47 protein-coding genes and 1 tRNA gene (1 of these 48 running past the window's edge) are annotated in these 57,020 nt (G+C 60.4%); 23 read left to right on the top strand and 25 right to left on the bottom strand.

Annotated features, from left to right (window positions below):
- The first annotated feature begins 295 nt into the window (after positions 1–295).
- The 4 genes from AB5Z05_RS09995 to AB5Z05_RS09980 are packed head-to-tail and all read left to right on the top strand — an operon-like array spanning position 296 to position 5,426.
- On the top strand, positions 296–1,615 hold the full coding sequence (locus AB5Z05_RS09995) for an oligosaccharide flippase family protein (protein WP_151286399.1): 1,320 nt from the start codon (positions 296–298) through the stop codon (positions 1,613–1,615).
- On the top strand, positions 1,603–3,009 hold the full coding sequence (locus AB5Z05_RS09990; RefSeq protein WP_368151315.1) for an O-antigen ligase family protein: 1,407 nt from the start codon (positions 1,603–1,605) through the stop codon (positions 3,007–3,009). The genes AB5Z05_RS09995 and AB5Z05_RS09990 overlap by 13 nt, the downstream gene beginning before the upstream one ends.
- Positions 3,006–4,277 (top strand): glycosyltransferase family 4 protein, encoded by a 1,272-nt coding sequence (locus AB5Z05_RS09985; protein ID WP_368151313.1) that lies wholly within the window; start codon positions 3,006–3,008, stop codon positions 4,275–4,277. The genes AB5Z05_RS09990 and AB5Z05_RS09985 overlap by 4 nt, the downstream gene beginning before the upstream one ends.
- Positions 4,278–4,289: 12 nt before the next feature.
- Positions 4,290–5,426 (top strand): glycosyltransferase family 4 protein, encoded by a 1,137-nt coding sequence (locus tag AB5Z05_RS09980; RefSeq protein WP_368151311.1) that lies wholly within the window; start codon positions 4,290–4,292, stop codon positions 5,424–5,426.
- Between the two features lie 59 nt (positions 5,427–5,485).
- Here AB5Z05_RS09980 and AB5Z05_RS09975 read toward each other — a convergent pair whose 3' ends face one another.
- The 4 genes from AB5Z05_RS09975 to AB5Z05_RS09960 all read right to left on the bottom strand — a co-directional run bounded on the left by AB5Z05_RS09975 (position 5,486) and on the right by AB5Z05_RS09960 (position 11,931).
- A complete protein-coding gene (locus AB5Z05_RS09975) occupies positions 5,486–6,517 on the bottom strand; it encodes a diguanylate cyclase (RefSeq protein WP_368151309.1) in 1,032 nt (343 codons plus the stop codon).
- Positions 6,518–6,819: 302 nt separating this feature from the next.
- Positions 6,820–9,732 carry an HD domain-containing phosphohydrolase gene (locus tag AB5Z05_RS09970; protein ID WP_368151307.1) on the bottom strand — a complete coding sequence of 971 codons (2,913 nt, stop codon included), beginning with the start codon at positions 9,730–9,732 and terminating at the stop codon, positions 6,820–6,822.
- A 239-nt stretch (positions 9,733–9,971) separates the two neighbouring features.
- Entirely contained in the window at positions 9,972–11,588 is a 1,617-nt protein-coding gene (locus AB5Z05_RS09965; protein WP_236267561.1) for a response regulator, read from the bottom strand.
- Positions 11,572–11,931 (bottom strand): hypothetical protein, encoded by a 360-nt coding sequence (locus AB5Z05_RS09960; RefSeq protein WP_236267559.1) that lies wholly within the window; start codon positions 11,929–11,931, stop codon positions 11,572–11,574. Before AB5Z05_RS09960 ends, AB5Z05_RS09965 begins: the two co-directional genes overlap by 17 nt.
- Before the next feature lie 30 nt (positions 11,932–11,961).
- On the opposite strand from AB5Z05_RS09960, the gene AB5Z05_RS09955 reads away from it, so the two are divergent.
- The 13 genes from AB5Z05_RS09955 (at position 11,962) to AB5Z05_RS09895 (ending at position 28,209) form a co-directional block, all read left to right on the top strand.
- Positions 11,962–12,138, top strand: coding sequence for a hypothetical protein (locus AB5Z05_RS09955; protein ID WP_158113075.1), 177 nt, complete (start codon positions 11,962–11,964; stop codon positions 12,136–12,138).
- On the top strand, positions 12,135–16,169 hold the full coding sequence (locus AB5Z05_RS09950; RefSeq protein WP_368151304.1) for an ATP-binding protein: 4,035 nt from the start codon (positions 12,135–12,137) through the stop codon (positions 16,167–16,169). Before AB5Z05_RS09955 ends, AB5Z05_RS09950 begins: the two co-directional genes overlap by 4 nt.
- Positions 16,170–17,124: 955 nt before the next feature.
- Positions 17,125–18,258 (top strand): hydrogenase 2 small subunit, encoded by a 1,134-nt coding sequence (hybO, locus tag AB5Z05_RS09945; RefSeq protein ID WP_368151302.1) that lies wholly within the window; start codon positions 17,125–17,127, stop codon positions 18,256–18,258.
- Positions 18,259–18,260: 2 nt separating this feature from the next.
- Positions 18,261–19,301, top strand: coding sequence for a hydrogenase 2 operon protein HybA (hybA, locus tag AB5Z05_RS09940; protein ID WP_368151300.1), 1,041 nt, complete (start codon positions 18,261–18,263; stop codon positions 19,299–19,301).
- Positions 19,294–20,481 (top strand): Ni/Fe-hydrogenase cytochrome b subunit, encoded by a 1,188-nt coding sequence (gene hybB, locus AB5Z05_RS09935; RefSeq protein WP_033115848.1) that lies wholly within the window; start codon positions 19,294–19,296, stop codon positions 20,479–20,481. Before hybA ends, hybB begins: the two co-directional genes overlap by 8 nt.
- Complete coding sequence (gene hybC / locus AB5Z05_RS09930; RefSeq protein ID WP_368151298.1) at positions 20,478–22,181, top strand: hydrogenase 2 large subunit; 1,704 nt, start codon at positions 20,478–20,480, stop codon at positions 22,179–22,181. Before hybB ends, hybC begins: the two co-directional genes overlap by 4 nt.
- Positions 22,181–22,711 (top strand): HyaD/HybD family hydrogenase maturation endopeptidase, encoded by a 531-nt coding sequence (locus AB5Z05_RS09925; RefSeq protein ID WP_368151296.1) that lies wholly within the window; start codon positions 22,181–22,183, stop codon positions 22,709–22,711. Before hybC ends, AB5Z05_RS09925 begins: the two co-directional genes overlap by 1 nt.
- Positions 22,693–23,232 carry a hydrogenase-2 assembly chaperone gene (gene hybE, locus AB5Z05_RS09920; protein WP_323888763.1) on the top strand — a complete coding sequence of 180 codons (540 nt, stop codon included), beginning with the start codon at positions 22,693–22,695 and terminating at the stop codon, positions 23,230–23,232. The genes AB5Z05_RS09925 and hybE overlap by 19 nt, the downstream gene beginning before the upstream one ends.
- Positions 23,233–23,363: 131 nt before the next feature.
- A complete protein-coding gene (locus tag AB5Z05_RS09915; RefSeq protein WP_368151294.1) occupies positions 23,364–24,986 on the top strand; it encodes an ABC transporter substrate-binding protein in 1,623 nt (540 codons plus the stop codon).
- Complete coding sequence (locus tag AB5Z05_RS09910) at positions 24,971–25,981, top strand: ABC transporter permease (protein WP_368151292.1); 1,011 nt, start codon at positions 24,971–24,973, stop codon at positions 25,979–25,981. The genes AB5Z05_RS09915 and AB5Z05_RS09910 overlap by 16 nt, the downstream gene beginning before the upstream one ends.
- Positions 25,971–26,786 carry an ABC transporter permease gene (locus AB5Z05_RS09905; RefSeq protein WP_368151290.1) on the top strand — a complete coding sequence of 272 codons (816 nt, stop codon included), beginning with the start codon at positions 25,971–25,973 and terminating at the stop codon, positions 26,784–26,786. Before AB5Z05_RS09910 ends, AB5Z05_RS09905 begins: the two co-directional genes overlap by 11 nt.
- Complete coding sequence (locus AB5Z05_RS09900; RefSeq protein WP_368151288.1) at positions 26,780–27,568, top strand: ATP-binding cassette domain-containing protein; 789 nt, start codon at positions 26,780–26,782, stop codon at positions 27,566–27,568. The genes AB5Z05_RS09905 and AB5Z05_RS09900 overlap by 7 nt, the downstream gene beginning before the upstream one ends.
- Entirely contained in the window at positions 27,568–28,209 is a 642-nt protein-coding gene (locus AB5Z05_RS09895; RefSeq protein ID WP_368151286.1) for an ATP-binding cassette domain-containing protein, read from the top strand. The genes AB5Z05_RS09900 and AB5Z05_RS09895 overlap by 1 nt, the downstream gene beginning before the upstream one ends.
- 373 nt (positions 28,210–28,582) lie before the next feature.
- Here AB5Z05_RS09895 and hypB read toward each other — a convergent pair whose 3' ends face one another.
- Positions 28,583–29,383 carry a hydrogenase nickel incorporation protein HypB gene (gene hypB, locus AB5Z05_RS09890; RefSeq protein WP_368151354.1) on the bottom strand — a complete coding sequence of 267 codons (801 nt, stop codon included), beginning with the start codon at positions 29,381–29,383 and terminating at the stop codon, positions 28,583–28,585.
- Between hypB and AB5Z05_RS09885 the strand changes: the two genes are divergently transcribed.
- The gene (locus tag AB5Z05_RS09885; protein WP_368151284.1) at positions 29,288–29,692 is read left to right on the top strand and encodes a hypothetical protein; all 405 of its coding nucleotides are present in this window, start codon (positions 29,288–29,290) and stop codon (positions 29,690–29,692) included. The two genes, hypB and AB5Z05_RS09885, sit on opposite strands and share 96 nt — an antisense overlap.
- Here AB5Z05_RS09885 and hypA read toward each other — a convergent pair.
- The 17 genes from hypA to AB5Z05_RS09800 all read right to left on the bottom strand — a co-directional run bounded on the left by hypA (position 29,670) and on the right by AB5Z05_RS09800 (position 47,729).
- Positions 29,670–30,011 (bottom strand): hydrogenase maturation nickel metallochaperone HypA, encoded by a 342-nt coding sequence (hypA, locus tag AB5Z05_RS09880; protein WP_219594185.1) that lies wholly within the window; start codon positions 30,009–30,011, stop codon positions 29,670–29,672. The genes AB5Z05_RS09885 and hypA overlap by 23 nt on opposite strands.
- 69 nt (positions 30,012–30,080) lie before the next feature.
- Entirely contained in the window at positions 30,081–31,085 is a 1,005-nt protein-coding gene (hypE, locus tag AB5Z05_RS09875) for a hydrogenase expression/formation protein HypE (protein ID WP_219594186.1), read from the bottom strand.
- Positions 31,082–32,194: a hydrogenase formation protein HypD gene (gene hypD / locus AB5Z05_RS09870; protein WP_368151281.1), complete on the bottom strand. Its 1,113-nt coding sequence runs from the start codon at positions 32,192–32,194 to the stop codon at positions 31,082–31,084. The genes hypE and hypD overlap by 4 nt, the downstream gene beginning before the upstream one ends.
- Complete coding sequence (locus tag AB5Z05_RS09865) at positions 32,188–32,439, bottom strand: HypC/HybG/HupF family hydrogenase formation chaperone (RefSeq protein WP_043819819.1); 252 nt, start codon at positions 32,437–32,439, stop codon at positions 32,188–32,190. Before AB5Z05_RS09865 ends, hypD begins: the two co-directional genes overlap by 7 nt.
- Before the next feature lie 5 nt (positions 32,440–32,444).
- Positions 32,445–34,883 (bottom strand): carbamoyltransferase HypF, encoded by a 2,439-nt coding sequence (hypF, locus tag AB5Z05_RS09860; RefSeq protein ID WP_368151279.1) that lies wholly within the window; start codon positions 34,881–34,883, stop codon positions 32,445–32,447.
- The gene (gene selB / locus AB5Z05_RS09855; protein ID WP_368151277.1) at positions 34,880–36,763 is read right to left on the bottom strand and encodes a selenocysteine-specific translation elongation factor; all 1,884 of its coding nucleotides are present in this window, start codon (positions 36,761–36,763) and stop codon (positions 34,880–34,882) included. Before selB ends, hypF begins: the two co-directional genes overlap by 4 nt.
- 4 nt (positions 36,764–36,767) lie before the next feature.
- A complete protein-coding gene (gene selA, locus AB5Z05_RS09850) occupies positions 36,768–38,246 on the bottom strand; it encodes an L-seryl-tRNA(Sec) selenium transferase (RefSeq protein WP_368151275.1) in 1,479 nt (492 codons plus the stop codon).
- Between the two features lie 314 nt (positions 38,247–38,560).
- A tRNA-Sec gene (locus AB5Z05_RS09845) sits at positions 38,561–38,652 on the bottom strand.
- 213 nt (positions 38,653–38,865) lie between these two features.
- Positions 38,866–39,357 (bottom strand): hydrogenase maturation peptidase HycI, encoded by a 492-nt coding sequence (hycI, locus tag AB5Z05_RS09840; RefSeq protein ID WP_368151273.1) that lies wholly within the window; start codon positions 39,355–39,357, stop codon positions 38,866–38,868.
- Positions 39,357–39,770, bottom strand: coding sequence for a formate hydrogenlyase maturation HycH family protein (locus tag AB5Z05_RS09835; protein WP_016350983.1), 414 nt, complete (start codon positions 39,768–39,770; stop codon positions 39,357–39,359). The genes hycI and AB5Z05_RS09835 overlap by 1 nt, the downstream gene beginning before the upstream one ends.
- On the bottom strand, positions 39,763–40,578 hold the full coding sequence (locus AB5Z05_RS09830; protein WP_368151271.1) for an NADH-quinone oxidoreductase subunit B family protein: 816 nt from the start codon (positions 40,576–40,578) through the stop codon (positions 39,763–39,765). The genes AB5Z05_RS09835 and AB5Z05_RS09830 overlap by 8 nt, the downstream gene beginning before the upstream one ends.
- Positions 40,578–41,135: a formate hydrogenlyase complex iron-sulfur subunit gene (locus AB5Z05_RS09825; RefSeq protein WP_029302840.1), complete on the bottom strand. Its 558-nt coding sequence runs from the start codon at positions 41,133–41,135 to the stop codon at positions 40,578–40,580. Before AB5Z05_RS09825 ends, AB5Z05_RS09830 begins: the two co-directional genes overlap by 1 nt.
- Positions 41,136–41,144: 9 nt before the next feature.
- Complete coding sequence (locus AB5Z05_RS09820) at positions 41,145–42,863, bottom strand: NADH-quinone oxidoreductase subunit C (protein WP_368151268.1); 1,719 nt, start codon at positions 42,861–42,863, stop codon at positions 41,145–41,147.
- An 80-nt stretch (positions 42,864–42,943) separates the two neighbouring features.
- The gene (locus AB5Z05_RS09815) at positions 42,944–43,897 is read right to left on the bottom strand and encodes a respiratory chain complex I subunit 1 family protein (RefSeq protein ID WP_201971156.1); all 954 of its coding nucleotides are present in this window, start codon (positions 43,895–43,897) and stop codon (positions 42,944–42,946) included.
- Between the two features lies 1 nt (position 43,898).
- Positions 43,899–45,770 carry a hydrogenase 4 subunit B gene (gene hyfB / locus AB5Z05_RS09810; protein WP_368151266.1) on the bottom strand — a complete coding sequence of 624 codons (1,872 nt, stop codon included), beginning with the start codon at positions 45,768–45,770 and terminating at the stop codon, positions 43,899–43,901.
- Positions 45,770–46,435 carry a 4Fe-4S dicluster domain-containing protein gene (locus AB5Z05_RS09805; RefSeq protein WP_005360206.1) on the bottom strand — a complete coding sequence of 222 codons (666 nt, stop codon included), beginning with the start codon at positions 46,433–46,435 and terminating at the stop codon, positions 45,770–45,772. Before AB5Z05_RS09805 ends, hyfB begins: the two co-directional genes overlap by 1 nt.
- A 388-nt stretch (positions 46,436–46,823) precedes the next feature.
- Complete coding sequence (locus AB5Z05_RS09800) at positions 46,824–47,729, bottom strand: LysR substrate-binding domain-containing protein (RefSeq protein WP_167572662.1); 906 nt, start codon at positions 47,727–47,729, stop codon at positions 46,824–46,826.
- Between the two features lie 102 nt (positions 47,730–47,831).
- On the opposite strand from AB5Z05_RS09800, the gene AB5Z05_RS09795 reads away from it, so the two are divergent.
- The 4 genes from AB5Z05_RS09795 to AB5Z05_RS09780 all read left to right on the top strand — a co-directional run bounded on the left by AB5Z05_RS09795 (position 47,832) and on the right by AB5Z05_RS09780 (position 52,272).
- Complete coding sequence (locus tag AB5Z05_RS09795) at positions 47,832–48,824, top strand: TDT family transporter (protein ID WP_236767226.1); 993 nt, start codon at positions 47,832–47,834, stop codon at positions 48,822–48,824.
- A gap of 256 nt (positions 48,825–49,080) precedes the next feature.
- Complete coding sequence (gene lpxM, locus AB5Z05_RS09790; protein WP_058056969.1) at positions 49,081–50,070, top strand: lauroyl-Kdo(2)-lipid IV(A) myristoyltransferase; 990 nt, start codon at positions 49,081–49,083, stop codon at positions 50,068–50,070.
- A gap of 150 nt (positions 50,071–50,220) precedes the next feature.
- Entirely contained in the window at positions 50,221–51,216 is a 996-nt protein-coding gene (locus tag AB5Z05_RS09785) for a lipid A biosynthesis acyltransferase (RefSeq protein ID WP_005360998.1), read from the top strand.
- A gap of 195 nt (positions 51,217–51,411) precedes the next feature.
- A complete protein-coding gene (locus AB5Z05_RS09780) occupies positions 51,412–52,272 on the top strand; it encodes a PA4780 family RIO1-like protein kinase (RefSeq protein ID WP_368151262.1) in 861 nt (286 codons plus the stop codon).
- Positions 52,273–52,332: 60 nt separating this feature from the next.
- Here the strand turns inward: AB5Z05_RS09780 and AB5Z05_RS09775 are convergent, their stop codons facing one another.
- The 3 genes from AB5Z05_RS09775 to AB5Z05_RS09765 all read right to left on the bottom strand — a co-directional run bounded on the left by AB5Z05_RS09775 (position 52,333) and on the right by AB5Z05_RS09765 (position 54,862).
- Positions 52,333–52,869 carry a GNAT family N-acetyltransferase gene (locus tag AB5Z05_RS09775; RefSeq protein ID WP_368151260.1) on the bottom strand — a complete coding sequence of 179 codons (537 nt, stop codon included), beginning with the start codon at positions 52,867–52,869 and terminating at the stop codon, positions 52,333–52,335.
- Positions 52,866–54,104, bottom strand: coding sequence for a GGDEF domain-containing protein (locus AB5Z05_RS09770; RefSeq protein ID WP_127007753.1), 1,239 nt, complete (start codon positions 54,102–54,104; stop codon positions 52,866–52,868). The genes AB5Z05_RS09775 and AB5Z05_RS09770 overlap by 4 nt, the downstream gene beginning before the upstream one ends.
- 263 nt (positions 54,105–54,367) lie before the next feature.
- Positions 54,368–54,862, bottom strand: coding sequence for a prolyl-tRNA synthetase associated domain-containing protein (locus tag AB5Z05_RS09765; protein ID WP_236349565.1), 495 nt, complete (start codon positions 54,860–54,862; stop codon positions 54,368–54,370).
- Between the two features lie 166 nt (positions 54,863–55,028).
- On the opposite strand from AB5Z05_RS09765, the gene AB5Z05_RS09760 reads away from it, so the two are divergent.
- Positions 55,029–57,020, top strand: the 5' portion of a protein-coding gene (locus AB5Z05_RS09760; RefSeq protein WP_368151258.1) for a DNA polymerase II. 435 nt of this gene lie beyond the right edge of the window; 1,992 of the gene's 2,427 nt are visible here — the first part of the coding sequence; the start codon lies at positions 55,029–55,031; its stop codon lies off the right edge, out of view.

Below are 57,020 nucleotides of genomic sequence, written 5' to 3'. Positions count from 1 at the left end.
ACCTCTCCCTCTGGTGCAGTCCGTTGCTCGCTAAGCAGAAAGCAGGGATCGGGCCAACAGGACGGCCCCGGCGGGATCGGGCCAAATGGGGCTAAGAGGAGGGGCAGATTGCGCCGGTCGGTGCAATTTGCAGCCAGCGTTGTGCAAAACGCAAATGCCAGTCTCATTCTGGGCTTGTTCAGGCCGGTTAAGCCGCACAGAGGAGCTATCGCTTCAGGGCGGGAGTGAGTGGCGTGGGCTTTGCATTTGCGGTAGCTGACCCGGAGCAGGATGCTTCGGGTGGCTGGGAGGCCCTATGAAACTTGGTGTGAACCAGATTGCCATGCTCTATTACGCCGGCGGCTTGCTCCTGATGAAGGGGATCTCCCTGCTGATGCTGCCGGTGTTGACCCATCAGCTGCTGCCTCGTGAATACGGCCAGCTGGAGGTGCTGCTGACCCTCATCAATCTGGGTTCCCTTATTTTGGGCTTCGGGCTGGTGGATGCCCTCTACCGCTTTGCCGGATTGGCGAAAGATGAGCAGGAGCGCCAGCAGGTGGTGGCCCGCATGTTTGGTCTGGTCTGGTTGATCGCCCTGGCCAGTCTGGTGCTGCTCTGGCTGCTGGCACCTGTGGTGCAAGCCTGGCTGCCGGTGGAAACCCGCCTTGCGGATGTGCGCTGGGTGCTCTGTGCCCTGCCGTTTGAAGGGGTGATCGGCGTGCCGCTGGCATGGCTGCGGATGCGCAATCAGGCCCGGCTCTTTTTCGTGGCGACCGCAGGCAAGGCGGTGATCCAGTCCCTGCTGACCGGCTGGTGGCTCTGGCTCGGCTGGGGCGTGAGCGGGGTGCTGGCCTCCGGCACCCTGACCTGCGTTGCACTGGCGCTGCTGCTGAGCCTCTGGCAGTGGCGAGATAGCGGGATCCGCTTTGACTGGGAGCACTATCGGCCGCTGCTGCGCTATGGATTGCCCCTGGTGGTGAGCGGGCTGGCAGGTTTTGCCCTGAGCGGACTGGACCGCTGGCTGCTGGCCGATGTGGTGGGGGAGGCGCTGCTCGCCTACTACGCGGTGGCGGGCAAGCTGGCGCTGGCGGTGGGGCTGTTGCTGCAACCCTTTGCCCTCTGGTGGTATCCCCGCCGTTTCATGCTGCTGCGCGAGCCGGATGGACTGCGACTCAATGCCCACTACAGCGTGATGGGGTCGGTGCTGGGGTTTGTCACCGCGGGGATTGTCGGGCTTACCGCCCCCTTGCTTATTCGCTGGCTGACCCCGGAGAGCTATCACGGGGCGATCGCCTATATTCCGCTGCTGGTGCTGGGCATGGCGGTGCGCAATGTTTCGGACTTGCTCAATGTCGGCTGCTTCAGCGGCGAGAAGAGCAATGCCCAGATGGTGATCAATCTGGGCTGCAGCGCTCTTGGGATCGCAGGCTTTCTGCTCGCAATCCCCCCCTTCGGGGTCGCCGGGGTGATCTGGACCCTGCTGCTGGTCTATCTGGTGCGGGCGCTGGCCTTTTATCTGGTGAGCCAGCGGTTGCTGCCGCTGCCGTATCGCCTCTCGACCCTCTGGGCCAGTTCCCTCGGGGCACTGGCGATGGTCTGGCTCGGCCAATGGTGGGCAGGATCATGGCTCGTCTAACGCCAGCCATCTGGGCAAGCGCCATTTGTCTGGTGCTGGCCCTGCTTTGGTGGCGGCTTCCCCATCCCTTGCTGTTGCCGGTGCTCGGCCTTGCCATTCCCGCCATCTGGTTTGCCCTGCGCTGGCCCTTCTTGATGGTGCTGGGGTTTGTCACTTTCTCCTTTTTTCGGCTGCATGAGGTGTTCCCCCAGCTCTATCCCCTCAAGATCCCGCTGCTCTTCTCGCTGGCCGCCATCGGCGCGCTGGTCTGGCACATTTTGCTGACCGGCCGGATCAAGCCCTACTGGAGCCCAGCGCTGAGCTGGCTGACGGCCTTCTTTGTGATGGTCTCCATCGGTGTGCTGTTTGCCAGCAACCGGGGTGAGGCGATCGCCACCTGGACCGGCAGCTACAGCAAGATCTATCTGATGACCCTGGCCACCGCCTGGCTGGTGCGCACCCCGGGGGATTTTGCGCTGGCGGTGCGTACCTTTGTGGTAGCGGGCTGTCTGGTGGCAATGGTGGCCCTTTACAACAAGGCGAGCGGGATCGGGCTGGTGGAGGGGACCCGGGTGACCATAGGGCGCGAGCTGGGCTCTGTGCTGGGGGATCCCAACGATCTGGCGCTGGTGCTGCTCTTTCCTGCCGGTTTTTCGCTGAGCTTGCTGCTCAATCATGGCGATGGGGTGGGGGGGCGTTTGTTGGGGGGGTTTGGCTTTGCGCTGACTGCGGCCGCCATTATCGCCACCCAGAGCAGGGGGGGTCTGCTGGGTATCTGCGCCGTTGGTGGCCTGTTTGCCTGGCAGCGGGTGAAGTCGAAAACCCTGTTGATCTCGATGGGGATGGTCGCGCTGGTGGTGCTGTTTGCCGCCGCTGGGATCAGCGACCGGGCATCTGGCGGCGCCGCCGAGAGCGGGGTCGATGCCTCGGCCATGGGGCGGATCTACGCCTGGCAAGCGGCTTGGGGCATGGCGCTGGGCCATCCGCTGGTGGGGGTGGGCTTGTCCAATTTCTATTACAACTACTTCTTCTACAGCCCCCATTGGGATGGGCTCAATCATGCGGTGCACTCCACCTGGTTCGGGGTGCTGGCTGAAACCGGCTTTGTCGGGTTGGCGCTGTTTATCGGCATGGTGACGGTGACCCTGCGCAGTTGCTGGCGTTGCCAGCTCGCTGGCATGCCTCCTGCAGTGATCACGGCGATGCAGGGGGTGATGGCCAGCATGGTGGGGTTTGTGATTTCGGGATCCTTCCTGACCCAGGGGTTTACCTGGCCCATCTATCTGGAGTTGGCGCTGGCCGTCGCCGCCATCAAGTACGTGCAGCAGGCGGCCACAGAGGCGAAGGCCACTGCTGAGAATCATCAGGAGGCAACCTGGTTGCCGGCAGTGCCACCAAAGGGAGCAAGAGGATGAACGCAACCCCTGTTTTGCTGGTTCACTACGGAGAGGACTGGATCCGCGGCAGCGAACGCTGCCTGCTGGATCTGCTGGCCCACCTCGATCGCAGCCGCTTTACGCCGTTGCTCTGGTGCAATAGCCCGACGCTGGCGGCAGAGGTGGCCACCCTCGGGGTAGAAACCATGGTCGAGCCGTTCAGCCTGCTGCTGGGATGGCAGGCGCCCCGTTTTGATCTTGCGGCCCATCGGCGCCTCTCCCGGCGAGCCAGAGAGCTCATCACCGAACGGCAGATTGGGCTGGTGCACGCCAACAGCGCGGCTCCTTGTCAGTGGCTGGCGGGGGTCTGTCGGGCGTTGCAGGTACCGTTGGTGTGCCACCTCCATGCCCGTTATCAGCCCAGAGACAGATTCAGCCTGCGGGTTCATCAGGCAAGCGTGCTGATCGGGGTGAGCGAACCGGTGTTGACCGGTTGGCGCCAGGATGGCTACGCGGCCGAGCGGTTGATCCGGGTACCCAACGGGGTGGATGCCGCTCGCCTGAATGGCGGTGCTCACTGGCCGGTCGTCGGCATGCTGGGCTTGCCACCGGGGGATATGATCATCGCCACCGTCGGCTCATTGATCAAACGCAAGGGGATTGATCTGCTGATCCGCTCGCTGGCTGCCCTGATGGCATCGGGGGAGGAGGCTCAGTTGCTGATCATTGGCAGCGGCCCGGAGCGGGAAGCATTGATGGCGTTGGCTGTCGAGCTCGGGGTGGCCGAGCGGGTCCACTTTCTCGGCGAGCGGCCGGACAGTGCCGCTATCTTGCGGGGCGGGGTGGATCTGCTGGTCTCCGGAGCCCGTGAGGAGGTGTTTGGTCTGACGTTGGCGGAGGCGGGCATGTTGGGGCTTCCGGTCAGTGCCTATCGGGTGGGCGGCATCCCCGAAGTGGTGGAGGAGGGGGTGACCGGTTTGCTGGCAACCCCGGGGGATTGGGCCGAGATGGCTGATCACTGGCGGCAATTGAGCAATCCGCAGCGCCGATGTGAAATGGGGCGGGCCGCTCAGTTGCGTGCCGCACAGTTGTTCACGGTGGCGCGCTATGTCGACGGGGTCACGGCGGTGTGGGACGCCGCGCTGGCTGGTCGTTGGCACGCCACGGCCTCCACACCCTTCCGACCACTCATTCACTGGGCGGGGCAACGACTCCTTGCCAGAGGTCGCAATATGCTGGCGAGTGGGATGGCAAAAGTGGCGCAAAAAGTGCAACTGGGGTTTGGCCGCCGCAAGGTGCCAGAGTAAGGGAGCAGCAAGATGAGCATGCAAACTGAGCCGGTGTTCGGAAAGGTCATCGTCGTGGATCCCATCCCGTTTCGCGGTGGCTCCAAGGTTGCGACCGAAGTGCTGCTCGATGAGTTGGCCAAACGGATGCCCGGGCTCACATGCCATGTGTTGACCCAGGATCCCGACTCCTGGTCCCGTTGCCAGCATCATCCTCTTTGGCTGCCCCACATATTGAAGGGGCGGGAGTCCGGCATCGGTTATCTGCTCAAACAGGGGTGGCAGACCCTGCTCATCCTCTGGCTGGTGTTGCGTTTGGGGGAGGTGAAGTGCCTGGTGGCGGCGTCAGGGCCGGGGGTGGATCTCTGCTGTTACTGGGCGGCCCGTTGGTTGCGGTGCCGGGTGGTTCAGCTGATCCATGGCCCTGTGGGGTGCTCGGGCCTCTCAGCCAGAGCCTTGCAACGGGCGAGTTTTGTCTTTTATCTCGAATCAACTCGCAGCTCCCTGGCGGCGTTGCTGGCCCGGCTTGGCGAGACCGAGTTCCCGTCACACTGGCAGCCATTTACCAACGGTTTGAGCGAGATTGATTGGCCCAAAGCGACCCTGGGGGGGCACCGCATTTTGTGGGCGGCCTCGTTGCTGCGCTGGAAAGGGCTGGAGACGATGCTTGCCGCCCATCAGATGATCCCTGATGCTCGCCCCGAGCTGATGGTGTGCTATCTGCAGCCCAAGGGCACGCTGCAGCCCTGCAGCCAGCCTCAGCCACAGCTGCCAGACACGCACTGGTATGCCAACCCCGCCAATCTTGACGAGATCCGATCTCAATGCGGCATTTTTGTCTCCACCAGTCATCAGGAACCCTTTGGTCTCTCCATTCTGGAGGCCATGGCGGCGGGATTATGCGTAGTGATCCCGGCCGATGGCGCCTGGTGGGATCGACACCTCACCGATGACGTGAATTGTCGTAAATATCAGCCAAACGATCCCGGCGATCTGGCGCGGGTGCTGGCCAGCCTCAACACCATGCCCGACGTGGTCAAGCGACTTGGCCATCATGCCCGCCTGCATGCCATGGTCCATTACAACGCGGCGGATACCTACCAAAGCACACTGGATCAGTGGGAAGGCATGTTGCGATGGGATGCGTTGAGCCTTGCCGTGCATGGTTAGCGCGCAGTGGTTGCCCGTGGGGAGGATGGTTACGCATGAGGGACTTATGGGCAGAGGGGTTACGGGAGGCTGGGTGACTCCGCCACTCTGATGCAGTTACGGCCGGATGATTTGGCGGTGTAGAGCGCAGCATCAGCCAGTTTGACCAGTTCAGATGGCTGCCAGTGACTCGATGGTCTGAGGCAGGCAACACCCATGCTAACGGTCACCAGACCGGTGGCATTTTGTGCGTGTGGCTGCGCGAGTGCAAAAATCAGTCGCTGGATATGTTGGGCAATTTCATAGGCGGATTGACGCTCGACATGTGGCAACAGGATGACAAATTCCTCTCCGCCGTAGCGGGCCACCAACTCCCCCGAGCGGCGCCCGGATTGCGCCAGGGTATGGGCCAGCAATCGAAGGCACTCGTCACCGGCAACGTGGCCATAGAGGTCGTTGAACTGCTTGAAATGATCGATGTCGAGCATGATGAGCGCAATCGGCATCTCTGTCTGAATACAGCGCTCCCAGGCCTGGTTCAATGAGTTGTCGAACAGACGACGGTTGCCGATGTTGGTGAGCCCGTCGGTATTGCTGAGCGCTTCCAGTTTCCGGTTCGCTTCCGCCAGCTCCTTGGTTCTGAGCTCGATAATGAGCTCCAGCTCATGTTGGCGCTCCTCCAGACTGGTCATCGGGTAAATTTCGCTTTCCCGAGCCACCCCGTAAGGGATGGAAATACTGCTGTGCGCAATTTTCCACGCCATGGCTTCGTGTCGAAAAATCAGCACCAACCTGGCGGTTCTGCGGGAAAGGATAGGTTCTGATTTCGGTAGATGGATATGAAAGAAGGCGGTGACCGCCACCACGTCAGCGGCCAGATCTTGCAGGGTCACATCGAGTATTTCCAGGTGGATTCTGTCCGTGATCTGGGCAAAATCGCGGCGGGTTATCCGGATCCACTCATCCCTATCGGTAACCAGAACATCACTGCTGCCGGCAAAACCGCTGAAATTGTCGCTAAACCGCGTGGTGAGCCGATCATCCCGTGATGAATACAGCTCGATGTACTCATCAAACAGTGAGCGGATCAACTGTTCCCGTTCAGTGGTCATTGCGCTGGGCCCATGTGAAGTGGTCACGTTTTTCAAACGTTCGATTGAACTATAGTCAATTATGTCATTTTAATTGGCTATCTATCTTGATTTTTCTCGTTTTTTTGTTCGATTACCGTAATTGGCAAGTGTCCGTAAGGTCAGTCAGAACAAGGTGCCATGGAGAGGATTAGCATGGCTGTCCGGTGCATATCCTCCCCATCTCTATTACGCATCGGGGTGACCACCGGTGACAAGACGGCGGGTCTGCATGCAGATCCCCAGACTGCAGGCATCAGGTAACCCAGAGTGCCTCGCGGCGATCAATGGCTGGCGAGATAGGGGCTGATATCCACCTCGTCAATGAGCTCCGGGCTCATGTAACGCTTGGCATAGCGCAGGTAGACGCCAGAGCGGAGAAAGAGCGCAAACAGCTCGGGGTCGATATGGTGATCCTGTTGCATGAATCCCATGATGCGGATGGCCTCCGAAAGAGATTTGGCTTTCTTGTAGGGGCGATCGCCGGCGGTCAGCGCCTCGAAGATATCGGCGATGGCCATCATCCGGGCAGGGATGCTCATCTCGTCCCGTTTCAGCCGCTTGGGATAACCAGTGCCATCCATCTTCTCATGGTGTCCCCCTGCGATTTCCGGCACCTGTTTCAGGTTGGCGGGGAAGGGGAGTTTTTCGAGCATGATGATGGTCTGGATCATGTGCTCGTTGATCTTGTAGCGCTCCTCATCTGTGAGGGTGCCCCGGCGGATGGCGAGGTTGTAGAGCTCGCCGCGGTTATAGAGGTATTCAGGGGTGTTGACCTGAAATCCCCAAGGGTTGTCAGGGGCAAGGCGGTCGCGGTTGCTGCGGGTGAAGAGGTGATCCGGGCGATCGGCCAACAAGGGTTCGGTGACCGGCAGCGGTGGCTCCGCGGCCCGCTGTTTGCGCGCCAGTTCATCCTGAGAGATCCCAATCCGATCGGAGAGCGTGCGCTGCCAGGTGCGGCCCGCGATCTGCTGCAGCCTTGCAATATCCTCTGTGGCCATAAATTCGCCCCCTTCGTTGCAACGGGCGATAAAGGCAAACTCCTCATCCAGCTGTTGCCACTGCTGTTGCAGCGTGGCCTGTAACGTGGCCTCATCACCCCCATGGAGACGTGCCTGCCAGTAGGCAATCTCGGCATCCCGTTTCAGCACTTCAAAGCGCATCCTGACCTCGTGAATGCGATCGCACAGGGTTTCCAGCTTGGTGGCCTTGTCGACCACAAACTCCGGAGTGGTGACTTTGCCGCAGTCGTGCAGCCAGGCCGCGATATGTATTGCTTCCCACTGTTTTTCATCGAGCGAGAAGTGTTGGAAGGGGCCCTCCTTGGCCTCACATGCCGCTTCTGCCAGCATCTTGGTCAGTTCGGGGACTCGTTGACAGTGGCCACCGGTATAGGGGCTCTTGGCATCGATGGCCCCTGCGATGAGCTGGATAAAGGCTTCCAGCAGATTGCGCTGCTCCTCCAGCAGTCGCTGGGTGGTGAGTGCCACAGCGGCGGTGGAAGAGAGCGCGTTGACAAATGCCATCCGCTGCGGGGTCAGTGACTTCTTCCGTTCATCGATCAGAAACACCAGGGTGCCGAGCAGTTGGCCATCACGGTTTTTCAGGGCAATCGGCCAGAAGGTCAGTGGTGTGTCGCTCTCCTCGATGTAGGGAAACAGGATCTGCAATTCGCTGGTGACCAATGCAACGGGTTCCAGTTCTACCCCTTGCAAGCTCTGGAACAGTGGATGTTTTGGCTGATTGAGGGTTCCGATACTGTGGATCGGCGTTTGCTCCTGCACCTCGCCATTCCAGCACAACCCTGCCAGATCCAGTGTCTTGTTGCCGCTATCGGAGAGGTAGAGCATGCAGCCTGTTGCACCGGTCAGTTGCTGCATTTCGGTGAGCAGCCGCACCAGCAAGCGGGGGAAACTGGTCTCGCTGGAGAGGGAGGTGGAAAGCTGCAAAAAGCGCTGGATGGTCGATTTCATGTCGCCCATGGCCTGGGAGAGATCGATGATTTCAGCAATATAGGAGTTGACTCGGATCGGATCGTTGAAGTCGAAGTGGGCGATTTTTCCTGCTTCTTGAGTCAGGTCATCAAGGGGCCTGGCGGCGGTTCTGGCCAGCTTGATGGCCGCGAACAGGGCAAAGATCAGGAAGATGCCCGACAGAAGGAAGGTCTGATTGCGAATGGTGAAGGCGGTGGCCAGCAACTCATCGACAGGTGCTGCAATCCAGAGGGTTAATTTTGACCCATCGGCTTCCGGTAAAGTGATACGCATTCCTTGCCAATCATTGCCCTCTGACTTAAAGGAAAGACTATCTGCCTTCTGATTCTGACTGGCATTCATCAAGTGTTGGATCATAGGCAGGTCGGCTTCGGTCACTCTTGCAAGTCGATAAGCGCCATGTTCATGAATCAGCATCCCACCTTTATGACTTGTCATTAGCTCGCCCTGCTCATTGACGATGGCTAGACGCATATTGGGGGTTATCTTGGCGGATTTGAGCAGGCGCTCGATAGCTCGGAGGTTCAGGCTCATCCCTATGACGCCAGCCCCATTTTGCATTGGTTCGGCAAAACTCAGGTACATCTCCTGAGTATCGTGCGAGATATAGAGAGGGGATTGCACCAGCTGTCCACTCTGCTTGGCCTGAATAAACCATGGATGCTCTATTGGATCAAAAAATTGTCCTGATTCCTCTTGCCGTTCAATGATGGTGAGATTGTCGGCCAGCGCGAAGGTCTCCGTAAGAGTGGTTGCCTCTTGATGCCGGATGCTCTTCACGATCCAGCGGGTATTGGTGGGCGGCGTTAGGTGTTGTACCTCGGTGTCGGCAGGCCAGCGCATGAGCCAGAATAGATCGCCGTTGTTGTAACCGGCATACACCGCGTTGGCAGAAGGTTGTCCTTTGAGCAGGGTTGTCATGTAGGGAAGGCTGGCCATTCGCTCTGACAGGGTCTTGGCTTCGGTCAGGCGCTGTTGGGCGAGCAGATTGACGCTTAAAGCTGAGGTGCTGAACAGTCCTTCTAAAGCCTGAGTGGTGATTTGGCCAATCAGGCTGAATCTCTCTTCTGCCTCTTTCATCAGCATGGTTTTGGTTTGCCGATATTGGTGACCAAGAGTGATCAAGGCAAACACCAGCAATAAACCCAGAAACAGATGGGCAATATGAACATACAAGGGGATAACGCGGCGAATGAGACTCATGTTATCTCCTTAAATGGATGGGTTTGTTGAGTGGGGTATAAATGAGATAACCCAACAGGATAATGGGTAGCTTCATGGTGTTCGCCCTTGCTGCTTGCATTAAAGAGCCCCCGTTGCGTAAACCACCAGATGACAATAAATGGAAAGGGGTGATAAATCCTTTTTTTTATTCACCCATCGCAGTAGCCAAAAATGATCCACGGCGATGTTACCGCAGAGTTCTGTGATCGTGATTCTTTTCACTCTGGATATGGATTGAAACCCTCTTTTTGCGGGAAGTGCGCCGAGATATTCAGCAGCCTGGTTTCTTCATCCAGCGACACAGTAACGGTGGCGCCATGGGCTTCCAGCATGATTTTGCCATGATAGCCATTGTGACTGTGTGCTTCTTTGTTGTTATTAGAGGATGGGAATCTGTCGAACAGAGAGAGGACATTGTTGATATCCAGCAAGGTCGAGCTATCAATATTTAAAATAATGCTGTCGGGGTATTTCAGACAGACAATTTCCACGCAGGAGGAGGGCTCCGCATGCTCACAAGCGAGCCGTGTCAATATTTGAAACGCGGAATAACAGAGAAATTCGTCACCTGCGATGAATAGCTCGTCATAGAGGTAATTTTTGGGTTTGGTCAGCTTGATATCGAGCTTTTTCCCGGCATAGAGATTTTTGAATTGCACCGAAAGCCGGTTGAAAATATTAAAGAGCTGGACTTTACCCGCTTTCAAAACAAAGGTGCCGGTTTCAATCTGGTAAATCTCGCTGGCCAGCCGGGTCAATGCCAGTGCATCGCCTACAGATTTTCTGGTGATGGATAGCTGGGTTTTTTGGAGCATGTTGAGCGATGAGTCGGCCGCCAGCTCTTCCAGCAGGTGTAGCGCGTTGAGCAGGGGCTCCCGAATTTCATAGCGGATATTGAACTCGAGGCTCTCTTTGAGCGTATTGAGCTCAAGCATCTGATCGAACTCTTTTTGCAGATCTCTTCTGGCATGCACCAGCCGCATCAGATTGGCAATGCGAAAACGCAGCATCTCGATGTCGATCGGCTTGGTGATAAAATCGACGGCCCCCAGTTTCATCGCCCGTTTACGGGAATAGATATCATCCAGTGCCGTCATAAAGACGATGGGGATGTGCTCTGAGTTGGGATGTTCACGCAAAATTCTGGCGACATCGAATCCGTTCAGGTTGGGCATCATGATATCGAGCAGCACCAGATCGGGTGGATTATCCGATTGGCAGATCCTGATCGCTTTTTCGCCATCCTTGACCAACTTGAGATGAAACTCTTTGCGAAATACCGAGGTGATCAGCATCAAATTATCTGGAACATCGTCAACCACCAGAATGGTTGGACTATCCTGATTGCTGGCGACCAGATCGCTGTTGGAAAAACGGTGCAAACGACCGAATTCAAATTGTGAAAGTGGGGGCTGCGACTGGCTGGTTGCCAACAGCAGCCGAGTGATCCTGGTTTTAAGGGTATCGGGCTTGAGCGGGGTCAAGATAATGTCAGAGACTTTCGCCTGGACAAATTGTTCGATCAATGGGCGATCTGTCCCTGAGGTCAGGGTCAAAAATGGCAGTGTGTGATGAGGTGCCCTACTGCGAATATTTTTCAGCAGCGTGAGCAAGTTTGCCGAATCGAGATCGATATTGCAGATGATCATGGCGGCAGGGCCATCAGCCACGCAACGTTCCAGCGCCTCGACACTCTCCACCACCGTAATCTGGCTTATGCCAATGGCTCGTAACTGATTGCATAGCGCATCGCTGTGCACATTATCTTTTTCCAGTACCAGCGTGGGCCCGGAAATTATTTTTGCTATGTCCATATGGCTATCTGATGTGCCCATCTTTCGCTGTATCCTGCCAGCTCATTTTGAGCATGATAATATAGGGTGCATGACCCTGGTCAACCGATACCTCTGCTACCTTGCGCTGGAAATATAAATCTGCAAGCTGGCTCATGACCCAACGTGATAAAGAGAGCAATCCGATATCATCATACCGTTGGTGCTGACCCATCTTCTGATGGTGTACAACCGCCATTACCCCATATCCACTTTTTCTTGTATCCGGTTTATCCCTTGTGAGTTGCTGGCTCCTGTCGGGTTGTGCGCACATTTCAACCGGGTTGTCATGGCTGCCTGTCGGGGGATCCGTTATGGTGTGAGAAAGGTTGGCAGGGGTCGCCATCCTCCATCTTGGCAGGGAGAATCACTAGATATGGAACATCTTGCCCCGAGCGCGGCTCATCCTATGGTGCTGCTGGTTGATGATAAGAGTGGCTGCCACAAGTTGATGAATGCGCTGCTCGGTGAGTGCCTTTTATTGCACGTCTTCTCCTGTGAGGCGGTGCTGATGATGGCCAGGCAGAACGATGGAGCATGCTGTCAACCATGAAATCGCGTCTCTGGCACATTGCTGCCGTGCTGTTGCTCTCCCTGATGTTGGCCACGCTGGTCGATGCCTTCTATCTGGAGCTGGAGCGGCAGGAGTATCGCCAGTCGCTGGATACCCGCATTCAGCGCGAGGGCGACAATCTGCAGCAACTGACCCTCTCAAGCAAGGGGATGGGGGCGGTGCAACTGGCTGGCCGCCTCAACCGCGAGATCCAGCAATCGTCACTGCTCGAACGGGGGGAGCTGAGCCCGAGCGAAGCTCTGCAGGTGTTGGCTCAGGGGGTGAAGGCCAATCATGCCTTTGTTACCAATAAAGCAGGGGTGATTGTCCGTGATTGGGATGCGCTTGGTCGCCATGTCGTCGGGCAGGATGTGTCGTTTCGCTCTTACTTCAGACAAGGGATCCTAGGGCTGGAAACGGTAGATGCCGGGGTTAGCCTCAATACCGGCAAGCGGATGATCTATGTGGCGGCGCCAGTCTCTCACGATCGGGCGCAAGGAAGCGACATTACTGGGGTGGTGGTGGCGCGTTACGAGATGGCGCTGCTCGATACCTTTCTGGCCGGGTGGGGCGATACCATCGGTTTGCTGGTCTCGCCAGATGGAGTGGTGATGGCTAGCAACAAGAGCGACTGGCAAATGGCGGTGGTGGGGCCGAACTCTGCCGTCAGGCAACAGCAGATCTTTGCCTCTCGCCTATATGGACACTACTTTGCCCCGGATCGCAAACCAGTGATCCTGCCTGCACTCGATGGCAGTGAAGTTCGGATAGGGAAAGATAGCTATCTGGTGAGCCGCATGCCTATCGAGTGGCACGATGCCAAAGGGCTGTGGACGCTGCTGCTGTTGGGCAATGTGGAACAGGCCGTGTCAGGATGGCGGCGAGTGGCCTTGTTCGGCACCGCCCTGTTGATATGTCTGAGCTCGGCCCTGCTCTGGCAGGGGCGAATGTTGCGTCGCCGCAGTATCCGCGAGCGCAACGAACAGTTTGCCTTCCAGCAGGCATTGATCGATACCCTGCCACATCCTCTCTTCTATACCGATAATCAGGGTCGCCTGCTGGGGGTAAATCGCGCCTTTACCAGTTCATTTGGTGGTGCCCGCCCGCTCGAGGGCAAGCGGTTGGCGGAGTTGCCCCAACTTGCCGGGTTGGACTCGGCGGATGAGGACAACACCTTGTTGAGGGTGGCTGGCAGCCAGGCCAGAACGCAGCATGAGGTGCGCCTGTTTTCGCCGGATGGCCGTCCTCTGGACATGCTCTATTTTCTCTCGGGGATCGAGCTTGCCGAGAGCGAGCGAAGCGGTGCGGTCGGCAGCCTGGTCGACATCACCCCGATCCGTGCCGCCGAGCAGGCCATGCGGGAGGCTCATGACCGGATAGCGGCAGATCGCCAGCGGCTGCACGAGAGCGAGCAGCGGATCCAGTCCATGGTGCGCAACGTACCGGGTATGGTCTATCGCTGCTTGCCTCATCATCCCTGGACCATGTTGTTCGTCAGCGACGAGGCGGAAAAATTGACCGGCTATCCCGCCAGCGATTTTGTCGGCGTAGGCAACAGCCGCGATTTTGGTGACTTGATCCATCCCGATGACCTCGAACTGAGCAACCGCAACACCATCGAGGCTATTGCCGAACATCGGCAATATATCAACGAGTACCGCATCTTCGATCGCTGGGGTCAGCTCCGCTGGGTCTACTCTATCGGACTCGCCACCTATGATGCCGAGGGTAAGGCCATCTATCTGGACGGGATCATCTTCGATTTCAGCGACCGCAAGCAGGCGGAGGCCGCCATGCTCGAAGCCCGGCAGATCGCCGAAGATGCCACCCGAACCAAGAGCGAATTTTTGGCCAACATGAGCCATGAGATCCGCACGCCAATGAATGCCATCATCGGCATGGCCCATCTGGTGCTGCAAACCAACCTCTCCCCCGAGCAGCACAACTATGTGAGCAAGATAGACAGAGCGGCGAACAACCTGCTTGGGATCCTCAACGACATCCTTGACTTCTCCAAGATGGAGGCAGGCAAGCTGCAACTGGAGAAGGTGGATTTCCAGCTCAACGAGGTGTTCGAGTGGCTGGCGGATCTTACGGCGTTTCGGGCGCGGGAAAAGGGGTTGGCGCTGCTGTTCGATCTGGCCGGTGATCTGCCTGACCGTTTACGCGGTGATCCCCTGCGACTTGGCCAGATCCTGCTCAACCTGACCAGCAATGCCATCAAATTCACCGAGCAGGGAGAGGTGATTGTCCGGCTGGCACGCAGTAACGAGCGAGATGGCAAGATCTGGCTGCAGGGCAGTGTGCAGGATAGCGGTATCGGCATGACAGCCGAGCAGTGCCAGCGTCTCTTCCACTCCTTTGAACAGGCTGACAGCTCGACCACCCGCAAATATGGTGGCACCGGTCTTGGTTTGGCCATCACGCACAATCTGGTGCAACTGATGGACGGGGAGATCCGGGTGGAGAGCGCCCCGGGGGAGGGCAGCGAGTTCCACTTCCGTATCTGTCTCGCCACCCTGGCGGATCAGGGTAAGGAGAAAGAGCAACGTGTCGCCATGCCGCTGGCGCCGCAGCGTCTGCTGTTGCTGGAGTCGTGTCCTGCTTCGCGAGCGGCCATTCTCCACCAGCTGGCGGCGCTGCCTGTTGAGCTTGTCTGCGCGGACGAGCCCGCCGCGCTGCTGGCACTGCTGCATCAAGGCATCGCGGCGGGCAAACCCTGTGATCGAGTTGTGCTGGGCTTGCAGGAGGGGGAGAGCTGGTTGTCAGAGGTGCTGCAGGAGGTTGGCACGCTGGCAGCGCCGCCCGCGATCTTGCTGATCACCTCGGGCGATCCCGCACCGCTTGCCAGCGATGTTGCTGCGCTGGGGTTGGCGCCGTGTGATGTGCTGGCCCATCCGTTTACCCCGCAGGCACTGTGTCAGGCATTGTGTAAGGCGCAGGGGGGCGATGCCGTGGGACGAGAGGCGTTATCGGATGCAAGCCCCCATCATCAGGTTGCGCTGCCCGCTCATGGGTTGGCGGGGGCTCGTCTGCTGTTGGTGGATGATAACGACATGAACCGGGAGGTGGCGCTGGCCCTGCTGGGCAAGGAGCAGATTTCCCTGGTCTGTGCTTGCGATGGGGCACAGGCGCTCGCCCTGTTGGCGCAAGATCTCGGGTTTGACGGCATCCTGATGGATTGCCAGATGCCGGTGATGGACGGGTACACCGCGACCCGGTTGATCCGCGCCGATCCAGCGCTGGCCCGGATCCCCATTATCGCCATGACCGCCAGCACCATGGCCGGGGATAAAGAGAAGGCGCTGGCGGCAGGCATGAATGACCACATCGCCAAACCCTTGAATATGCCGCTGTTACTGGCGACCCTCTCGCACTGGATCAAGCCTGCCAGACCACTGACTGCCGCCAGTAAGTTGCAGGTGACTGACGATGTGGCCCCTTGGCAAGAAGTGCCCGGCCTTGACGTGCCGCGGGGCATGGCCGTGATGGGGGGCGACAGTGCGCTCTACCACAATATGTTGCAGCGCTTCTGTAACGGGCAGCAGGGGTTTGAAGCCAGTTTCCACTCGGTGTGGGTATCGGATGACAAAGTCACGGCCCGGCGTCTGGCTCACACCCTCAAGGGCAGTGCCAGCACCATAGGGGCGACCGGTGTGGCGGATCAGGCGGCGCTGCTCGAGCAAGCCTGTGAAGAGGGGGATGATGCAGGGGTCGCAACCCGCTTGCCATCCCTGATGGCCGAGCTGAAGCCCCTGCTGTCTGGGCTGGAAGCCGCGCTGGCAGTGTCCCCTGTGACGATGGGCGCTTCCCGAGGCATCGATGCCGGGATGCTGGCGGCGCAACTCCAGCAGTTGGGGGCCTTGCTGGCACAGAGCGATGCCCAGGCGTTGGCGCTTTGTCAGCAGATTGAGGCTGATCTGGCTGGCAGTGCATTGCCGCTGCGTGCTGCATTTCAAGAGGTGAGCCGGGCGGTCAACGAGTTCGAGTTCGATAAGGCGCTGCAGTTGCTGGCACCACTGCTTGGGTGATGGTTAACACCCTTATCGCTTGTCATGTTTATCGTCATCCCAACTCATTTTTTGGGGTTGCCATTGAACAAGAACAATTATCATCCTTATCGATGGGGATGGATATTTACGTTCTGGTTAATTACGCAGGGTGACGTGAAGGTAAATAGTGTGAAGGTGGGCGGTAACATCTGTAACCGGATGAGCGAATGCATCGCGAGTTAAATATGATCACTATGTTGTAGGCAGCCTTCCACCTTGCCTTTTCTCTCACCATTAATTTGAATGCAGATTCACGATGATGCGTAAACATATCCGTGATCGCGATATTTTACTCACCAGCATCCAAGACAATAAAGAGTGGGGGGGAGCGTATTGATATGCATACCTCGGCGGCATCTTTTCACTAAGCTGTGTTAAACGGCAGGGAGGCCAAGCGGGGTTGTACTGTGTGGGTTAGCAGAAGCAATCATCGCCGTCCAGTGCAGGCTAAATGCAAACTGAAACCAAGCGACAGCAGGTAAACTGTGCCGTGCAGGCCGTGCTTGCTACCGGTGGCAGCTGGCCGTGAGACAGTTCTGGTGTGGGGAGGCAAGTCAGGAGGTTGTCCCGTGGATGACTGCATGAAATATGCAATGAGATGAGTAAAGATATATTCAATGGATCATTTATGGGTGGGCATCAGTATTGTGAAATGAGCGGTATAGCCAAGATTTCAATCATGTTAATTTGGCTCACAGTGAAAGAGAGGATATGCGGTGATTAATTATTTAATATCCAATTAAGTTCATAAAATTTACGGTATCGCTAAATATCTCTTAGGGGGTAATTAATTTCATTTGTGATGTGGCTCGCTATGAAAATAGGGGTAAGCCGGTCGAAATTGATAGAGATCAATACTGCAGGGTGGGTGAGTCCTTAGCATTTCCGCTATTAAGCATTTATCAAACAAGTGCTCACTACGGGAATAAGTAGAATGGTCGAGGATAATTTTTTATCGGCTCATGGGATTAATCGCCGTGATTTTATGAAATTGTGTGCCGGGATGGCCGCAACCCTGGGATTAAGTCAGCATGCCGTCGCCAAGATGGCCACTGCGCTCACCAGCCCCGAACGGCCGCCGGTGATCTGGATTGGGGCGCAGGAGTGCACCGGTTGTACCGAATCGCTGCTGCGCGCCACCCACCCCACCATCGAGAACCTGATCCTCAACACCATTTCGCTGGAGTACCACGAGGTACTCTCGGCGGCCTTTGGTCATCAGGCGGAAGAGAACAAGCACAACGCCATCAAGCGCTATAAAGGCAAGTATGTGCTGGTAGTGGATGGCTCCATTCCGCTCAAAGATGGTGGCGTCTACTGCATGGTGGCCGGTGAGCCTATCGTCGACCATATTCGCCGTGCTGCCGCCGACGCGGCTGCGGTGATCGCCATAGGCTCCTGTGCTGCCTGGGGCGGTGTGCCTGCGAGCGGCGGCAACCCGACCGGTGCGGTCAGCTTGGAAGAGGCGCTCGGCAATATCGGCACTCCCATCATCAATATCCCGGGCTGTCCGCCCAATCCCCACAACTTCCTCACCACGGTTGCCTACTACATCACCTACGGCAAGCTGCCGGCGCTGGATAGCAAGAAGCGTCCGCTGTTTGCCTATGAGCGTCTGATCCACGAGAACTGCGAGCGTCGTCCGCACTTCGACGCAGGGCGTTTTGCCAAGGAGTTTGGAGATGAGGGTCACCGTCAGGGTTGGTGTCTCTACCATCTGGGTTGCAAAGGGCCGGAGACCTACGGCAACTGCTCGACCCTGGAGTTCTGCGATGTGGGCGGTGGCATCTGGCCGGTCGGCATCGGTCACCCCTGTTATGGCTGTAACGAGCAGGGGGTCGGTTTTAGCAAGGGGATCTTCCAGCTTGCCAAGGTCGAGAACCCGACCCCGCGGGTCAACAAGCCCGATGTAGCCATTCAGGAAGGGGGTCATATCTCTCCCACTTCCACCGCGCTGATCGGCGGTGCCCTCGGGGTGCTGGTCGGGGTGAGTCTGATGACGGTACGTGAACTCGGTCGCCAGCAGAAGCGCCATGAAGCCGGGCAGCATCCGTCACGGGAGGAGTAACCGTGAACAGACGCAACTTCCTCAAATTTGCCTCCGTCGGCGCGCTGGCAGCCGGGGCCACTGTGCCCGGCACAGCCCTGGCGGCTGCCAAAAACAAGCCACCCATTCCCGGTGCGCTTGGCATGCTCTACGACTCCACCCTCTGTGTCGGTTGTCAGGCTTGCGTGGCGGAGTGCCAGCGCCTTAACGGCAACCCGGCCAATCCGGCGGGCGAGCAGACCTGGTCCAACAACGACAAGCTGAGCCCCTACACCAACAACATCATTCAGGTGTGGAAGAGCGGCGCGGGCGAGCACAAGGATCAGCTGGTGGATGGCTACGCCTACATCAAGAAGCAGTGCATGCACTGCGTCGATCCCAACTGTGTTTCCGTCTGCCCGGTGCAGGCCCTTAAAAAAGATCCCAAGACCGGCATCGTTCACTACGACCCGAGCGTCTGTACCGGTTGCCGTTACTGCATGGTGGGCTGCCCGTTCGACGTGCCCAAATATGACTACGACAACCCGTTTGGGGCGATCCACAAGTGCGAGCTCTGCAACCAGAAGGGGCTTGAACGGATTGATCACGGCAAATTGCCCGGCTGTGTCGAGGTGTGCCCGACAGGCGCCGTCATCTTCGGCACCCGGGAGGAGCTGATGGCTGAGGCCAGGCGTCGCCTGCTGGCGACCCCGGGCAGCGAATATGCCTACCCGCGCCAGACCCTCAAGGCCAACGACCCCTACCTGCACGAAGTGCCCAACTACCAGCCTTATGTCTATGGCGAGAAGGAGGGGGGCGGCACCCAGGTGCTGGTGCTGGCCGGGGTGCCCTACACCAAGCTCGACATGCCCGATCTTCCGGAGCTCTCCTCCGGGGCGCGCTCGGAGCATATCCAGCACACCCTTTACAAGGGAATGGTGCTGCCAATGGTGGTGCTGACCGGTCTCTCCGTCCTTATCCGTCGCAACACCAAGAACGGTCACGATCATCACGATGGTCACGCTCAGGGCAAGGGAACGTCGGTCGATCAAGGGAAACAACAGGGGGGTAAGGATCATGAGTAACCACAAGGCACATCCCCTTGGCGGCAAGCTGGTCAGCTGGCCTGTGCTGGTGCTGGCACCCTTTGCGGTGCTGTGCGGCATGCTTATCCTCAAGCGCCTGATCTTCGGGTTGGGCTCGGTGACCGATCTGAACGGGGGTTATCCTTGGGGTCTCTGGATCTCCTTTGACCTCTTGATCGGTACCGGTTTCGCCTGCGGTGGTTGGGCGCTGGCCTGGGCGGTTTACGTATTCAACCGGGGCGAGTATCACCCGCTGGTGCGACCGGCCCTGTTGGCGAGCCTGTTCGGCTACTCGCTGGGCGGTCTCTCCATCACCATCGACGTCGGCCGTTACTGGAACCTGCCGTACTTCTATCTGCCCGGTCACTTCAACACCTCCTCGGTGCTGTTCGAGACGGCGGTTTGCATGACCATCTATATCGGGGTGATGGCGCTGGAGTTTGCGCCCGTGCTCTTGGAGAAGTTCGGCTGGAAAACCTCCATGGCGCGACTCAACAAGATCATGTTCTTCATCTTGGCGCTGGGGGCACTGCTGCCCACCATGCACCAATCCTCGATGGGCTCTTTGATGATAGTGGCGGGGGAGAAGATCCATCCGCTCTGGCAAAGCTATGAGCTGCTGCCGGTCTTTTCGCTGCTGACCGCCTTCATCATGGGCTTCTCCATCGTGGTGTTTGAGGGGTCTCTGGTGCAGGCGGGATTGGCGGGGCGTGGCCCCAACGAGAAGCCGCTCTTCTACAAACTGACCCAGGTGATCGACATCTTCCTGATCCTGTTTGTGGCGCTGCGCTTTGCCGAGATCGTCATCCACGACAAGTCGGAGTACCTCTCCGAGTTCAACCGCTACTCCATTCTGTTCTGGAGCGAGATCGCGCTGATGATCTTCCCGCTGCTGGTGTTCCATTGGGACAAGAGCCGCCGGGACTCGCGCATGCTCTTTCTGGGGGCTCTCAGCATGCTGCTGGGCGCAGCCCTCTGGCGACTGGATTACTCCCTGATCGCCTTCAACCCCGGCAATGGCTACCACTATTTCCCCTCCGCGACGGAGGTGCTGATCTCCCTTGGCTTTGTTGCCATCGAAGTGTGTGCCTATTTGCTGCTGATCCGGCTGTTGCCGGTACTGCCATCACTTGAACGTGTTCACCAAGATTATCAGGCCCGAGGGAAAGCCAACGTATGAGCCAACGTATCACCATAGACCCCATCACCCGTATCGAGGGTCACCTGCGTATCGACTGTGAAATCGAAGGCGGCGTTGTCACCAAAGCCTGGTCGTCCGGCACCATGTGGCGCGGCATGGAGGAGATCGTCAAGGGCAACGACCCGCGCGATGCCTGGATGATAGTGCAGCGCATCTGCGGGGTATGTACCTCCATCCACGCCATCGCCTCGGTGCGGGCCGTGGAGAACGCCATCGGCGCCAAGGTGCCGGTCAACGCCCAGTACATCCGCAACCTCATCATTGCGGCCCACAACATCCACGATCACATCGTTCACTTCTATCAGCTCTCCGCGCTGGACTGGGTGGACATCACCGCGGCCCTTGAGGCCAATCCGCAAAAAGCGGCGGACATGCTCAAGGGGGTATCAACCTGGTCCCTCAACAGTGCCGATGAACTGACCAAGGTGCAGGACAAGATCCGCGCACTGGTGGCGAGCGGCCAGCTCGGCATCTTTGCCAACGGCTACTGGGGTCACAAGGAGATGAAGCTGAGCCCGGAGGTAAACCTCATCGCCGTGGCCCACTACCTGCAGGCACTTGAGTGCCAGCGCGATGCCAACCGCATCGTCGCCATCCTCGGTGGCAAGAGCCCGCACATCCAGAATCTGGCGGTGGGCGGCGTGGCCAACCCCATCAATCTGGATGCACCGAGTGTGCTCAACCTGGAGCGGCTGCTCTATGTGAAGAGCTTTATCGACCGGCTCGGCGAGTTTATCGAGCAGGTTTACAAGGTAGATGCCGCCATCATAGCCGCCCACTACTCCGAGTGGCTGAGTCTGGGGCAGGGGGCCAAGCACTACCTGAGCGTGCCGGAGCTCCCCACCGACGCCAACGGCGGCAGCTTCCTGATGCCGGGCGGCTATATCGAGAATGGCAATCTGGCGGGTTATCGCCCCATCGAGAGCCATCAGGATGGCTGGCTGATGGACGGCATCGCCGAGAGCAACAAGCACGCCTGGTACAAGGATGACGCCCCCCTCAAACCTTGGGAGGGCAAGACCGAGCCCGATTACACCGGCTGGCAGGATGACGGTAAATACTCCTGGGTCAAATCCCCCACCTTCTACGGCAAGGTGGTGGAGGTGGGGCCGCTTGCAGACTTGCTGGTTAAACTGGCCGCCAAGCACCCGGAGACGGTGGCGCACTTCGATCATCTGAATGGCATCTACAAGGCGCTCACCGGCTCTGCCATCAAGACCGAACAGCTGCACTCCACCATGGGTCGCATCATCGGTCGCGCGGTGCGCTGCTGTGTGCTCAAAGATACTCTGGCGCACCAGTGGAAGGCGCTGGTGGACAACATCGGCAAGGGGGACACCACCGCCTATATCAAGGCCGAGATCCCGGCGAACAAGGAGTTTCGCGGGGTGGGCTTTGAAGAGGCACCGCGCGGCATGCTCTCCCACTGGATCGTCATCAAGGGCGGCAAGATCGAGAACTATCAGGCGGTGGTGCCATCGACCTGGAACTCGGGCCCGCGCAACTTCAACGATGAGCCCGGCCCCTACGAGCAATCGCTGGTGGGCACCCCGGTGGCGGATCCCGCCAAACCGCTGGAGGTGGTGCGCACCATCCACTCGTTCGACCCCTGTATGTCCTGTGCGGTCCACGTGGTGGATACCCAGAATGGCGAAACGACCCAGGTGAAGGTGCTGTGATGAACACCTTGATCTTGGGCGTCGGCAACCTGCTGTTGAGTGACGAGGCGGTGGGGGTGCGCATTGTCGAGGCGCTGGGGCGCAACTACCGTTTTGCCCCCGGTATCGAGCTGCTCGATGGCGGTACAGCCGGCATGGAATTGCTCGAAGCGATGGCCAGTCGCGATCACATCATTTTGGCGGATGCGGTGAGCAGCGGTAATCCGCCGGGCACCGTAGTGACTCTGAAAGATGAGGAGATCCCGACCCTGTTTGGCCGCAAGATCTCCCCCCATCAGCTGGGGCTGGCGGATGTGCTCTCGGCGCTGCATATGACGGGGGAGTCGCCCAAGCGGCTCACCCTGATCGGGGTCGAGCCCGAATCCCTCGAACCGCGTATCGGCCTTACCCCTGTGGTGGCGGCGGCCATGGGGGAGGCGACGGATCGGATTTTGACCCTGTTGGCCAGTGTCGGTGCCCCCGCCATCCCGCTCTCTGAGCAGGAGAAAGCTGAACAAGCGCGGGAGGGCCTATGGCGCAGTCCCATTTAAGCGAGGCTGAGAGAGTGCTGGAGAGAGTACCGGAGACGGCACAGGAGTTTGCCGGTTTTGCCATCAATCCCGCTCCTCTGCTGGTAGCCCAGTATGAGCGGATCGCTCGCGAAGAGATGCAGGCGTTGCCCTTCTATCACGCCACCATGCCCATAGTGGCGGAGTGCACGTTGTTTGAAGACCAGTGGCTCGGCTGCGTGCTCACCCCCTGGATGTTGAGCGTGGTGGTGCTGCCGGGGCCAGATCAACTCTGGCCGGTGCGCAGCAGCAGCGATCGGCTCGCCCTGCAGCTCCCTTGCGGCAACATGACCTTTATGGTGGGTGAATTGCCCGAAAGTGGTCAGCTGCTGGCCTGCTCCCTGATGTCGCCGCTCGATCCCCATCTCGGTGCCGGGGAGGGGCGCTCACTGGTGAGCAGCACCCTCAAGATGCTGCTCTCCTTGCCGGTGCAGCAAGGGGCTGGCGGCGTGGATCTGGGTCGCAGACGGCTATTCGGTGCCCGGCGCGGTCAACCGGCATAGTCGCTAGGTTTCACGCGAAATCAAGTTTAGAATAGGGGGCCATTTTGGCCCCTCACTCCCATGTTCAGACACGCATTGCGCCTCTTTTTTGAGTGATGATCCGTGAGTGGTACAAAACAAGAAGGATCCCCATGACTGTTCCACGCAATTCCCTTCGCCATTACGCCAGATCCAGCGCTACCGCCCTGTTGACCCTGCTGCTGGGCACTGCCTCTCACGCGGCGCTGGCCGCTGCCCAACCTGTGCCTGCCGAGCTCAAGCTCGCCATCGGTGCCGAACCCACCGAAGGGTTTGACCCTCTGCTTGGCTGGAGCCACGGCAGCTACCTGCTGCTGCACAGCCCGCTGCTCAAACAGATTGCTGGCGATAGTGCCGATCTCAGTTGGCAGAATGTGCTCACCCAATCGGTGACCCCGAACAAGGATGGCAAGGGGTGGCTCATTACTCTCAAGCCTGACCTGAAATTCTCCAACGGCGCGCCGCTCACCGCCGAAGATGTGGCCTTTACCTACAACAGCGCGGCCAAGGGCGGCGGCAAGATCGACATGGGCAACTTTGTCTCGGCCAAGGTACTCTCACCCACCGAGGTGGCCATCACCCTGAGTGCCCCCCAGAGCACCTTTGTCAACGTGCTGGGATCCTTGGGGATAGTGTCGAAGCGGGATTACGACGCAAAAGCGTATGCCCAAAAGCCGGTCGGTGCCGGCCCTTACCGGCTGGTAAGCTTCCTGCCCGGCCAGCAACTGGTGGTGGAGGCGAACCCCTATTACGCCGGTGGCAACAATGACTTCAAACGGCTGGTGTTTGTCTTTATCGATGAAGAGAGCGCCTATGCCGCCGCCCAGAGCAGCCAGCTCGATGTGGTGCGCATCGCCCCGTCGCTGGCGCCCACCGTGCCAGCTTCCCTCAAGCTGTGGGTGCGACCGAGCGTGGAGAACCGTGGCATCGTCTTCCCTATTCCGCCTGCGGGTGGCAAGGATGCCAAGGGTTATCCCATCGGCAACGACGTGACCTCGCACGTGGCGGTGCGCCGTGCCATCAACTACGCCATCGACCGCAAGTTGCTGGCCGACCAGCTGCTGGAAGGGCACGCCATCCCCGCCTACAGCGCGGTAGAAGGCTTGCCCTGGCTGAATAAAGCCACCGCCTTCAAGGATGGCGATGCTGCCCACGCCAATGCCCTGCTCGACGAGGCGGGCTGGAAAATGGGCAGTGACGGCATTCGCCACAAGGGCGACCTGCGCGCCGCCTTTACCCTCTGGTACACCAGCGGTGACAGCACCCGCCGGGATTTGGCGGAAGCGGTGCGGGCCATGCTCAAACCCATCGGTCTTGAGGTGAGCCTCAAGTCCGGCAGCTGGGAGCAGGTGGAGCGGGAGATGCACGCCAATCCGGTGCTGATGGGGTGGGGGAGTCTGGATCCCATGGAGCTCTATCACCACTACCAGAGCGGCTCCGGTGGCGTGGAGTTCTACAATCCGGGCTACTACAGCAACCCTGTGGTGGATAGCCACCTCAAGCAGGCGCTGGATGCCCCGAACTGGCAGGCGGCCGTGCCGTTCTGGCAGCAGGTGGAGTGGGATGGCAAGACCGGCGCCGGAGTGCAGGGAGATGCGGCCTGGGCCTGGCTGCTAAACGTGCAGCACACCTATCTCGCCAACCGTTGCATCGATCTTGGCAAGGGGGCGCCGGAAATCCACGGTAGCTGGTCCCTGCTCAACAACCTGCAGGATTGGCGGTGGACGTGCCGTTAAGTTCGCCCTTGAGTCACTCCGGTTATCTGTTGCTAAAAGCCCTGCTGCGTCTGGCAGGGCTGTTATGTCTGGTCTCGGTCGCCACCTTTGTGCTGCTGAGTTACTCCCCCATCGACCCCATCAAGGCCTATATCGGCAACGACCTGCTCCATGTGCCGCCGGAGCAGTACGCCCGCATTGCCGCTCGCTGGGGGCTGGATCAGCCGCTCTGGCTGCGCTACTGGCACTGGTTTACCCAGGTGCTGCGGGGGGATCTCGGCTACTCCATGCTCTACAACGCACCGGTGGGTGAGGTCATTGGCCAGCGCTTTGCTGCCTCCTTCCTACTGCTGGCGGGCGCCTGGCTGCTCTCCGGTTTTTTCGGCATTGTGCTGGGCCTCTGCGCCGGTCGCTATCTCAACCGCTGGCCCGATCGCCTGATTTGCCGTTTTGCCTACCTGCTTGCCTCCTTGCCCACCTTCTGGGTCGGCCTGTTGCTGCTCGCCCTGTTTGCGGTGCACTGGCCGCTACTGCCAGTCTGCTGCGCCTGGACGCCGGGCCTCTCCGCCGATGAGGTTGATTGGGTTATGCGAGCGCGCCATCTGCTGCTGCCGGTAACCACGCTCGCCCTGCTCGGGGTGGGCAATATTGCCCTGCACACCCGGGAGCGGGTGGCCGAGGTGCTGGAGAGCGACTTTATCCGCTATGCCCGCGCTCAGGGGGATGGCGGCTGGCCGATGCTGCGTTTTCACGTGCTGCGCCACGCCCTGACCCCGGCGCTCTGTCTGCAGTTTGCCTCCCTTGGCGAGCTGATTGGCGGATCGCTGTTGGCCGAAAAGGTCTTCTCCTACCCGGGGCTCGGCCAGGCCACCGTGGATGCGGGGCTGCGGGGCGATATCCCCTTGCTGATGGGAATCGTGCTCTTCTGCACCCTGCTGGTCTTTATTGGCAATACGGTGGCCAGTTTGCTGCTGGCCCGCATCAATCGGGGCTGGGAGGGTGAGCATGCTGTTTAATCCGCTTCCCTCCATACTGCGGCTGGTTTTTGCCCTGCTCGGATTGGCGCTGCTGGCTGCTTACGGCTGGAGCCTCTCTCATCAGGATGTGCCAATGGATCTGCTGGCGCGCCAGCAGCCTCCCTCGCTGACCCACTGGTTCGGTACCGATCAGATGGGGCGTGATCTCTGGTTGCGGGCCTTTCAGGGCACCCTCACCAGTCTGGAGCTTGGCATCAGCACGGCGCTCTGTAGCGGGCTGCTGGCCATGGTAGCGGCAAGCGTGTCGCTCATTCATTCCAGATGCGATGTGGCGGTGCGGCTGCTCATCGACGCCATGCTGGCGCTGCCCCATATGCTGCTGCTGATCCTGATCTGCTTTACCGTGGGGGGCGGTATGCGCGGGGTGATCCTGGCGGTGGCGCTGACCCACTGGCCCAAGCTGGCGCTCATTCTCTGCGCAGAAGCGCGGCGGATCGCCTGCAGCGACTACGTGGTGCTGGCCCGCTGTCAGGGGATGGGGGCGCTGCGTCGCTGGCGCACCCACCTGCTGCCGGGGCTGTTGCCCCAGTGGTTTATCGGCACCCTGCTGATGTTTCCCCATGCGGTGCTGCACAGCGCGGCCTTGAGCTTTCTCGGCTTTGGTCTGGCGGCCCACGAGGCTTCGCTGGGTCTGCTGCTGGCCGATGCCCTGCGTTATCTGGCCGGTGGCGGCTGGTGGCTGGCCCTTTTCCCCGGTCTGATGTTGCTGCTGCTGGTTCTGCTGTTTGATCAGGCTACCCGCGCCCTGCAACAGCTGCTGTGGCACAGGAGTGAACCATGCTGAGTTTTGATCAGGTGACCATAGAGGCGGCCCACTACTCCTGGCTGGGGCGGCGCAGCTGGCAGCCATTGCTGACCGATATCAGCCTGCAATTGGCGCCGGGGGAGATAGTGGCGCTGGTGGGGGGGAGTGGCGAGGGCAAGAGCCTGCTGCTGCAAAGCGCCCTGACCCTGCTGCCGGACAACCTGCGGATGCGCGGCGCCATCTCCCTCGATGGCACGCCCCTGTGCGATGCCAGCCGCGCCCGTCTGCGCGGCCACACCCTCTGCTATGTGCCACAGGGGGTAAGCGCCCTCAATCCATTGCTGACGGTGGAGCGTCAACTGGGGCGTGCGGCACGCCTCTGCGGCCAGAGCGGTTCTCGCGAGCGGCTCGGCGAGCAACTGCTGCGCTACCAGCTGCCAGCTGCCACTCTGGACCGCTATCCGCGCCAGCTCTCCGGCGGCATGGCCAAGCGCATTCTGGCCTGCACTGCGGCGCTCGGCGGTGCCCGCTACATTCTGGCAGACGAGATCACCGCCTGGCTCGACGAGGGGCTGGCCTGTCTGCTGCTCGGCCAGTTGCGTGAATTGGCCAATCATGGCAGCGGTATCCTCTGGGTGACCCACGATCTGGCGCTGGCGGCCCGCTTTGCCGATCGCATTGTGGCGCTGCATCAGGGGCAGGTGAGCGATACCTTGAGTTGCCATCATCTGCGCCAGGGGCAGGGGAGCGAGATGCTCCGCGCCCACTGGCAGGCGCTGCCCGAGTTCAATGCGCTCTTCTCTGTGCCGGAGGTTTCCTGATGTTTGAAGTACGAAATCTCACCATCGCCCAGGGGGAGCGACCCCTCTGGCAGGGGTTATCGCTGACGGTGAAAGCGGGCGAACGGCTCGGCATCTCCGCCCCGAGCGGTTATGGCAAGACCACGCTGGGGCGGGTATTGGCGAGTTGGCAGCCTGTTCGGGCAGGCGGGCAGCTCCTGCTGGATGGGCTGCCGGTGCCTGAACAGGTAAAAGGCTATAACCCCATCCAGCTGGTGCCCCAGCACCCGGAACTCACTTTCAATCCCTATCGCACCACCGGGCAGGCGTTGTGGGACGTATGGTGCCCCGATGAGGCCATGCTGGCCCGCTTTATGGTCAAGCCTGAATGGCTCGGTCGTAAACCCGGCCAGCTCTCCGGTGGCGAGCTGGCCCGCATCGCGCTGCTGCGCGCCCTCGATCCTCGCACCCGGTTGCTGATTGCCGACGAGGTGACCGCCCAGCTGGATCCGCAAATCCAGCGCCATATTTGGCAGGAGTTAATGCGTGAGTGCGAGCAGCGCGGGCTTGGCATCCTGATTTTTAGTCACCAACAGGCGCTGCTGCGCCAGATCTGCCATCGGGTGCTGCGCTTTGGTGAGGCGCCTGCGGAGCAGGAGGCGATGGCCCGTAGCGCGGCCTGAGGATTGGCTTCCCCCTCATCCCCAGCCCTTCTCCCGCAAGGGGAGAAGGGAGCAGAACGTGCCATCTCGCCAGATTCGGGGTTTGGGAAACCGGTTCTGGTTGTATGATCGCAGGCTCTCTGGGGCGAATATTTCGAGCATATAGCCAGCATCCATGAATAGGTTCCCCTTTCCCTGTTGAGACAGGGAGCGGAATGCGGCATCCACAAACCGATTCCCTCTCCCTGGGGAGAGGGCCAGGGTGAGGGGGGCGAGTATGAAACGCTGGCCACTCTGGACAGATAGCACGGCGGGCAAGATTCGCAGATAAAAGAGAGGGAGGCATCAGCCTCCCTCTCTTGTTTTCTACCGTTATCAGCGGCGTTTAACCGGTTCAGGCACTGGCCAGCCAGTTAAGCCAGGCATCCATCCCTTCGCCTGTAGTGGCGCTGACCTGGAGCACCTGAATATAGGGGTTGACCCGTTTGGCGTTCTCGATGCAGCGGGCCACGTCAAAGCTGACGTAGGGCAGCAGATCGATCTTGTTGATCACCATCAGCTGGGCGGCGGCAAACATGTCCGGGTACTTGAGGGGCTTCTCTTCCCCCTCGGTGACGGAGAGGATCGCCACCTTGTACTTCTCGCCAAGATCGAAGCTGGCGGGGCAGACCAGATTGCCGACGTTCTCGATAAAGAGGATGCCCCCTTCATTGGCGGGCAGCTGGTGGCAGGCGTCGTGGACCATTTTGGCATCCAGATGGCAACCCTTGCCGGTGTTGATCTGCACGGCAGGGACACCGGTGGCACGGATGCGATCCGCATCTCTGCTTGTCTGCTGATCCCCTTCGATCACCGCACAGGGGCGCTTGTCGGCCAGCTGGCGCAAGGTTTCGCACAGCAAAGTGGTCTTGCCTGAACCCGGGCTCGACACCAGGTTAAGCACCAGCTGGGCTGCTTCGTCGAAGTGCTCGCGGTTGTGGGCGGCCAGTTTGTTGTTCTTGGCCAGCACATCCATCTCGATGGCGATCAGCTGACGCTGCCCCATGCCGGGCACCGACAATCCCGCTTCCCCTTTGCCGTAGTGCAGATCACCCTGCTGATGGTCATGGTCATGGTCATGGTCATGGTCATGGTCATGGTCATGGTCATGGTCATGGGGATGCGCGTGGGAATGGCCGTGGTCATGAGAGTTGATATGACCATGATGATGGTCGTGGGGGTGATCATGGTGGTGCTCATGCAGCTGATCATGCCCCTCATGGCTTATGGGAGCCCGCACCCCGTGGTAGTGGTGATGGACATCCCCCTGATGGTGATAGTGGTGGTGAATGATCAGGGTGCGCGGTGCGCTCTGCTCGTGGTCATGGTGGTGATGGGGCTCATGACCATGTTTATGGTGATGTTCATGTTCGTGATGATGCTCATGATCGTGCTCATGGCCGGCGATCCGCGCCTGGCCGCATCCGCATACGCTACACATATCAACTTACCTCGATGTCGGTGATGCGCAGGCTATCACCCTGCGCGACTCGTAATTTGTATCCGCTACACCCAGGGCAGGCCTGCCCGCGCTCGGTGAGGGTGACCGTCTGGTTGCAGTCGTAACACCAGGCCTCTGCCGCCTGGTGCTGAAAGTGAAGCTGGGCCCCTTCGACAGCGGTGCCCTTGGCGGCCGCCTCGAAACAGAAGGCAATGGTGTCCGGGTCGACGCAGGAGAAGCTGCCGACCTCGAGCCAGAGGGCGGTCACCTTGTTAAAGCCCCGCTGGGTGGCCTGTTCGGCCGCCAGATCGATGGCAGCCATGGCCAGAGACATTTCGTGCATGGTGGCTCCTTAACCCATATGGGGAGGAACAGTGACTCCTCCCTGTAATTGACGGAACGGCATGGCCGCTCAACAGATCCGCGGCAGTAGTTCCCCTTGCGGTAGCTCCAGATAACGGCGGCTACCCCAGGGGTTGTTGAGGATCACCTTGTGGCGATCGCTTGCCTGCACCACGCCGATCTGGCTGGCTGCGGGGTTGAATTGTCGCAAGATGCCCAGCGCGTCCTGCGCCTGTTCAGCAGGCAGGGCCAGTACCATGGTTCCCTCGTTGGCGAGATCATGGGGCTCGAAACCGTAGAGCTCGCACAGGCCACGCACCGGATCGCACACCGGAATGGCGGACTCCTCCAGCTCGATGGCAACGCCGGAGGCGCTGCTCCACTCGTTGAGCACGGCGGCGAGGCCACCACGGGTGGCATCGCGCAGGGCGTGAGGGGTAATCCCCGCTTTTAGCAGCGCTTCGACCTGCGGCCAGAGGGTGGTGCAGTCGCTCTTGAGCTCCGACCCCAGTTGCAGGGCGTCACGGGCCATCAGGATACAGGCGCCGTGGCTGCCGATATCCCGCGACACAAGAATGGCGTCACCGGCTTTGAGGTTGCGTACCGAGATGCCCCGGCTCTGCTCAGGCCGCGGAAAGGTGCCGACCCCGCTGGTGTTGATAAAGATCTTGTCGGCCGCTCCCTTGGGCACCACCTTGGTGTCGCCGCAGACGATGCGGGCACCGCTCTTGGCAAGCTCGGCCGCCATCGACTCGACGATGCGGGCCAGATCGGCGTAGGGGAAGCCTTCCTCGATGATAAAGCTGCAGCTCAGATACTCGGGCTTGGCCCCCATCATGGCGAGATCGTTGACCGTACCGGCGATGGCCAGCTTGCCGATATCGCCCCCCTCGAAGAAGAGCGGCGAGACGGTAAAGCTGTCGGTGGTGAAGGCAACGGGGCCGCTCACCGGCAGATGGGCGGCATCTTCACCGCGCAGCAGGATCTCGTTGCCAAAGTGGCGAAAGAAGAGCTGGTTGATCAGCTGATTCATCTCGACGCCGCCGCCGCCGTGGCTTAACTGAATTTCTCTCATTGGATCCCCATATATCGGTAGTAGGCATTGCAGGCCCCTTCGGAGCTGACCATGCAGCTGCCCATGGGCTGGGTCGGGGTGCAGCCCCGGCCAAAGACTTTGCACTGGTTGGGCTTGGCCAAGCCGCGCAGGATATCGGCGCACTGGCACGCCTTGTGGTCATCGATGGGGGTCTGGTCCAGTTGGAAGTGGCGCTCCGCATCGCGCTTGGCAAAGGCATCGCGCAGGCGCAGGGCGGAGGCGTTGATATCCCCCAGACCTCGCCAGCGAAAGTGATCGCGGGTCTCGAAAAAGCGCTCGACCAGCCGCTGGGCGGCTTTATTACCGCTGGCAGTCACGGCGCGGGTGTACTGCACCTCCAGCGCGTAGCGACCCTCCACCTTCTGGCGCACCATCATCAGCAGCGCCTCCATCACATCCACTGGCTCGAAGCCGCTCACCACCACCGGCACCTGATAGCGATCGACGATGGGCAGGTAGATATCGGCGCCTGTGATGACGCTGACGTGGGAGGGGCCGATAAAGGCGTTCACCTTGGCGACCCCGTCGGCCATCACCGCATGAATGGCGGGCGGCACCAGCACATGGTTGATATGAAACAGGAGGTTCTCAATCCCCTCAGCTTCAGCTGCAGCCAGCAAGGCGGCGGTCATCGGGGTAGAGGTCTCGAAACCGATGGCGAAGAAGACCACGGTTTTCTCAGGGTTCTCACGGGCGATACGCAGGGCATCGAGGGGGTCATAGACCGGGCGGATATCGCTCCCCTTGGCCCGTTGCTGGGCCAGCGTGCCTTTGGAGCCCGGTACCCGGATCATGTCCCCCAGGGTGACCAGAATGACGTTGGGCTGGCTCGCCAGCTCGATGGCCTGATCGATGCGCTCTTTGGGCATGATGCAGACCGGACAGCCGGGGCCATGGACAAACTCGATGCTGGCTGGCAGCAGCTGGTGCAGGCCGTACTTCATGATGGTGTGGGTATGGCCGCCACACACCTCCATCACCCGCAGCGGTTCGGGCAGATCTTTGGCCAGTTCGGTGATTTGGGCGGCGAGGGCGCGGATCACCTCGGGCTGGCGAAAGCCCTGGAACAGGTCATTGAGGGTCAGCATGGCAAGATATCCTGTTTGGGCATCAGGGCCACCATCTGGCGGAAGCTCTCGAGGCTGGCCTGCGCCTCCTCTTCGTCAATCTTGCTCATCACAAAGCCGATATGGAGCAGCACATAGTCGCCAATGTTGAGAGGCTCTTCGAGCAGCATGCAGCTGACGCGCCGCTGCACCCCCAGGGTGTCGACGGTGACGCAGTTATCTTCGGGGTGCAGCTGCACCACCTGAGAGGGGATGGATAGACACATGAATTTCAGGACTCCGACAAGGTGGCACAACCGGTTGTGACAGGCTGATGCGTGGCAAGATGGTGGATGGCAAACCAGAGCTGACCGGCGGCGATGCCACCGTCATTGAGTGGCAGGGTTTCGCTGGTCAATACCTGCCGACCGGCTGCTTCGAGAGCGGGCACCAGCTGGTCCATCAGCACCCGGTTTTGAAAAACGCCGCCCCCGAGCGCCACCGGATAGCCGGGGAAGCACTCGGCAAGGGCAACAACCAGATTGCTGATGGCGCGGATAAAGCCGGCGGCCAGGCTAGCGGTGGAGGTGCCTTTTCTCTGCTCGCTGACAAGGGTATTGATGAGCTCTGCCCACTCGATCTGCAGTGGCCCCTCTGTTGATTGGCTGAGATCAAAGGCGAGGGGGAAGGGTTGTTCGTCGGGGGTGAGCTGCAAGGCGGCCGCCTCCAGCAGGAGTCCCGCTTCGCCCTCGTAATCGGGGGTGTCGATCACTCCCAAGAGCGCCGCCACGGCATCGAATAGCCGACCAATGGAGCTGGTGTAGGGGGCGTTGCGACCGAGCTGCCAGAGCTGGTGCAGGTTGCTGATCCGCTCGATAGGTAGCTTGCTTACCAACGGAATATCGAGGGCACTGATCTGCTCAGGAGTGTGCGATTCAAACAGCAGCCCCAGCAGCTGACGTACCGGCTCGCGGATGGCCGCCTCGCCGCCGATCAGCTTGAAGGGGGCAAGGTGGGCAACCCGCTCAAATCCCTGAACGTCTGCGATCAGCAGCTCGCCGCCCCAGAGGGTGCCGTCATCGCCAAGGCCGGTGCCATCGAAGGCAACACCCAGCACCGGGCCCGTGATGTTGTGCTCGGCCATCACCCCCAGCAGGTGGGCGTGATGGTGCTGCACCTCGAGATGGGTTGCACCTTGATTCTGGCAATAGCTTTTGGCCCACTTATGGCTGAGATAGCCCGGGTGGCGATCCGAGACCAGAACTTCGGGGTTGAGATCGTAGAGATCGCGAAAGGTGGCCAGGGTCTGCTCGAAGTGCTCCTGCATCGGCAGGCTGTGCAGATCGCCGATATAGGGGCTGTAGATGCGCTGGCGACCGAAGGCGAGCGCCAGCTGGTTCTTCTGTTGAGCCCCGACAGCCAAGAGCGGCGCCTTGACAGCCTCTTGCAGGCTGGGAGTGCAGGGGGCATAGCCCCGGGCGAGGCGCAACGTCTGGCGTCGCCCGCCTGCCCACTGCACCAGACTGTCGTCGCACGGGTGCAGGATGGGGCGGTTGTGATCCAGGATGCCGTCAATCTCGCTGCCGAGTTCCCTGACTACTGCCTCACAGTCGATCAGGATCGGGCTGCCGCGACCATTGGCGCTGGTGGCCACCAGCGGCATGGCGCAGGCGTCCAGCAGCAGCTGATGGAGCGGGGTATAGGGGAGCATGGCGCCAAGGTAGGGGATGCCGGGGGCGATCCCCTCGGCCAGCGGCGCGGTTGTCAGTTGGGATTCTGACGGTCGATCATCGTTTTTTCGCTTGCGCAGCAAGGTGATGGGTCTGGCCTGAGAGGCGAGCAGCGTCCACTCTGCCTCGCAGCCGGTGACATGCAATTTGGCCTCGGCAAGGGAGCCCATCATCACCGCCAGCGGCTTGCGCGCGCGCCGCTTTAGTGTTCGCAATCTAGCCACACTCTGTTCATTGTGGGCATCGCATATCAGGTGATAACCCCCCATCCCCTTGACCGCAATCATCGCCCCCGCTTGCAGGGCTCTTGCCGCGGCCTGCAGGGCATCCTCGCGCTCGGCCAAGGCATCGCCACGGCCATTTCGCCAACTGAGGTGGGGCCCACACTCGGGGCAGCTCACCGGCTGGGCGTGGTAGCGTCTATCCAGCGGGTTTTCATAGGCCGCCGCACAGCGCCGGCACATGGCAAAGCCTGCCATGGCGGTGTGGGGGCGGTCGTAGGGGAGGCGGTGGATGATGGTGTAGCGCGGGCCGCAGTGGGTGCAGTTGGTAAAGGGGTAGTGGTGGTGGCGATCGTTGGGATTGGCCACATCGTTGGCGCATGCCTCGCACATCCCCTGATCCGGCGAGATGGCGACCGTGGCCGCGCTCTGCTGCTGGCTGGCTTTAATTCGAAACTGGCCATGAAATTGGCCATCGAAGCCGGGATCATGAGCGAGGGGCAGTTCCCGCTCGCTGAAATGGTCGATACGGCTTAAGGGCGGCGCCAGTTCCCGCAGTTCGCGGGCAAAGCTGGCGAGCTGCTCGGGCGATCCTTCGGCGCCGATGGTGACGCCATTGGCATCGTTCAGTACATAGCCGGCAAGGCCGTGGCGCAACGCCAGCCCATAGACGAAGGGGCGAAAGCCGACCCCCTGCACGATGCCGTCGATATGAAATTCGCGGCGCAGCCGGTTGGCCACAGGATTGGCAGAGCCAGAGGGGGCTGTGGCAGCTCTCATGCCGGCTCCATCTCATCTTGAGTCTGCGGCAAACGCAGCACCCGGCGCTCGTTCTCCTCGCGCCGCACCCAGCCATCCATCTCCATGCGCAGGCAGAACGGAATGGCGTATTTACGCGACAAGCCGGTGATCTCCTTGAGGGATGCCATGTCGATCAGATCTCCCACCTGCTGGCCCGCCAGCACGGCGGCGACCATCTGGTTGTAAAGCTCGGCGTCGTAGTAGATGGGGCCATCGAGCTGCACCAGATACTTGAGTCGTGCCAGATTGCGCAGCTGCTTTTGCAACGCGCCTTTTTGTAGCAAGCCCTGCTGCAGGGCGGCGGGCAGCTTGCGGGTGATAAAGGGATCCAGCTCTACGCCGCCGGGGCCCAGTTTACCGGGCTCGTAACCCTCCTTGCCTTGATCTCGCACCACCTTGAGCACCAGCTGTGCCTCTTCCCCCAGATCATCTTCCGACTCGCCGCTGCCCTGCTGCCACTTGTCATGGTGCAGGCGAACAAGCTGCTCGCTCTTGAGCTTCTGGAGCAGGGCCTGAATGACCGGCAGGGCGATGCCAAAGCGGGTTGCCAGCTCGGCGGCACTCAGCGGTTCGCTGGCCAGCGTAGCCAGCAGCTGGTCGCGGCTTTGGGCCAGCCAGCAGTTATCCAGCAGCCACTCACCGAGGGGGGTGACCTGCTCTGGCCGCTGGTCAAAGCGGCTGGCCAGCACATAGCCATTGAGCCCCAGTTGCAGGGTGGCCGGGTTGTAGTGTTCGAGCGCATCTGGCAGCTCGCCCAGCAGGGCGTGCAGCGCCTTGCGTCTGGCGGGTTGGATGTCGCCGCACCAGACGATGCGGGCGCCGTGCAGCAGTTCGCTACTGCCGTGGCGAATGATGGCGAGCGGCTGGCCGAAGAAGCAGGGGATGGGGCTGGTAAAGATTAGCCGCGCCAGCCGGGTATCCTTTATGGGCACGAAACGGGCCCGGCCATGCCAGCTGCCAAGGGCCACCTCGATCTCCTGCGTGCGCCGCGCCTTGCCGCTCAGGCTCTCGGCGTTGAGTCGCACGATAAGGTGGGTTGCCGCCTCGCACTGGCCAGCGGCGTTGGTAAGGCAGTGGCCGCGGGCCACCTCCTTGTGGGGCAGTTTTTTCAGGCCCACCGCCACCCGGCAGACGGCGCCGATCTCGTCGACGCTCTGGTGATAGGCCTGCAGGGAGCGCACCTGCACTTCCCGATCGGCGGGGTAGAGGCGCAGCTTGTCCCCCACCTTGAGGCAGCCTTGTTGCAAGGTGCCGGTAAGCACGGTGCCGGTGCCATTGGCGGTAAAGACCCGATCTACATACAGTCGCGGGGCGCCCTGCTCGCGGGCAGCGTGTGAGGCTGGCAGATCGGCTAGCTGGCGCACGATGGCGGTGTGCAGGGCAGCCATATTGGCGCCGGTTTTGGCGCTGACGCTGACGATATCGGGCACCATGCCGCTCTCGTCCATCACCCGCTCCAGCAGGCTCTCTTCCAACAGCAAAAGCTCGTCAGGGGAGACCAGATCGCACTTGTTGATGCAGACCAAGAGGCGCGGCACCCCCATCGCCTTGAGCAGGCGCAGGTGATCGCCGGTCATTGGCATCCACCCCTCGTCGGCGGCAATCACCAGCAGCACCAGATCCAGACTCCAGAGCCCCGCCACCATATTGCGGATATAGCGCTCGTGGCCGGGCACGTCGATGACGCCTAAGGTGTTGCCCTGACTGTCGTCGAAGTGGGCAAAGCCGAGATCCTGGGTCATGCCGATGGCCTGCTCGTGGGCGCGGGCGGTGGTGATGCCGGTGAGGGCCTTGATCAACAGGGTTTTACCGTGATCCACGTGGCCGGCAAGACCGATAACGGCGCGATAGGGGGTCATGGGATCAGGGCTCCTCGGTCGCATTTGTTGCATTGAACGGGGCGGGCAGCAGCAACTCCTTGAGTTGGGCGATCAGCAGATCTATTTCCGCTGGCAGCAGGGTCGCCATATTGAGCAGCACCTTCTGCTGGCGCACGGTGGCGATGACAGGCACCGGCAGTTCGCGCAGGGCGTCGAGCAACTGCTGGGCCGGTCGCGGGTCGGTGCACTCCAGCGCAGGGGCCGGGTAGAACTCGTCCGGCAATGTGCCGCCACCTACCACCAGCTGGGCGGGGACCGGCACAAAGCAACCGGGCAGGGCGGCCATCAGCTGGGAGGCTCTCGCCTGCATGGCTGCCGGGTTGCTCAGGGTGCGCTGGGCGATACCCTCGCCGACAGGAGATTTGTTGAGCTTGTGGATGAGCAGGCGTTCGAGCAGGGAGTAGACGATGCGGCTCGGGCGGAAGGTGCGCATCATGGGGTGTTTTTCCAGCCGCTTGATAAGGTCGCTGCGGCCGCTGATGATGCCCGATTGCGGGCCCCCCAAGAGCTTGTCACCGGAGTAGCAGACCAGATCCGCCCCCGCCTTGATGTACTGGCGCACCGAGGTTTCATCCGGTGCAAACTCTTCGCTGGTCAAGCCCGACCCCTGATCCACCGCCAGCACTACATGTTCGGGCAGGGCGCGGGCCACCTCGCCGATATCGGGGGATTCAGTAAAGCCGCGAATGGCGAAATTGGATCTGTGCACCATCAGTACCAGCGCGGTCTGATCGGTGATGGCATCGAGGTAATCTTTGGCGGTAGTGATATTGGTAGTGCCCACCTCCACCAGTTTGGCACCGGAGAGCGCCAGAATATCGGGAATGCGAAAGCCTCCACCAATCTGGATCTGCTCGCCGCGCGAGACGATCACCTCGCGCCCCTTGGCTACCTCCTGCAGCAGCAAAAAGAGCGAGGCGGCGTTGTTGTTGACCACCAGCGAATCCTCGGCCTGGGTGAGGCAATGGAGCAGGGGGGCGATCAGCCCCTTGCGCCCGCCGCGTTTGCCGGTGGCGAGATCCAGCTCCAGATTGTTGTAGCCGGTGTTTAGGTCACGTACCTCGTCCCACAGATCGGCACTTAACGGCGAACGCCCCAGATTGGTATGCACCAGGGTGCCGGTGGCGTTGATCACCCGGGTTTGACGCTGGCGCAACTGCTGTCGGCAGCGCTTGGCAATCAGCGCCTCGATCTGCTCGGGGGCAACGCCATGATGGCGAAAATCTTTGCTCTGGCGCAGTTCGCTCAGGGTGTCGCGCACCGCCTGGGTCACCAACGGGCGGCTCAGCGTCTCGATAAACCCGGTGAGAAAGGGTTGCTGCAGCAGCTGCTCCACTTGCGGCAAACGGCGCGTTTGTTGCTGGCTGGGCTGTTGCTGTGAATCTGGCAGTGAATCGTCGGCAGCCGTACCTGATGCGGGCTGGCGGTGGGGGATAGCTGGCGCGTGAGACGAGTTCGGCATGGGATTACCAGTGCAGTGCGTGGGTTCGGGAGGCGCACCGGTTTGCCGATAGAGAGGCCGAGCTGACGGGTTATGGCACTGCTGGCGATTTGCGGATGAGTGCAAACTGGGTGCATAAATGAGCGGGTATAAATTAATGCTGCATCGATGCTGATAAATTAATTTTTGGCCAGCGAGATAACCTGAGTTCGGATTATATTGGCAAGCGGCAAGCACCTTTTTTAAGGTATTACTTCAAACATATTGAACAAACAATGGAAATAACATTCAGGCCGAAGAATTCAGCGAGAGAGTATTTGTTCAATAGATAAATTTGGCGGAAGAGGCAGGAATCGAACCTGCCAAAGCCTTCTCGGCTCACATCGGTTTTGAAGACCGAGGAGGCCACCAGACCCCATCAACTTCCGTAACGGTCGCCATTTTGTGGCAAATTTCTGTGACTGGCAACGCTTTTTTTGTCATAAAAAATCGAGAGTTAGCGATTTTTTGAAAAAATCAAAGAACCTTGTTTTATATCAAGTTCAGCACAATTAGCCCGATGTTTTTAATTTAACATCGGGCCTTGATCACATTGCCGTAACCGTCGGTCAATAACGGTCGTTAACAACTCGATAAATAATCACCGGCTGGCGTTGGCAATATTCCACTGATCCAGTTTATCTATTAACAGACTGGTGTCACTGGCGGCATCAAGATGCTGATAAAGATAATCCATCGCCTCGCTCACCATCTCGGTCATCGGGAAGGAGAACGCCACGATGGCCGGTTGTACCCCGACAAAGATCACCTTGGGGACAAAGGTCTTGAGCTCGTCGATCAGGAAATTGAGCGGCATATTGTGGGTCGAGAAGATAAACATCTCGGCGATGGTCTCGGGGGGGATCACCTGCAGGGTTCCCGCCTTCTCGCCGATCTCGGCGGCATCCACCAGCACCACCCGCTCCGGTTGCAGCTCCCGCACCTTGTAGACCACATTTTCCGGCGCGATGCCGCCGTCGATATGGATCCAGCCGGACAGGGGGGCGGCTTGCAGTTTGTCGGCAAGATAGGGGCCGGCACCGTCGTCCCCCATCATGGCATTGCCCACGGTCAACACGAGATTGCAGCCCATCAGCGGCTCCTTACCATCAGGTACATATGGGGGTCGTTAAAGAGGGCGGTGAGCTGATCCATAAAGGTATTGGTCCAGCCCAGCTCCTGCTCATCGAGCACATTGTCGGCTTTGCGCAGTCGGTCGAAGGCGCAGGCCAGCATATGGCAGTGCTCGCGATAGATGGTGATCTCGCCAAAGGTGAGAAACCCCTCCATCTTGCGGCGCGCTTCGCTCCCCTCTGGCAGCTTGGCCACCCAGTCGCGATAACCGGTCAGCGAGCAGACCAGGTCTGCTCGCAGGCAATCGACGATGCCGAGGTGATGGCCGATGGCGAGGCTGTAGTACATCACCTCTTTGGCTTCCTCGGGGACGTCGAACTGCTCGTCGACGAACTTGCGCGAGAGGCGATAGAAGAAAACCTCGTCAGCCATGTACCGCCTCTCCCTTGCCGGCCGCCCGGTTGAGGCAGGCGTTTGCGAGGTTGTTGACGATCTCCGAGAGGCGCGGATCGTCGTGCTGATCGAGGTAGCTCTGGATGCGCAGCTCCACATCCTGCTGGGTCGCCCCTTCGAGCAGGGCCATAAACTCGTCGGCGATGATCCGCCCCTGACGATAACCGGCCATGCGGCGCGCCTCGCGTTCGATCATCACCCGGATTTCATTGGGGATGCCGGTGTGGCGCAGTTCGACCCGCTCACCCGGTTGCACCTCGTGGCTGGTGGCTTTGAGTTTCTGCTCAAGCAGACCGAGCGCCACGGCAAAGCCATAAATGGTAGCCGCCGGTGTCGGAGGGCAGCCCGGGATATAGACATCTACCGGCACGATCTTGTCGGTGCCGCCCCAGACGCAGTAGAGGTCGTGGAAGATGCCGCCGTCACAGCCGCAGGCGCCGTAGGCGATGCAGATCTTGGGATCGGGCGCCGCCTCGTAGGCGCGCAGGGCCGGTACCCGCATCGCCCGGGTCACCGCGCCGGTAAAGAGCAGGATGTCGGCGTGGCGGGGGGAGGCGACCACCTTGATACCGAAACGCTCGGCATCGAACAGCGGGGTGATGGTGGCGAAGATCTCGATCTCGCAGGCGTTGCAGCCGCCGCAATCGACCCGGTAGACATAGGCCGAGCGGCGAATGTCCTTGAGCAGGGTCTTCTTGAGTTTGGTGATCTCGGGATCCTGTGCCAGCGGCACGGCACGGGTATGGGCATGGCCGACAACCGGTTCTATGCCTTTGATCTTGCTCATCACATCCACTCCTTTTGTGCGGCCATCGGTGTGGCTATCGGTGTGATCAGGGCCGAGTCAGGCTGGCTCAGCATGCTCTGTTTTCGTTTGCAGTCGGGGCAGTGGTGCAGTCGCTCCGGGGCCGCCAGCGGCGTGCCCGCCTGCTTGAGGGTGTCCTCCACCAGCGCCACCAGCTTGCTCGGGGCAAAGTAGGTGCCGCACAGGGTGCAGGGGGCCAGCGCGAAGCGGGCCTCCTCATAGAGATCCGCCTTGTTGGTCACCGCCAGTTCGAACTCGGGGGAGAGGGCGATGGCGCGGGTCGGGCAGACCTCCTCGCAACGGCCGCAGAAGATGCAGCGCGCCATGGAGATCTCCCAGCGCCGTTCGCCGGTCTCCATGTCCACTTCCATCACCAGCGCGTTGGCCGGGCAGGCCTTGGTGCAGGCGGCGCAGGCGATACACTGATCCGCCTGATATTTCGGTTTGCCGCGAAAATCCCGGTTCACCTCGTAAGGGGCGAAGGGGTACTTGGCGGTCGGGGTGCCAGCCTTGAGGATGGTCTTGAACAGCTTGATCATGATGACCCCTTATTTCAGCGGAGAGTTTTTGCGATCGATGCCGTAGCGCTCGATCTCCTTGTAGGAGACCACGGTGGATTTGCCCTTCTTGGGGTCGACCAGGGTGACCCGGTCGGTACAGGAGTAGCAGGGATCCAGACTGCCGATGATGAGCGGCGCATCCGCCACGGTATTGCCGCGCAGCATGTAGCGCAGAGCAGGCCAGTTGGCGTAGGTGGCGGCGCGGCAGCGCCAGCGGAAAAGCTTCTGGTTATCCCCGGTCATGCTCCAGTGGACGTTCTCGCCGCGGGGCGCTTCGGTAAAGCCCAGCGCAAACTTGCCCGGCTGGTAGGTGAACCCTTCGGTGAGCAGTGGCCCCTCCGGCAGGTGCTCAAGACCAAACTCAATCATGTCGAGGGAGTCGTAGAGCTCGTGGATCCGCACCAGTACCCGGGATTGCACATCGCAACCCGCCTTGGTCTGGATCTCCATCGGCAGCTCGCGGTAACCGGCAAAGTCGTGAACCCGGCGCACGTCACGCTTGAAGCCGCTCGCCCGCACCATGGGGCCGACGCAGCTGAAATCACGGGCAATTTGCGGGTCGAGCTTGCCGATACCGATGAGGCGGGAGGAGATGTTGGCGGTATCCAGCAGCATGGCCACCAGGGGTTTGAGCTCATCACGGAGCTCGCGCACCAGCTGGGCACCCTTGATGCGATCTTCCTTGAAGATATCGCGGCGTACCCCGCCAATCAGGTTGAGGCCGTAGGTCTTGCGGGCGCCGGTCAGCAGCTCGGCCAGGGTCATGGATTTCTCCCGCACCCGGAAGAACTGCATAAAGCCGGTGTCGAAACCGGTGAAGTGGCTCGACAGGCCGATGTTGAGGATATGGCTGTGCAGACGCTCCACCTCCAGCAGCACGGCGCGGATCATCTTGGCCCGCTCCGGCACCGGAATACCCATGGCGTTCTCTACCGAGGTGGTATAGGCGACGCTGTGGGTAAAGCCGCAGATGCCGCAGACCCGGTCGGTCAGAAACGCCACTTCGTTGTAGCCCATGCGGGTTTCCGCCAGCTTCTCCATGCCGCGATGGACATAGAAGAGGCGGTAGTCGGCATCGATGATGTCTTCGCCATCGACGAACAGACGAAAGTGGCCCGGTTCATCCGAGGTGATGTGCAGCGGGCCGACCGGCACGATACGGTTGGCATCACTGCCCAGCTCGTTGACGAAGGGGTAGGTCTCGGTGTCAGTGGTGGGCATCGGGCGCTGGCGATAATCCATGGCGTCCTTGCGCAGGGGATGGATATCCTCCGGCCAGTCGTCCGGCAGTACCAGACGGCGTTCGTCCGGCAGGCCGATGGCGCGCAGGCCGTACATGTCGCGGATCTCCCGCTCGCCCCACACCGCCGCCGGAATGGTCGGGGTGATGGAGGGGTACTCCTGGGTATCGGCATCCACCAGTACCTTGACGGTGATCCAGCACTTGGTGTCACCTTCCATGGAGAAGACGTGGTAGACGGCGAAGTGGCTGTTGAGGCTGCGCTCGTCATTGGCAAAGGAGAGCGGAAGCCAGCCCCCCAGCTGATGGAAGATCAGGCTGGCCGTCTCGACCAGACTGGTGGGTTTGACGGTAATGGTTGCCTGATCGGCGGTTTGCCACTCCTCGTCGACGATGGCGTGGGGCAGTTGTGCTCGCACCTGCTGGATGTAGTCGCAGCCGATGCGATCCGAAATGGCGATGGTCATGCAGTTCTCACTTTAATGTTCGGGAATGAGCATTCACAAATGATGAAATCGAAAAAAATGGCTGTGATGGTGGGCATGGCTTATATCCCGACCAGATAGGCGAGCAGCGCCAGCAGGGCCAGCCCCAACCCGTAGCGGGTGAGCTTGTGGGTGCGCACGAACTGGGTACGGGCCATGGCGTTTTCGATGATGCCGGCCAGCAAAAAGGCCACCAGCAGCTTGCAGGTGAGGATCAGCGCCGCGCCGATGAGCGCAGGCAGACTCCAGTTGGCCGCCTTGCCGAAGGGGAGGAAAATGACCAGAAAGAGCTGCACCACCACCAGTTGCTTGAGGCCGATGGAGAGCTTGAGCAGGGCCAGGCCCGCACCGGAGTACTCGGTAAGCGGCCCCTCCTGCAGCTCCTGCTCGGCTTCGGCGCAATCAAAGGGCAGCTTGCCCATCTCGACAAACACCGCGAAGGCGCAGGCGGCGCCGGCCAGCAGGGTGGCGATGGGCGCGGCCAGTGGCTGGGTCGCCACATAGCTGCTGATGTTGCCCAGATCCGAGCTGCCCACCATCATCGCCATGATGAAGCAGGCGAGCACCAGAATGGGCTCCACCAGAATGCCGAGGGTCAGTTCGCGGCGGGCGCCGATCCCTGCAAACATGCTGCCGCTGTCGAGCCCCGAGAGGGAGAAGAAGAAGCGGAAGATGGCGAACAGATAGATGTCGGTGATGAGATCCCCGGCGATGGGGAAGGGGGACTCATGAGTCAGGGTCGGCAGCGCCATCCCTACCAGCAAGAGGGCGGCAATGAGCAGCGCAGGCATCAGGTTGAAGATGATGCCGGCAGGCTCGGGGGTTACCTCCTGACGGCGCAGTAGCTTGGCGATATCCCGGTAATCCTGCAGCAGGCCCGGCCCCTGACGGGAGTGCATCTTGGCTCGCAGCACCCGGTTGAAACCGGTGGCGAGCGGCGCCAGCGCCAGCATGGCGATGGCCTGGGTCAGGGCGAGGGCAACCATGCCCCAGCTCGGCATTTCAAGAACAGGCATATCAGACTCCTACAGCCATCAGGATAAAGAGCGCCAGCACAAGGCCGTGCAGTAGCCAGCCGGTCGTTCCGCTGGTATCGCTCACCCCGTGCAGGGCGCTGGCCAGATCGAGCTGCGGCTGCTTGCGATAGAGCGGCGCACAGAGTTGGCGCAAGGTATGGGTGACACCGCCCGAAGTGAGGCTCATGCGTTCCTCGTAGGCGTAACCACAAGCCCACGGGGTGCCGGCGTGACGACGACCCAGCTTGGGCCCCTTGAAGATGGCCAGTACCAGCAGCGGAATGAGGAACAGCCCCAGCAAGGTGATGGCGATAACGGGCGGGGAGAGGATCGCCTGGCTGCTATCGAGTGGCAGCAGGGTGGCGCCGGTGGCGACACTTATCTGGCTGGCAACGAGTGCCTGACCATAGCTGGCGATATGGGGGGCAATCCAGGGGGCGCCCAGACCCAGCACCAGACAGACGGCGGCCAGCAGCAGGGTGCCTGCCACCATGGCGCCCGGCACTTCGCGGGCGTGGCTCGCTTTCTCGCTGCGCGGTGCGCCGCAGAAGCAGATGCCATACACCTTGACGAAACACATCACCGCCATGGCGCCGGTCACCGCCAGCATCACTACCGCGAGCGGCGCAACGACAGAGGTGCCGAGTTTGGTCATGGAGAGCAGGGATTGGTAGATAAACCACTCGCTGACAAAGCCGTTGAGCGGCGGCAGCGCCGAGATGGCCATGGCACCGATGAGGAACGCTAGCGCAGTCCAGGGCATCAGCTTGGCCAGGCCCCCCATCTTGTCCATATCACGGGTGTGCAGACGGAACATCACAGAGCCGGTGCCCATAAAGAGCAGGCTCTTGAAGATGGCGTGGTTGAGCAGGTGATAAAGCGCGCCGAGCAGCCCCAGCACCACCAGCGCCGGTTGCTGGTTGGCGATGCCGATCATGCCGATGCCCATTCCCATCAGGATGATGCCGATGTTCTCCACCGTGTGGTAGGCGAGCAGCCGTTTGAGGTCATGCTCGGCCAGCGCAAACAGCACCCCGAGCACTGCCGAGCAGGCGCCGAAGATCAGTACCACATAGCCCCACCAGAGCTGGCTGGCGCCGAGAAAATCGATGCTGACCCGCAAGATGCCAAAGAGACCCAGCTTCACCATCACACCGGACATCAGCGCCGAGATATGGGACGGCGCAACGGGCTCGGCCACCGGCAGCCAGCCGTGCAGCGGCACGAAACCGGCGCGCAGGCCAAAACCGCAGAAGCTGAGCAGGAACACCAGAGAGGCCAATGCGCCCGCCAGATGGTGCTCGCGCAGCGCGGCGAACTCCAGCGAGCCAGATTCGCGGCAGAGCAGCCAGAAGGCGATCAGCACCAGCGCCATGCCGATATGGTTCATCACCAAGTAAAGCCGGCTCTGTTTGGCGGCCTCGGGGTTGGTCTTGACCAGCCAGTAGGTGGTGAGGGTCACCAGCTCGTAGCAGAGCAAGAAACCGAGCGCATTGTCGGCCAGTACCATGCCCACCATGGCAAAGAGGAAGAGGTTCATCAGCGCGCCGATGGCCACATCCCCCTTGCCCTGATATTCGCGGATATAGGCAAAGGAGTAGAGGGCGACGGCGACACCGACGGTGCTAATCACCAGCAGCATCAGCGCGGCCAGCATGTCGAGGTGCACCGAGCCCAGCAGCCAGAGCTGGCCGTCGACGGGTGCGCCTTTGGCAAAGATCTGGATGGCGGCGACCAGACCCGCGAGTGACCCCAGCAGGGCAAAACCGCTATTGAGACGGTTGGCCAGTGCGGGCAGCTTTTGCAGCAGCAAACCGGCGGCAGCGCCCAGCAAAAAGAGCAGGAGCGTAGCCATTACAAGGGGGGACAACATCAGCGAACTCCCTCTGTGGTAGATAAATCGGATGCAGGGATCGCCGTGGCAGGCGCCGAGAAGGCAGAGGCCCCTTGCGGGTTGGTGTCGGCCGCTTGCTGGCGACGGATACGGGCGGCGCGTTCGGTGTCGCCGTCATTAACCAGCTTCAGTGCCTGGGAGGGGCAGGCTCCGACACAGGCCGGGCCATCGGTGCGAAACTCGCACAGGTCGCACTTGACGGCGATGCTGCGCACTCCCGGCTCCCAGCTCAGCAGATCCTCGCCAAAGCAGCGCAGGCCGGCGGAGGTGGAGGGGTTGCTGGAGCGGATGGAGCAGGGGATATAGGTGTCGTAACTGGTGGCCACGGCCACCGGACGGCTGCCGCCGCTCTGGATGGCGCCAAAGGGGCAGGCCACGGCGCAGAGATTGCAGCCGATGCAGAGCGACTCGTTGAGTTGCACGCAATCACCGGTCTGGCGAATTGCCTCGACCGGGCACACCTTGATGCAGGGGGCATCGTCACAGTGACGGCACTGAACCGGCATGGTCGCCTGCTCGTGTCGCATAACGGTTAAACGGGGGGCTTGCTGCAAACCTTGCGCCTTGTGTACCTCGCTGCAGGCCGCCATACAGGTGCCACAGCCGATACAAAGCTTGGGGTCAGCGATAACGAAGCGGTTCATAGCCTACCTTGTCGTGTCGCGAACGGAGAAAGTAGGGGCAGGTTAGCAAGATACGGGCCAGAATGATTTTTGCAGAGGAATTGGCTTTAACTGGCTGTTTTTAAATGAATAAAAATCTTGGTGTGGTTGAGTGAACGCGCTGATATGGCAGTCGAACTGTGACGTTCATCACTTGTGACGAAGCCATCGGGAGGGTTCGTCACCCCCGAACAACGGCGTCGACACGGCTGAATGCGGGGTCGTGATACGGGGAGAAAGGGTGACTCGTCTGCGGTAGGTAGTAGGTTGCACAGTGTAGTGATCAAAGGGATGGAGCAACGGTTCCATCCCTGCATTTTGCTTTTCCGCCATAGGCGCTCTGGTTTGCTAGCGATGATATGACCGGGGGCTAGTCCGGGCTGATCACCTCGGCATCATTCACCTGAGCCCGGCAGAAGTGGATAAAGTGGCGCAGGGAGGTGGAGTGGTACTTCTGCTTGTGCCAGATAAGGGAGAGCTGGCGCGGGAAGCGGCGGGAGAGGGGCAGGGCGATCAGCCGCCCATCAGCCAGGCGATCCGAGGCTGCCAGCCGGGAGATAAAGGAGATGCCAAGCCCCTTCTCCACCGCCAGCATCACCGCCTCCAGGGTGTTGAGTTCAAGCCCTGGTTGCCAGCGGGGCAGCTCTGGCTGGATCTGCTGGATAAATTGCTCGCGGCTGCCCGATTGCGCTTCACGCAATACCCAGGTTTCGCCCCCCAGTCGGGAGAGGGAGAGCTCCTTCTTGCTGGCAAGCGGGTGACCGGGTGGGGCTACCACCAGCATCTCGTCCTGCAGCCAGGGTTCGGCGAGCAGGTCGGGGTGGTGGTTCTCCCCCTCGATCAGTGCCATATCCAGCTCGAAGTTGGCCAGCGCATGACAGAGCAGGTGAGTGTTGTTGATGGTCACCTTGGGAGGGAGCCCCAGCTCCTGTTTGCTGCTGGCGAGCAGGGTGGGGAGCAGGTAGTTGCCGATGGTCTGGCTGGCACCAAGGCGCAGCTGGCCGCTCGGCTCGGCATCGGGGCTGAACAGGTTCTCGATATCCTGCATCCGGGTCAGCAGTTCTTCGGCGGCCGGTTGCAGCAGGCGCCCCTCGTTGTTGAGCTGCAATCTGGGGTGAATGCGGTCAAACAACGGGGTGGAGAGCTGGCGCTCCAGCTCCTGCAGCGACTGGGAGACAGCCCCCTTGCTCAGGCAGAGCTCGTTGGCGGCAAGGCCAAGGTTTCCATAACGGGCAATGGTGGCGAACACTTTCAGCTGCTGCAGGGTCAGTTTCATCGTGTTTGGTTTTCCTGAATGATTGATTTAATTCATTTAGATATCGTAAACGATAAGGGGCCATTATCCTATCGCCATAGTCATCAATAGAAAGGTGTCATCATGATCGCAAGAACCCGTAAATCACTGGCTGCCGCCCCAACCCCCATGGCGGGTCTGGCGCTGGGCATCGCCAGCCTTGGTTGGTGTTGGGAAAATGCCGGTCACTTCGATGGCCGGATGCAACTGCTGGGCGCTGCCATTGCGGCCGTGCTGCTGGTGATCCTGACCTTCAAGTTTCTGCTTCACCCCCGCCTGCTGTTGCAGGATCTCGCTCACCCCGTAGTCGGCAGTGTGGTACCGACCTATGCCATGGGTACCATGGTGGTCTCCAAAGCGCTCGGTATGATTGCGCCGCAAGCGGGCGAGGCCCTCTGGCTGTTTGCCGTGGCTGTTCACCTGCTGTTCCTGGCCACTTTTATCTGGCATCGCGCCAAAGAGTTTGAAATTCACCACATGGTGCCGAGCTGGTTCGTGCCACCGGTGGGGATCATTGTGGCTGACGTCGCCTTCCCGGGTGGTCAGTTTGCCCCGCTGGCCAACGGTCTGCTCTGGTTCGGGATCATCTGCTACGGCCTGATGCTGCCGCTGATGCTCTATCGCCTGATCTTCAGCCATGAAGTGCCGGATGCCGCCAAACCGACCATCGCCATTCTGGCGGCTCCTGCCAGCCTCTCTCTGGCCGGTTACCTGACCGTCAGCCAGGAGCCGTCACTGCTGCTGGTGGCCGTGCTGTTGGGGATTGCCATCCTGATGACCGGTATCATCTATCTGGCCTTCATCAAACTGCTGCGTCTGCCCTTCTCGCCGGGTTATGCCGCCTTCACCTTCCCGCTGGTGATCGGTGCCACCGCTCTGTTCAAAGTGGCTCATCTGGTTGAAGGGTTTGTGCAAGGGAGTCACTACGTCGAGCAGATCAGACTGCTGGCCCACTTCGAGCTGGGGGTGGCTACCGTGATCGTCGGGTATGTGGCACTGCGTTACCTGATGTTTTTTCTGCCGCAGCGTAATACCGAAATGAATAACGGCATGGCCCGCCAGGGTGCTCACCGATAAATCTTGATGATGTGACATCGGGAAATGGATAAGCAGTGCGCTCCGAGAGCGACGGGATAAACGACCAGTCATACGATGGATGGACAAAGAGCCTCCACCCTGGTTGTGTAACGAGCAAAATGCCCCGCAGTGCGGGGCATTTTTTTATGGTTTTTTGATGTGGCGCCCGTGGCGGGCTATTTGCCATGGATTTAACTGGTATTACCTGTCAGGACGACTACAATGCAGCACCACTTTTTTTGCTCGACCCCGATACATGTCGTCCCAAGATCCCGTATTTGACTCCTCTTTTGAAGCCCGTTTTCTGCATCCCCGCTACTGGTTCAGCTGGCTGGCGCTCGGCGTGCTGATGTTGCTCGCCTTTGTGCCGGTGCGATTGCGCGACCGTTTGGCCGAAGCCTTGGCACCGCTGGTGTTTCGTATCTCGAAAAAACAGATATATATCGCCAGAACCAATCTGGAGATATGTTTCCCGGACAAGAGCCCGGAAGAGCGGGATGCCATTGCACTGACCTCGATCCGGGTCGGCCTCAAGAGTCTGTTGGGATTTGGCGAGTTCACCATGCGCAGTCAGCGTTATCTGATGAGCCGGATGCAGGTGATCGGTTGGGAGCATATTGAGGCGGAGCGGGCGGCCGGCCGTCCGGTGATCCTGGTAGTACCCCATACCTGGCCGGTGGATGCCGCCGGTTACTGCTTCACCCAGCGCGGGGTGCCCATGTGCACCATGATGAAGCGGGCGCGCAATCCGGTGTTTGACTGGCACCTCAACCGTGCACGAGCCAAGAACGGTTGCCGCGTCTATGAGCGCAGCGCCGGGATCAAGGCGGTGATCAGGACCATCAAGAGCGGTCGCAGCTTCTTCTATCTGCCGGATCAGGATCATGGCCGCGAGAAGAGCATCTTCGCCCCCTTCTTTGGCTATCCCAAAGCGACCCTGCCTGCCTTGCCCCGTCTGGTGCAGGTCAGTGGCGCCAAGGCGGTGCCGCTGCTCGCCTGCTATGACGAAGAGAACCACTGCTACCGGCTGGAGATTGAGGCACCGTTCGACAACTATCCCACCGAGGATGTGATGGCCGATACCTGTCGCATGAACGACATGGTGCAACAGCAGCTGATGCGCCATCCGGGTCAATACATGTGGTTCCTCAAGATCTTCGATACCCGTGAAGATCAGGAGGGGCTGGATGGCCTCTACGAAGAGGGGATACGCCGGATCCGCAAGGGATTGTCGCCCCACGGCTGACCCAGAATTTGGATTGATTGAAATGGCCCCATGTGGGCCATTTTTTATGATAACTAGTCTGATCAGTGCCTTGCAGGCTGATGGCCAGCCTCCCCAGGGTAGAAAAAAATGTCAGGATAACTACAATAACCGTTTGTTTTTGATGACTTGATGGTCGCCATGTCTGCGTTAGATCCGGTATTTGATACCTCATTTCATAGCCGCCTACTGCATCCCAAATGGTGGGGCAGCTGGTGCGCGCTGGGCCTGCTCTCCCTGCTGGCATTTACCCCCGCGAGATTGAGGGATCGCTTTGCCGATCTGGTTTCGCCGACCCTGCTGCGTTTTTCGAAAAAGCAGGCCTATATCGCCGATACCAACCTCAAGATCTGCTTTCCCGAGCTGGATGCCGCTGCACGGCAGGCGCTGCTGCTCAAATCGATCCGGGTCGGGCTCAAGACCTTTATGGGCTTTGGCGAGCTCAGCTGGCGCAGCAAGGCGCGGCTGACCCGCCGCATCAAGGTCACCGGCTGGGAGCATGTGCAAGCGGAGCAGGCTGCGGGCCGCCCGGTGATCCTGGTGGTGCCTCATACCTGGGCGGTCGACATGATTGGCCGCTACTTCTCCATGATGGGCATTGAGATGTGCACCATGATGAAGAGCCCGAAAGATCAGGTGTTTGACTGGTACATCAACCGCGAGCGGGCCAAAGGAGGCAAGGTGTACGAGCGCAGCGCCGGCATCAAACCGGCGATCAAGTCGATCCGCGCCGGTGCCAGTTTTTTTTACCTGCCGGATCAGGATCACGGCCGCGAGGCGAGCGTGTTTGTACCCTTCTTTGGCCGCCCCAAGGCAACCCTGCCAGCCTTGCCCAAGCTGGTGAAGCTGACCGGTGCCAGAGCGGTGCCCATCTTCGCCAGCTATGACGAGGATGAGGGGCGCTATCTGCTGGAGATCGAGCCGCCGTTTGACCCTTATCCCACCGCCGATCTGCTGGCAGACGTCAATGCCATGAACCGTGTGGTAGAGATGCAGGTGGCGCGCCATCCCGAGCAGTACATGTGGTTTCTCAAGATCTTCGAAACCCTGGAACATCAGGAGGGGGATGACGGCCTCTATGAAGCGGGGATCCAGCGCATTCGTCAGGGCTTGCCGCCCGAACCTTGAAAATTGGCCCGCTTGCGGGCCATTTTTGTTGGCACAGGCGCCTTTCGTATTTGGTCTGCTGCTGGTGGTTTTTAAGGCGAACGGGTGGACAAAAACAGCGCAAACAGGGGATAACAGGGTGTCTTATGAAAGGGAGAGGCAGGTGAGCGTGCGCGGAGCTATCTTCGAGAGCGGAAATAGGGTAAAAGGGCGGCCATGAAAATTCCAAATCGAATCCAACCTCTGGTTGATGACGGCCTGGTCGATGAGGTCGTCAGCCGGTTGATGAGCGGCAAAGAGGCCGACGTCTATGTGGTGCGCTGCGGCGACGAGATCCGCTGCGCCAAAGTCTATAAAGAGGCGTCCAAGCGCAGCTTCAAGCAGGCCGTGGTCTATCAGGAGGGGCGCAAGGTGCGTAACAGCCGCAGCGCCCGCGCCATGGAGAAGGGCTCCAAGTTCGGCCGCAAACAGCATGAAGAGGTGTGGCAGAACACCGAGGTCGACGCCCTGTTCAAGCTGGCGGCGGTCGGTGTGCGGGTGCCGCAGCCCTATGTCTGTCTCGATGGCGTCCTATTGATGGAACTTATCACCGATGAGGATGGCAATGTCGCGCCGCGCCTCAACGATGTGGCACTCACCCCCGAGCAGGCGGTCATCGACCACCACAAAGTGATCCGCTATGTGGTGCGGATGCTCTGCGCCGGTCTTATCCACGGCGATCTCTCCGAGTTCAATGTGCTGGTGGATAGCCAGGGCCCTGTCATCATCGATCTGCCGCAGGTGGTGGATGCCGCCGCCAACAACCAGGCCAAGGCGATGCTGGAGCGGGACGTCAACAACATGCGCAACTACTACGGTATGTATGCCCCCGAGCTGCTCAAGACCCGTTATGCCCTGGAGATGTGGGCGCTGTTTGAAGATGGCAAACTCACCCCCGATAGCGAGCTGACCGGTCACTTTGAAGAGAGCCGCGCCGCCATCGATCTCGATTCGGTGCTGCAGGAGATAGAGAGCGCCGAGGAGGAGGCCTATGCCCGTCAGGCCCGGATGAAGGCGGAGCAGGAAGACAGCTACTAACGGTCTTGCCACGTTCGCAAAAAGAGCGCCTTCGGGGCGCTCTTTTTATTACTGCTGCGGCTATGGTCGGCTGGGGCTGGGGCTGGGGCTGGGGGCTAGCTGATACATCTCCAGCCAGTTGCGATCCCCCGGATGGAAGCGCCGTCCCAGCAACACGCCACCGGCGGCTGTAATCACCTTGCGGGAAGCCAGATTGTCTTCGCCGCAGCTGATCAGCACCGGCGCTGCCAGCACCTGTTGTTGTACCCAGCGCAGCAGCACGGTCGCGGCCCCTTCGCCACGGCGAGAGGGGCGAGTTTCGTAACCGATATGACCCAGCCACTGGTGGGTTGCCTTATTGTCACCGTGACGCAGACGCAGGGTGGCGATGATCTCCTCGCCATCGAGGGCAAAATAGGTGGTAGTCGGCAGGTATCCACTGGGCAAGTTGCGCCCTTCTGCGTGATCCAGCAGGCTCTGTAGCCAGCCGTCCGGGTCAAATTGTGCCACCTGATAGAGCGGCTGTCCGTCTTTGGCGCATTCGGTGACATAGCGATGGTAAGCCGGAGCATCTGCCAGTCTGGCCGGTCGGCATTGCAGAGCGAGCACTGCGCTCATGACAGGAGCGCGCAGGGCGGCAGCGGTTGCGGCTCGTTGTGGTGCAGCTCCTGTACGCAGGCCCGTTGCCTTCCAGCCTGTTTGGCGGCGTAAAGGGCCCGATCCGCGCGCAGGTAGGCCGCTTCAAACCCCTCGTCAGGGTGTAGCGAGGTGAGGCCGATGCTGAGGCTGATGGGGCCACCGGCCAGCGCCCGGGTCGCCTCAGCGATCTGCTGTTGCAGGTTGTGACAGTAGTCGGGCAGGGTCTGCGGGTCCGCCATCAACAGCAGGGCCAGCTCATCGCCGCCAAGCCGACCGGCCATGCCCTCGGCAGGCAGGGTATTTGTGAGTACCCGACCCACGGCCCGCAGCATGGCATCACCGGCCGGGTGGCCGTGGCGGTCATTGATCTGCTTGAAGTTGTCCAGATCGATCAGCAGCAGCTGGCTAGGGCTAGCCATCTCGCGGGCACGCAGGGCAACCTGGCGTTCGAAATAGTGGCGGCTGAACAGGCCGGTCAGCTCGTCCTGATTGGCGCGCCGCTCCAGCTTGCGCTGGGTGGCCAGCAGGGCTTGCTGTTGGCGGGTGTGGACCAGGCTCAGCAGCAGATAACTGCGGGCGATGGTAAAGAGCAGGCTGAGCAGGATCACAGGCCCGAGCAGCGGGTCGGTGAAGGAGTTGGCCGCCAGCTCCGGCTGCCAGAGGTGTTTGGCGATCCGCAGCAGTTGCAACAGCAGTTGCAGGCCGAGCAGCAGAATGGCAAAGCGCAGCACCCGATAGACGGGGGCCAGCCGCTGGTAGCGCCAGAGCTGCCAGATAAGCAGCGCAATCTGCAGCGAGAGCACGCCGGAGAGCACGATGATCCGGCTATGCACATCAAAGAGGGGCTGCTGCAGGGCAGTCAGGGCAAACAAAACGAAACCGCCGAGGGTAACGGCGGGCAGCAGCCAGCCCAGTTGGTCGGCTTCACGGCGAAAGAAGTGGCGCATACCCCGTTCATAGAGCAGGGTGGTCGACATCAACAGCAGGTTGGTGCAGAGAATATTGGCAAGGGATGCATTTCCCTCAAGAGGGCGCAGCAGCAGGCAGCAAAAAGCCCCTGCGATAACCAGTTCCCCCGCTGACCAGTAGATCAATGCCCTGATCTGGCGATGGGTGTGCCACATGGCGGCGAAAATGGTGGCGACCCCCACATGTGACAGCGTGACGAACAGCACCAGACTCAACAACTGGGCCGAGGAAAACAGACTTGGCATCAAGGGGCTCTCTGGGAAGTCACCTGTGAACGAACAGGCGATGGGGTATCGCCCGCTGGCAGTGGCCGATCACAACATGAATCCAGCCTATTATCAATTGGTTAAATAGCCGAATGTGCTCACCTCCGACTTCTTGCACGATGGCAACTGCTGACTCGATTTATCAGCGCACAAGGAGCCATTTTATTGTCTTGTCAGTCAATTGTGCTGCGTGAACGGTGGTTGTGTTGGTGGCAGGTTGAACCCAACCGCCAGACGTTGTGCTAATCGCAGGTTGCAGCAGGCAAGCGCATGACGATGGCCTCCCGGCCCAGATGGGTCAGCAGACGGCGCACGTCGTCGAGGCGGATGATCAGAGTAGCGGTGTTGACCAGCGGATGGCACTGCACCTGTTCGGCCTGCCAGATGGCCTCGTCCACCACCAGCTCTACCGCTTTTTCCCTGTCGCGCACCATGGCGAGCAGGGTCACCGATCCCGGGGTGAGGCCGAGCACCGCATCGAGCCGCTCCGGGGAGCCAAAGCTCAGCCGTTTGACCCCGAGCATGACCGCCAGCGCCTTGAGATCGACCCGGTGCTCCTCCGGACTTACCACCAGAAACAGCCGCTCGCTTTTCGGGTCGCGTAAAAAGAGGTTCTTGGTCTTGGCGGCGGGCAGGTCGGGCAGCAGCTTGCTCGCCTCCTCACAGGTAAATACGGGGGGATGATCGACACGCTGGTAGGGGATAGCCAGCTGATCCAGCAGGGAATAGATTGCCACAAAGACTCCTTTTGTCGGCGAAGAGTGGTCTGAACGGGATGAGCGGGAATAACGACCAGATCGAGCTTACCAGTTTGACTCCCGCCTTGCAGCCAGCGTGACGATTGCGAGTAGGCACTGTATGAACGTACAATAGTCCCATTCTCGGACAGCCCCTTTACGCTTCATGACTGCAACCCAGCCCACCGTACCCGCCACTCCGCCCCTCGACGGTTTTATCCTGACCCGCCACGGTCGGGACGTGCGCGGTCGCAACGGGCTGCCTGCAACCACCGAAATCGTGATGTGGCTCTGGAGCGCGCAGGGGCCGGTGCGGGTGGTGGTGCCGGGGCAGGAGCCGGTGTTCTTTTTGCCACAGAGCCATATGGCAGAAGCCGCCGAGCTGTTCAAGGGGGCCGGGGTGAGCGGGCGGTTTCGCCGCCTGCCGATGCACACCTTCGACGGTCGCCCTGTGGTGGGCTGTTATTTTGCTACCCTGAGTGCCTTTCACCGCGCCATCGAGCTGCTGCTTATTCGCGGGCTGGAGCACTTCGAGGCGGATATCCGGCTGCCGGAGCGCTTCCTGATGGAGCGTTTCATCACCGCAGGCGTGCGCTTCGATGGCCGGGTGGTAAAAATGGGGGGCAAGCAGGGCTACTGGGAGGTGAACGAGGCGCGCTGCGCGCCGCAGGCGGTGACGCCAACCCTCTCCTGGGTGTCGCTGGATGTGGAGTGCGCCATGGACGGGGCCCTCTTCTCGGTCGGTCTTTACAGCGAGCAGGATGCGCGGGTCATCATGATCGGCACCCCGGAAGCGGATGCCGAGAGTTGGGGCACCCAAGTCCAGTGGGTAGAGGACGAGAGCGCCCTGCTTGGTGCGCTGGAGAGCTGGTTCAGCCTGCATGACCCCGACTTGGTGATTGGCTGGAACGTGGTCAACTTTGACTTTCGCCTGCTGCTACGCCGCGCCGAGCTTAACAAGCGGCGGCTGCGGCTCGGGCGGGGTCGTGAGCTCTGCTTCTGGCGCTCGTCACGGGGCGATCCCCAAACCGGCAACGTCATTATCCCCGGGCGCATGGTGCTCGATGGCATCGATACCCTGAAAAGCGCCACCTGGCAGTTTGCCAGCTACAGCCTGGATGCGGTGGCGAGCGAACTGCTTGGCCGTGGTAAAGATATCGAGGATGTGGCCAATCGGGGGGAGAAGATCACCGAGCTGTTCCACTCCGACAAGGAGGCGCTGGCCCGCTACAACCTGGAAGATTGCAAGCTGGTGTGGGAGATCTTCGATTACTGCCACCTTATCCCCTTTGCCATCGAGCGCGCCTCCCTCACCGGTCTTGAGCTGGACAGGGTGGGGGGCTCGGTGGCGGCCTTTACCAACCTCTATCTGCCGCGGCTGCATCGTGGCGGCTACGTGGCGCCCAATCTGCCGGCCGACGGGGGGCTGGCGAGCCCCGGTGGCTATGTGATGGACTCCAAACCCGGTCTCTATCGCCATGTGCTGGTGCTCGATTTCAAGAGCCTCTATCCCAGCATCATCCGCACCTTTTGCATCGACCCCATGGGGCTCATCGAAGGGTTGCAGCATCCCGAGCACGCCATTCCGGGCTTTCGCGGCGCCATGTTCTCCCGCGAGCGGCACTTCTTGCCGGAACTCATCGCCACCCTGTGGGCGGCGAGGGACAGAGCCAAGGCCGCCAGCAACAAGGCGCTCTCCCAGGCCATCAAGATCATCATGAACTCCTTCTACGGCGTGCTGGGGTCGGGGGGCTGCCGTTTCTATGATCCGCGCCTAGCCTCGTCCATTACCCTGCGTGGCCACAGCATCATGCAGCAGACCCGCGAGTGGATTGAAGAGAAGGGGTTCGAGGTGATCTATGGCGACACCGACTCCACCTTTGTTCATCTGGGGCGCGAGACCAGCCCCGATGAGGCGGACGAGATCGGCCAGCGACTGGCTCAAATGATCAACGATAACTGGGCTGCACTGATCAGGCGCGAGTTCGACCTGCCGAGTTATCTCGAGATCCAGTACGAGACCCACTATCGCCGCTTTCTGATGCCCACCATCCGCGGGCTGGAGAAGGGCAGCAAGAAACGCTATGCCGGTCTGGTTGGCAAGGCCAGTGAGGGGAGTGAACAGCTGGTGTTCAAGGGGCTCGAATCGGTGCGCACC

Source organism: Aeromonas sp. R2-4 (assembly GCF_040908365.1).
In the GTDB taxonomy this organism is placed as follows: Bacteria; Pseudomonadota; Gammaproteobacteria; order Enterobacterales; family Aeromonadaceae; genus Aeromonas; species Aeromonas veronii.
Note: the sequence above shows the minus strand (reverse complement) of the source record. Positions and strands in the feature narration are given on the sequence as shown.

What these genes read in the sequence shown, in the direction of transcription:
- AB5Z05_RS09995 (WP_151286399.1), top strand. Translation starts at nt 296, where the DNA reads ATGAAACTTGGTGTGAACCAGATTGCCATGCTCTATTACGCCGGCGGC.
- AB5Z05_RS09990 (WP_368151315.1), top strand. Translation starts at nt 1,603, where the DNA reads ATGGCTCGTCTAACGCCAGCCATCTGGGCAAGCGCCATTTGTCTGGTG.
- AB5Z05_RS09985 (WP_368151313.1), top strand. Translation starts at nt 3,006, where the DNA reads ATGAACGCAACCCCTGTTTTGCTGGTTCACTACGGAGAGGACTGGATC.
- AB5Z05_RS09980 (WP_368151311.1), top strand. Translation starts at nt 4,290, where the DNA reads ATGAGCATGCAAACTGAGCCGGTGTTCGGAAAGGTCATCGTCGTGGAT.
- AB5Z05_RS09975 (WP_368151309.1), bottom strand. Translation starts at nt 6,517, where the DNA reads ATGACCACTGAACGGGAACAGTTGATCCGCTCACTGTTTGATGAGTAC.
- AB5Z05_RS09970 (WP_368151307.1), bottom strand. Translation starts at nt 9,732, where the DNA reads ATGAGTCTCATTCGCCGCGTTATCCCCTTGTATGTTCATATTGCCCAT.
- AB5Z05_RS09965 (WP_236267561.1), bottom strand. Translation starts at nt 11,588, where the DNA reads ATGGGCACATCAGATAGCCATATGGACATAGCAAAAATAATTTCCGGG.
- AB5Z05_RS09960 (WP_236267559.1), bottom strand. Translation starts at nt 11,931, where the DNA reads ATGGCGACCCCTGCCAACCTTTCTCACACCATAACGGATCCCCCGACA.
- AB5Z05_RS09955 (WP_158113075.1), top strand. Translation starts at nt 11,962, where the DNA reads ATGGAACATCTTGCCCCGAGCGCGGCTCATCCTATGGTGCTGCTGGTT.
- AB5Z05_RS09950 (WP_368151304.1), top strand. Translation starts at nt 12,135, where the DNA reads ATGAAATCGCGTCTCTGGCACATTGCTGCCGTGCTGTTGCTCTCCCTG.
- hybO (WP_368151302.1), top strand. Translation starts at nt 17,125, where the DNA reads ATGGTCGAGGATAATTTTTTATCGGCTCATGGGATTAATCGCCGTGAT.
- hybB (WP_033115848.1), top strand. Translation starts at nt 19,294, where the DNA reads ATGAGTAACCACAAGGCACATCCCCTTGGCGGCAAGCTGGTCAGCTGG.
- hybC (WP_368151298.1), top strand. Translation starts at nt 20,478, where the DNA reads ATGAGCCAACGTATCACCATAGACCCCATCACCCGTATCGAGGGTCAC.
- AB5Z05_RS09925 (WP_368151296.1), top strand. Translation starts at nt 22,181, where the DNA reads ATGAACACCTTGATCTTGGGCGTCGGCAACCTGCTGTTGAGTGACGAG.
- hybE (WP_323888763.1), top strand. Translation starts at nt 22,693, where the DNA reads ATGGCGCAGTCCCATTTAAGCGAGGCTGAGAGAGTGCTGGAGAGAGTA.
- AB5Z05_RS09915 (WP_368151294.1), top strand. Translation starts at nt 23,364, where the DNA reads ATGACTGTTCCACGCAATTCCCTTCGCCATTACGCCAGATCCAGCGCT.
- AB5Z05_RS09905 (WP_368151290.1), top strand. Translation starts at nt 25,971, where the DNA reads ATGCTGTTTAATCCGCTTCCCTCCATACTGCGGCTGGTTTTTGCCCTG.
- AB5Z05_RS09900 (WP_368151288.1), top strand. Translation starts at nt 26,780, where the DNA reads ATGCTGAGTTTTGATCAGGTGACCATAGAGGCGGCCCACTACTCCTGG.
- AB5Z05_RS09895 (WP_368151286.1), top strand. Translation starts at nt 27,568, where the DNA reads ATGTTTGAAGTACGAAATCTCACCATCGCCCAGGGGGAGCGACCCCTC.
- AB5Z05_RS09885 (WP_368151284.1), top strand. Translation starts at nt 29,288, where the DNA reads ATGGTCATGGTCATGGTCATGGTCATGGTCATGGTCATGGTCATGGTC.
- hypA (WP_219594185.1), bottom strand. Translation starts at nt 30,011, where the DNA reads ATGCACGAAATGTCTCTGGCCATGGCTGCCATCGATCTGGCGGCCGAA.
- hypE (WP_219594186.1), bottom strand. Translation starts at nt 31,085, where the DNA reads ATGAGAGAAATTCAGTTAAGCCACGGCGGCGGCGGCGTCGAGATGAAT.
- hypD (WP_368151281.1), bottom strand. Translation starts at nt 32,194, where the DNA reads ATGCTGACCCTCAATGACCTGTTCCAGGGCTTTCGCCAGCCCGAGGTG.
- AB5Z05_RS09865 (WP_043819819.1), bottom strand. Translation starts at nt 32,439, where the DNA reads ATGTGTCTATCCATCCCCTCTCAGGTGGTGCAGCTGCACCCCGAAGAT.
- hypF (WP_368151279.1), bottom strand. Translation starts at nt 34,883, where the DNA reads ATGAGAGCTGCCACAGCCCCCTCTGGCTCTGCCAATCCTGTGGCCAAC.
- selB (WP_368151277.1), bottom strand. Translation starts at nt 36,763, where the DNA reads ATGACCCCCTATCGCGCCGTTATCGGTCTTGCCGGCCACGTGGATCAC.
- selA (WP_368151275.1), bottom strand. Translation starts at nt 38,246, where the DNA reads ATGCCGAACTCGTCTCACGCGCCAGCTATCCCCCACCGCCAGCCCGCA.
- hycI (WP_368151273.1), bottom strand. Translation starts at nt 39,357, where the DNA reads ATGGGCTGCAATCTCGTGTTGACCGTGGGCAATGCCATGATGGGGGAC.
- AB5Z05_RS09835 (WP_016350983.1), bottom strand. Translation starts at nt 39,770, where the DNA reads ATGGCTGACGAGGTTTTCTTCTATCGCCTCTCGCGCAAGTTCGTCGAC.
- AB5Z05_RS09830 (WP_368151271.1), bottom strand. Translation starts at nt 40,578, where the DNA reads ATGAGCAAGATCAAAGGCATAGAACCGGTTGTCGGCCATGCCCATACC.
- AB5Z05_RS09825 (WP_029302840.1), bottom strand. Translation starts at nt 41,135, where the DNA reads ATGATCAAGCTGTTCAAGACCATCCTCAAGGCTGGCACCCCGACCGCC.
- AB5Z05_RS09820 (WP_368151268.1), bottom strand. Translation starts at nt 42,863, where the DNA reads ATGACCATCGCCATTTCGGATCGCATCGGCTGCGACTACATCCAGCAG.
- AB5Z05_RS09815 (WP_201971156.1), bottom strand. Translation starts at nt 43,897, where the DNA reads ATGCCTGTTCTTGAAATGCCGAGCTGGGGCATGGTTGCCCTCGCCCTG.
- hyfB (WP_368151266.1), bottom strand. Translation starts at nt 45,770, where the DNA reads ATGTTGTCCCCCCTTGTAATGGCTACGCTCCTGCTCTTTTTGCTGGGC.
- AB5Z05_RS09805 (WP_005360206.1), bottom strand. Translation starts at nt 46,435, where the DNA reads ATGAACCGCTTCGTTATCGCTGACCCCAAGCTTTGTATCGGCTGTGGC.
- AB5Z05_RS09800 (WP_167572662.1), bottom strand. Translation starts at nt 47,729, where the DNA reads ATGAAACTGACCCTGCAGCAGCTGAAAGTGTTCGCCACCATTGCCCGT.
- AB5Z05_RS09795 (WP_236767226.1), top strand. Translation starts at nt 47,832, where the DNA reads ATGATCGCAAGAACCCGTAAATCACTGGCTGCCGCCCCAACCCCCATG.
- lpxM (WP_058056969.1), top strand. Translation starts at nt 49,081, where the DNA reads ATGTCGTCCCAAGATCCCGTATTTGACTCCTCTTTTGAAGCCCGTTTT.
- AB5Z05_RS09785 (WP_005360998.1), top strand. Translation starts at nt 50,221, where the DNA reads ATGGTCGCCATGTCTGCGTTAGATCCGGTATTTGATACCTCATTTCAT.
- AB5Z05_RS09780 (WP_368151262.1), top strand. Translation starts at nt 51,412, where the DNA reads ATGAAAATTCCAAATCGAATCCAACCTCTGGTTGATGACGGCCTGGTC.
- AB5Z05_RS09775 (WP_368151260.1), bottom strand. Translation starts at nt 52,869, where the DNA reads ATGAGCGCAGTGCTCGCTCTGCAATGCCGACCGGCCAGACTGGCAGAT.
- AB5Z05_RS09770 (WP_127007753.1), bottom strand. Translation starts at nt 54,104, where the DNA reads ATGCCAAGTCTGTTTTCCTCGGCCCAGTTGTTGAGTCTGGTGCTGTTC.